Raw genomic sequence first — 56,521 nt, 5'->3', positions numbered from 1 at the left:
GCCGCCGAGTCCTTCCGGAACGGCCTGCTCGTGGAGACCTCCGGTCCCGACGACGAGGTCCTGAAGCTCATGCCGGCCCTGACCGCCCCGAAGGACCAGCTGGAGCGTGGCATGGGCATCATCGCCGCCGCCGTGGCCAAGGTGACCGGCACCGACGTCGCCTATCAGCCGGAAACCGGCGCTCTCGCCGCCGCCTGAGTCCCTCAGCGCCCCGGCGCTTTCCTCCACGGCACCGACGGCTGTACGTTGTGCGGCACACGCCGCGCCGGCCGCCGTCGTGCCCCCTGCAGATGTACCAACCGTCCTGACCGAAAGGAATCCACATGCTGGTGACCAACCTGAATGACCTGAACGACACCGAGCGCGACATCAAGTCGGAGACCTGGCGCTCACGCCGTATGGTGCTGGCGCGCGAGGGCGTCGGCTTCTCCTTCCACGACACCGTGATCTACGCCGGCACCACCTCGACGTTCCACTACGCGAACCACATCGAGGCCGTGTACTGCGTGCAGGGTGAGGGCACGCTGACCAACGAGGTGACCGGTGAGGTGCACGACCTCAAGGACGGCACCATGTACCTGCTGGACGGCAACGAGAAGCACACGGTGCGTGCCACCACCGAGCTGCGCATGGCCTGCGTCTTCAACCCGCCGGTGACCGGCCGCGAGACCCACGACGCCAATGGCGTCTACCAGTTGGTCTTCGAAGAGGGCTCGGACCGCAAGGTGCCGAAGAAGGCCAACGTCGAAACCGAAGCGATGGCCTGATGGCTTGAGAGCCTGACTGGCATGGACCGGTACTGATCGGTACCTGTCAACGCAGCTCCACTGTGGCCCGGTGCCCCGAACTCCCCTTGCGGGGATCGGGGCACCGGGCCACAGTGGTATGTGGGGTGACGGGGCATAGTAGGGCCCGCACCCGTGTGGTGAGAACCACCGAAACCGCGCAGAACACCGAAGGATAGGAGAAGACCGATGACTGCAACGGCAACGCAGCACAGAATCGACACCTACCCCACCCGGAACAATGGTGAGGTCAAGGTCATGCCCCGCGAGGATGCGGTGGTGTGGGGGTCCGCGTCAGACGGCCCGCTGGACCAGGCGACCCTGGACGGGTTCGACGCCCGAGGGTACCTGTCGATCGACCGGCTGGTCAGCGACGACGAGGTGGCGGAGTTCCACCGAGAACTCGAACGCCTCTCGCAAGACCCGCAGGTCCGGGCGGGCGAGCGCTGCGTGATCGAGGCCAGCAGCCAGGAGGTCCGCTCCGTCTTCGACGTGCACCGCATCAGCCCGGTCTTCAAGAGGATCGCCAACGACCCGCGGGTGGTGGACCGTGCGCGCCAGCTGCTGGGCTCGGACGTCTACATCCATCAGTCCCGCGTGAACTTCAAGCCCGGCTTCGAGGGCAAGGAGTTCATGTGGCATTCCGACTTCGAGACGTGGCACGCGGAGGACGGCATGCCCGCCCCCCGAGCCGTCAGCATCTCGATCTCGATGACGGACAACCATTCCTACAACGGGCCCCTGATGATCATGCCCGGCTCACACCGCGAATACGTCTCCTGCGACGGGGCGACCCCGGAGGACAACTACCTCAAGTCTCTGGTCATGCAGGGCGCCGGGACCCCGAGCAAGCAGATCCTGACCGACTTCTACAATCGCTACGGGATCGACGTGCTGGAGGGCCAGGCCGGCGGCGCCGTCATGTTCGACAGCAACTGCATGCACGCGTCCAACGGCAACGTCACCCCGTTCCCGCGCTCCAACGTGTTCATCGTGTTCAACTCGGTGGAGAACGCCATCGAGGAGCCGTACGCGGCGGCCAGGCCACGACCCGAGTTCGCCGGCTCGACCGACTTCACTCCGGCCGGCCTGCGGTAGGGACCCGGCTCGCGGCCCGGAGGCCCGGAATCCCCGACGGCGGCGCACCGCGGCCTGGGTGCCCATCGAGAGTTCGGTGGGTGCCCAGGCCGGGTTGCTTCGCTGCCGTCCCGCGTCGTTGCGGCGGTGGGGTGTTCCTAGCGGGATCCGTCGGGGCGGACCGACTTCTCGACCAGGGGCGCATCCTCCGGGTGCGCGGCCAGGTGTTCCCGGTGGGCCTCGTCCACGTGCAGGTCGGATCCCTCCACGGACTTCGGAACCAGGGACACGGCCACGAAGGAGACGATGGCCAGCGCGGCGATGTAGACACCGATGGTCCAGCTGGCACCGGTGCGGTTCAGCAGCAGCTGGGCGATCATCGGGGCGAAGGCGCCGCCGATGATCGAGCCGAAGGCATAGCCGATGGACACGCCGGAATAGCGGACGTTGGCCGGGAACATCTCGGCATAGAGCGCGGACTGCGGGCCGTACGAGGGGCCGAGGCCGATGGTGAGGATGACGATGGCCAGGGTGAACAGCGGCAGTGAGGCCGTGTCCAGCAGGAACCACATGGGGATCGCCCACAGGATGATGATGCCGTAGCCGATCTGGAAGGTGCGGATCTTGCCGATCCGGTCACCGAGCCTGCCGCCCAGCATGGTGAACGCCAGCCAGCCGAGGCCTCCGATGAAGGAGGCCACTAGCGTGGACTCCCGGCTCATGCCCAGCACATTGGCACCGTAGGAGGCGAAGAACGCGATGACCAGGTAGCCGGCCGCGTTGTTGGCGGCGAAGATCAGGGCGGCCAGGATGACGTTCTTCTTGTGGCTCTTCAGGAGCACGCCCAGGGGAGCGGCGGACTCCTTCTTGCGCAGCTGCATCTCCTTGAACACCGGGGACTCGTCCACGGCGCGTCGGATGAGGTAGCCCACGAGGATCAGCACCACGGAGGACAGGAAGGGGATGCGCCAGCCCCAGGCCATGAAGGCCTCCTCAGACATGGAGCTGGTCAGCAGCGTCATGAAGGCGGTGGCCAGCAGCATGCCGATCGGGACACCGATCTGCGGGTAGGAGCCGAAGGTGCTGCGCAGGTTGCGCGGAGCGTGCTCGACCGACATCAGGGCGGCTCCGCCCCATTCGCCACCGGCGGAGAAACCCTGGACGATGCGCAGGAAGATCAGGAGGATCGGAGCCCAGACGCCGATCACGGCGTGGGTGGGCAGCATGCCGATCAGGGCCGTGGCCCCGCCCATGCCGACCAGGGTGAGCACCAGGATCATCTTGCGTCCGTACTTGTCCCCCAGGTGGCCGGCGACGATGGCGCCGAGGGGGCGGAACAGGAAGCTGATGCCCAGGGAGGCCCAAGAGACCACCTGGGCCAGGGGTGCGTTCTCCTCGGCCAGCGGCGCGAAGAATAATGGCGCCAGCACGAACGCCGCGGCCTGGGCATAGATGAAGAAGTCATACCACTCGATGGTGGTGCCGACGAGGGTGCCGGCGAGGACCTTGCGCTCCTCGGCGCTGCGCCGCGGGCGGGCTGCCGCTGCGGTCTGTGAATCTGCCATGGTGAGCTCCAGACGACGGATGGGATGCTGAGGACGGTGCGGATTAGTGACTGACCGTTCGGTCACCGCACGATGATAATCCACTCTTGTGAGTCACGCCACATTCATCTCGGGGTGACTCGACTGGTTGACCGCGCCCGAAGAGGGTGCGAATCTCATAGTGAACGATTGGTCGGTAATTGTCTGCCGTCCAGTGAGTGAACCCCACCCTCCCCGTCGAACGGAGCCGAAGTGAGCGAAGCATTCCTGATCGGAGGTGCTCGCACGCCGGTCGGCCGGTATGGGGGTGCCCTCTCGTCCGTCCGGCCAGACGATCTGGCGGCGGTGGCCATCCGTGCCGCGGTCGAGCGTTCGGGGCTGGACCCGGCCTCGGTCGATGAGGTCATCTATGCCAATGCCAATGCCAATGCCAATGCCAATGCCAATGCCAATGCCAATGCCAATGGTGCGGGCGAGGTCGTGGACACCTCCATCGGCTGGCGCTTCACCAACCCGGCATTCCTGTCCGGGGAGTACTCCCGCGGCGGCAGGGCCACCTACTCGATGCCGGAGACGGCAGAGGAGGTGGCCCGGGTCTACAACACCTCGCGCGAGGACTGCGACGCCTTCGTCGGCGTCGGTCAGGGCGCGGCGCTGCTGGTGGAGGCGGTCTGATGGCCCCGCTGGCAGATCTGGACCCGGACAGCTTCATGACGCTGGTGGTCCAGGAGCGCGAGGATCGGCTCGTGGTGCGGTTGCACCGGCCCGAGGTGCGCAACGCGATCGACCAGGCGATGGTCGATGAGCTGCACGCGGTCTGTGCCCACCTGGAGCGGGTGCCGAAGGTGCTGATCCTGACCGGGTCGCCCTCGGACGCCGAGGCCGGCACCAAGGGGGTCTTCGCCTCGGGGGCGGACATCGCCCAGCTGCGCCAGCGCCGCCGGGAGGACGCGCTGGCCGGGATCAACTCCACGATCTTCGATCGGCTCTCTCGGTTGCCGATGCCGGTGATCGCCGCCCTGGACGGATATGCCCTGGGCGGCGGCGCGGAGCTGGCGTATGCCGCGGACTTCCGGATCGGCACGGCGGCGCTGCGGATGGGCAACCCGGAGACGAACCTGGGCATCATGGCCGCCGCGGGGGCGACCTGGCGGCTGAAGGAACTCGTCGGTGAGCCGCTGGCCAAGCAGATCCTGCTGGCCGGCCGGGTCCTGACCGGCGCCGAGTGCCTGGCAGCCGGTCTGATCAGCGAACTGGTCGAGCCGGAACAACTCCACGACGCCGCGCACTCGTTGGCGGATCGGATCGGTGCGCAGGACCCGCTGGCGGTGCGGATCACCAAGTCGGTGTTCCATGCCCCGCGCGAGGCCCACCCGGTGATCGACACCCTGGCCCAGGGCATGCTCTTCGAGTCCGAGGCGAAGTTCGACCGCATGCAGGCCTTCCTCGACCGCAAAGCCAGCACGACCAGCGAAACCAGCACGACCACCAAAACCAGCAAGGACAACACCAGCCGGGAGCAGTCATGAGTAGTGCAGAGTCCGCAATGGTTCCGGCCCGGGTCGGCGTGCTCGGTGGCGGGCGGATGGGCGCCGGGATCGCGCATGCGTTCCTGATCAAGGGCGCCGAGGTCGTCGTGGTGGAGCGTGACGAGGCGGCGGCGGCTGCGGCCCGGGAACGGGTGAGCGCGTCGGCGGCGGCCTCGATCGAGCGCGGCGTGCTGGAGGGCCCGCTGGAGCAGGTCCTGGACCGACTGGCCGTGACTCTGGACCGGGGCGCTTTCGCGGACCGGGGGCTGGTGATCGAGGCGGTACCGGAGGACTGGGAGCTGAAGGTCGCCTCCCTCAAGGACGTCGAACAGCACCTGGGGGACGGGGCGGTCCTGGCCTCGAACACCTCGAGCCTGTCCGTCACCGGCCTCTCGGCCGAACTGGCGCACCCGGAGAACTTCCTGGGGCTCCACTTCTTCAACCCGGTCCCGGCTTCGACTCTGATCGAGGTCGTGGTCGGGGCCCAGACCGCCCCCGAATGGGTGGCAGCGGCCCGGGCGTGGACCGCGGGACTGGGCAAGACCGCCGTCGTGGTCAATGACGCCCCGGGCTTCGCCTCCTCCCGGCTCGGGGTCGCGATCGCGCTGGAGGCCATGCGGATGGTCGAGGAGGGCGTGGCCACCGCCGAGGACATCGACAACGCCATGGTCCTGGGCTACAAACACCCCACCGGGCCCCTCAAGACCACGGACATCGTCGGGCTGGACGTGCGCCTGGGCATCGCCGAGTACCTGGCCTCCACCCTCGGTGAGCGCTTCGAGCCGCCCCAGATCCTGCGGGACAAGGTCGCCGCCGGCGAGCTCGGCCGCAAGACCGGTCAGGGCTTCTTCACCTGGACCTGACCCTCCACCCCCCTCCGCTCACACTCCGCGGCCGGCTAGGGGATTGTCGAGGTCCCCGGCGTAGGCCAGGGATCCGGCGGGGTCCGTCAGGTCGACCATCTGCCGGTTGTTCCGCAGTTGCAGGCGGTTCAGGCAGGACAACCTGAAGGTCGGCTCCAGGAGACGCAGCGCATCGAAGCGTTCGGCCGTCTCCGGGTGCCGGGACCGGTAGTCCGTCAGGCGTCCGGCCACCACGGCCCAGAACTGCTCCTCGGTGACCAGGCCCTCGCGGTCGAGCAGCGGGGCAAGGAAGCGCAGGAAACAATCCACGATGTCCGTCAGGATGGAGAGTCCGTGGTCCTCCGGAGCCACGTCGGCCCGGAGGCGTTCGACGCCCGCGGGCAGGTCCGTCCGGTCCCCGAGCACCGCGACCTCCTCCGCCAGATCCTTGAGCAGTACCCGCTCGGGGGCGCCGTCCCTCAGCACCATGATCACGTTCTCCCCGTGTGGCATGAAGACCAGGTCATGGCGGACCAGGCAGTGCACGATCGGCACCAGGTACGCGTCCAGGTACCGTTCCAGCCACGCGGTGGTCCCCAGCCCGGAGCGCCGGATGTAGGCAGCGGCCAGGGACCCGCCGTCGGCATCCGTGTGCAGCAGCGAGGCCATGGTGGCCAGCTGCTCGCCCGGGCCGATCCGCGTGGCCGGTGATTCCCGCCAGAGGGCCGCGAGCATCTTCCGGTAGGCCGAATCCCGCTCGGTCGCCGCATGGAAGAGCGGATTGGCATACCCGACGGCCGCGACCTCGCGCAGCAGTTGCACGCGTCCCGGGTCCAGCTCGGGGTCCGCGGCGAACAGCCCCTGCAGCCAGTCGTTGATCGCCGGCGTCGTGTCCATATACTCCGCGGACAGCCCTCGCAGGAATCCCATGTTGAGGACGGACAGGGCCGTCTTGACATAGTGACGCGCCGGAACCGAGCGGTTGAAGAACGTCCGGATGGACTGCTGCGGCTGGTAGAGGTCCTCCGTGGCCCCCAGGTGCACCAGGTGCCCCGTGGCCACGTCTGCGGCAAAGGTCACCGACAGGCGGTGGCGCCACTGCCAGGGGTGCACCGGTAGCGGCAGGAAGTCCGCGGCGTCCAACCCGGTCTCCCGGCAGGCCTGCTCCAACCGGGTACGGAATGCAGAGCGCAATTCGGGGCCGAGCTCGGCCTTGAGCAGTCCGTCCAGGTCCAGCCCGTCCACGGCCGTGAACCGGGTCCGGGACACGTGGGCGGCCACCCACTCCAGGGGCAGGGCCGAGCCGGTCTCCGGGGCCAGATCCAGATAGTCGTCCGAGCCCAGACCGAGCCGGCCGTTGTTGGCCACGAAACAGGGGTGGCCCTCGGTCATGGCGGCCTCGATCCTCTGGAAGTCGGCCACGGCGTCACCTGTTCCGGCGGCGAGCTCCGCCGCGGTGGCCACCGAGTGCAGCTGCTTGTAGCAGTGGGAGGCCAGCGTGCTGCCGATCTCCTCCAAGTACACCGGCAGTTGCCCGGCGGACAGGCCGAGTACGTCGCGGAAGGCCGTGACGAACCGCTGGACGTCGGGCACCGCCGGTGCCCAGCCGGCGTCGGGAATGGACTCTGGATCACCCGGCGTCCCGACGCCGGCCCCCTCACCGCCCTCACGAGCCTCGCCCGGGCGCCCGGTCTGCTCCTCACAGCGCAGGGAACCGGCATCGATGTCCCAGTGGTCCAGCGCGTAGCGCCGGGCCTGGAACCGGTAGCGCACACCGGGCCCTTCCACGTGCCACGTGTCTGCCTGGAGCACGGGCTCGAGGAGCCGCTCATGGGTGAATTCGGCGAGGGCCTTGGCCAGCAGGTGGCGGTTGGCGGTGGCCCAGCGTGCCGGAGACAGGTGGGCGACGGTCCCCGAAGGGCGGCCGGTGGCGGTGGCGAAGTCCGACCGGGTACAGAAGGACAGCTGGGCCGTCTTGGCGGGGGCACCGTCCGCAGCAGGCAGGTCCAGCCGCTCGACGGGCCGGAAACCGCACCGTGCATTGAGCGCCTGGATCGCGGAGTTCCGCGCATCCGGTTCCACCACGACGCGCAGCACCGCCGGATCCGCGAACAGATGCGCCAGCGACGCCTCCATCGCGGCAGCGCTGTAGCCGGACTTGGGACCGCCGGTGGTGGCCGGGCTGCCGAGAACCGCGGTGGCTGGGCCCGGCAGCAGCAGGTGCAGTCCGGCGTCGCCGTGCCGCCAGACGTAGCGGCCGGCAAGCACAGAATGGGCCGGATCATAGGTCTCGAGCAGGAAGGCCGGCGCCCCGCCGATGTGCTCGTCCAGGGCGAGGAGCGCGTGGTGGTGCGGGTCGTCGGCGATCTGCTCGTGCTCGGCGCGGACATGCTCAACCTCCGCTCCGGTCAGGCCCCAGAAGTGGGCCCGTTCCGTGCTGACCCAGGAGTGGAGCAGCTCGGCATCGGCCGCCGGATCGACGGGGCGGAAGGAGAACCGGGGTGTGGCCGGGGCGGTGCCAGCGGTGGGGTCCGCGGGCGCCGGGGTGGGGATGGTGGTCTGGTCGATCATCGAAGGGCCTCCTGGAGGTCTGCGGTCGGGGTGGTCTGTGCGGGGGTGCCGGCGGCGGCATCGGCTGCGGGGTCGAAGGTCGTGTGCCTGCCGGGCGTCCCGAATTCCTGGAAGGCGATCCGACGCTCCGCCACGTAGTGCTCGCGACCGCACAGGCGGTTGACGAGCACGGAATTGCGGTAGGCGCCCATGCCCAGGTCCGGAGCCGTGAACCCGTGGGTGTGCAGTTCGGCGTTCTGGACGAACACGTCGCCGTGCCGGCCGATCCCGTAGCCACGGTCCACGTCCCAGCGCCCGTCCGGGAGGCGGGACAGCCGGTCCTCGACGCCGGCCAGGAAGTCCGGCTGACGGTAGCCATAACCGGTGGCCAGGACGACGGCGTCGACCTCGGTCTCCTGGAGCCCGCCGTCCTCGCCGTGGTGCAGGGACAACACCAACCGGCCGGTGCTCTCGCGGATGCCCTCGAGCGCGGTGGCCGTCCGCAGGGTGGCCGGGGCGGGACCGTCCACGCTGGCGGCGTAGAGGCGGTCGTAAATGCTGTTCAGCAGGTCCGCGTTGACACCCTTGTACAGGCCCTGATGCTCCGCTCCGAGGCGGTCCCGGGCGGATTGCGGCAGAGCGGTGAAATGGTCGATGTAGTCCGGGGACGTCATCTCCAGCGTCGGCTTGGTGTACTCGAGCGGGAAGAACCGGGGAGACCGGGTCAGCCACTCCACGTGCCGGTGTTCTCCGGCACCGGCCAGCAGGTCGTCGAAGACCTCGGCGGCGCTCTGGCCGCTGCCCACGACCGCGATGCGCGCGGCCGCCAGCAGTCGCTCCCGGGCGGGCAGATAGCCGGACGAATGGACAACGCGCGGGTCGGAGCGCAAGGCGCCGGGGACGGCGTCGGGCATCCGGGGTTCGGTGCCGGTGCCCAGGACGAGGTTCCGTGCGGTCAGGGTACGCGGGCCGTCCGGGGTGTGGGCGGTGACGCGGTAGGCCGTTCCGTCATGCCGGAGGTCCGTCACCCGGTGCCCGTACCGGACCGGCAGCTGCTCGGCGGCCCAGGCGAGGTACTTCGCGTACTCGGACCGCAGGGCGTAGAAGTCCTCACGGATGTAGAAGGGGTAGATCCGACCGGCGTCCTTGAGGAAGGCCAGGAAGGAGAGGGGGTGGGTGGGATCGGCCAGGGTGACCAGGTCGGCGAGGAACGGCACCTGCAGGTGTGTACCCGCCAGCATCATTCCCGGATGCCATTGGGGTGCCTCCCGCCCCTCGAGGACCACGACGTCCAGACCGGCGGGGCCGGCCAGGGCGGCGAACCCCAGGTTGAACGGTCCGGCGCCGATCGCGATGGCGTCGTGGACCTTGGGCGCGCTCATGCGGCCACCTCCGATTCGGCCACGGCACGCCCATGCCGGACCACGGCCTCCAGGATGGCCTCCACATCGGCCACGGTGGTGCGCGGGTTGAGCAGGGTCAGCTTCAGGTGACGCCGGCCGGCGACGGTGGTGGCGGCGACCATGGCCTCGCCGGAGCGGTACAGCGAGCGCCGGAGGGCATCCTGCAGCCGGTCCACGGCCACGCCGTCCGCCCCAGGTCCCCCTCCCGGTTCGAACCGGAACACCACGGTTCCGAGCTGGACCGGGGCGGCGAGCGCGAGATGCTCGGTGTCTTCCACCAGCCGGCCCGCCTCGGCGGCCAGGTCCAGGGTGGCGTCGAAGAGCCCGCCGAGGACGTCGGAGCCCAGGGACCGCAGCGTCACCCACAGCTTCAGGGCGTCGAAGCGCCGGGTGGTCTGCAGCGACTTGTCCACCTGGTTGGGGCTGTCCGGATCCTGGTCCGGGTTGAGGTAGTCGGCATGGTGCGTGATGTGGGCGAACCGGCTGCCCTCTGCCACCAGCAGTGCACTCGAGCCGATGGGCTGGAAGAACGACTTGTGGAAGTCCACGGTCACGGAGTCGGCCCGTTCGATCCCCGCGAGCCAGTGCCGGCGGGTGGGGGAGGCGAGCAGTCCGCAGCCGTAGGCGGCGTCCACGTGGAACCAGGCACCGTTCCTCCGGGCCGCCGAGGCGAGATCGTCCAGGGGGTCGATGGACCCGAAGTCCGTGGTGCCAGCGGTGGCGACGACGGCCAGGGCGCGCAGTCCCCGCGCCGCGTCCTCGCCCATGGCCCGTTCCAGGGCCACCTGGTCCATGCGGTGGTTCCGGTCCACGGGGATCGGTACGACCGCATCCTCACCCAGGCCGAGGTGGACGGCGGAGCGCACGATGCTGAAGTGGCTGTCCTGGGAGGCGTAGATCCGCCAGCCGGCCAGCCGCCCCGGGAGGGGGCCGGTCCCGGGGGAGACGGCACGGTTGCGGGCCATCAGCAGCGCCTGCAGGTTCGACTGGGTGCCGCCGCTGGTGAAGATCCCGTCCGCTGCCGCACCCAATCCGGCCAGGTCGGCGGCCCACCGCACCAGCCGCCGCTCGATCAGAGTGGCCCCGGCCGACTGGTCCCAGGTGTCCATGGAGGTGTTGATGCTCGTGACCAGTGCCTCCGCTGCCACAGCCGGCAGCGCAACCGGATAGTTCAGGTGGGCGGCGTACCGGGGGTGGTGGAAGTACACCGCGTCGTCCAGATAGAGCGAGGAGGCCTCGGCCAGCGCGGCCTCCGTCGAGCCGAGCGGCGCCGCGAGGTCGATGGCCGAGACGGACTCCTGCAGGTCCGCTGGGTCCGGGCCGGTGGTCGGTGACTGCGCCCGGACGATCGCCGCGGCGGCCAGCAGGGCGGCGGTCCCGGTGTCCTGCACGAACCGGTGCGCGTTGTCGGCGGAGAGGAGGGCGGAGTCCGCCGCCGGGTGCCGTAGGGCGAGGCTGTCCGGAGCCTGAATCGGGCTGGTGCGGCTATCTTGGTGGGTCGGACCGGTCGGATCGGCCGGGACCATCTGCTCGGTGGAGCTGGGGGCTGTCATACTGTCCCTTCGTCGATGAGGTTAGCCTTACCTAACCAGCGTCCATTAAACGCACAGGGGTGGGCGGTAATTCAACTGGACCTTTGGCCAGGGAGGTCGAGTGGCCCCATGGCGAGTCCAACAGCCCCGCAGTGGAGGGTGTGTGCTGGGCCACCCTCCTGTTAGGGTGGTGGTCATTACTGACCGATCGTTCAGAAAGGCATCTGCCGGATGAGCACACACACCACCAGCGCCACCGTCCCCAGCTACGTCCTCGACCAGTGGTGGACCCCCGCGGAGGGCTCCCGCACCGCGGAGGTCCGCGACGCCAACACCGGCGAGGCCATGCTGCGTTTCGGGGCCGAGGGCCTGGACCTCGGTGAGGTGCTGGCGCATGCCCGCACCATCGGCCAGCGCGAGCTCGGGGCACTGTCCCTGCACGAGCGGGCGCTGAAGCTCAAGGAACTCGCTATGTTCCTCAACAGCCGGCGTGACGAGCTGTATGCCCTGTCCCACCGCACGGGGGCCACCCAGGTGGACAACATGGTGGACATCGACGGCGGTATCGGCGTGCTGTTCACCTACTCGTCCAAGGGGCGGCGCGAACTGCCCAACGCCAACGTCATCCAGGACGGGGGAGTGGAGCCGCTGTCCAAGGACGGCTCCTTCATCGGCACCCACATCTACACCCGGATCCCCGGCGCCGCCGTGCAGGTCAACGCCTTCAACTTCCCGGTCTGGGGCATGCTCGAGAAGTTCGCGCCGGCCTTCATCGCCGGTGTGCCGACCATCGTCAAGCCGGCCACCCCCACCGGCTATGTCACCGAGGCCGCCGTGCGGATCATGATCGAATCCGGGATCCTGCCGCCCGGCTCGCTGCAGCTGATCTCCGGATCGGCCCGAGGGCTGCTGGACGTCATGGACTACCGGGACCTGCTGGCCTTCACCGGCTCGGCTTCCACAGCGCAGTCGCTCAAGGCCCATCCGAACGTGGTGACCGGCGGCGTCCGCTTCACCGCCGAAACCGACTCGCTCAACGCAGCCATCCTCGGCCCGGATGCCGTGGAGGGCACCCCGGAGTTCGACGCCTTCGTCAAGGCCGTCGTCACCGAGATGACCGTCAAGGCCGGGCAGAAGTGCACCGCCATCCGGCGCACCATCGTCCCTGAGGGCCAGCGGGAAGCCGTGGCCAAGGCCGTCTCCGAGCGGCTGGACTCACGCGTGGTCCTCGGCGATCCGCGCGCCGAGGGCGTCACCATGGGCGCCCTGGCCTCCTTGGACCAGTTGCGGGACGTGCGCGGCGCCGTCGAGGAGTTGCTCGCCGCCGGGGGTGAACTCGCCTATGGCACCTTGGATGCCCCCTCGGTGCGCACCGCCTCAGGCGAGGAGGCCGTCGTCGAGCAGGGTGCCTTCATGTCCCCGGTGCTGCTGACCTGGGCGGACGGGGACGCCGAGGCCCTGCACTCCCGTGAGGCCTTCGGACCCGTGACCTCCCTGCTGGGTTACACCGACGTGGCCGACGCCGTCCGCCTGGCCGCCCGCGGCTCCGGCTCCCTCGTGGCCACGGTGTGCACGAACGATCCGGAGGTCGCCCGCGAACTGACCACCGGGATCGCCGGCCACCACGGCCGCGTTCACCTGCTCAACCGGGAGACCTCACGGTCCAGCACCGGCCACGGCTCGCCGATGCCGCAACTGGTCCACGGCGGACCGGGCCGGGCCGGGGGCGGCGAGGAGCTCGGCGGCATCCGCGCCGTCCTGCACCATATGCAGCGCACCGCCCTGCAGGGCTCGCCGAACCTGGTCACGGCCGTCACCGGTGTGTGGCAGACCGGGGCGGACCGCCGCATCGCGGGCTCGCCGGCGTACGGGGCCGAGGCCGGGCAGGAGCACCCGTTCCGCAAGTCGCTCACCGACCTGCGGATCGGCGACGCGCTGGCCTCAGACCTGCGCCAGGTCACCCAGGAGGACATCACGGCGTTCGCCCACACCACCGGGGACACCTTCTACGCCCACACGGACCCGGAGGCGGCAGCCGCCAACCCCTTCTTCCCGGGCACCGTGGCGCACGGCTACCTGCTGGTGGCCTGGGCCGCCGGACTCTTCGTGGAGCCGGCTCCCGGCCCGGTGCTGGCCAACTACGGCCTGGAGAACCTGCGGTTCGTCACCCCGGTGGCCGCCGGTGACTCCATCCGCATCACCCTGACCGCCAAGAGGATCACCCCGCGGGTGACGGACGAGTACGGCGAGGTCGCCTGGGACGCCCTGATCCACAACCAGGACGACGAGATCGTGGCGACCTACGATGTCCTGACCCTGGTGGAGAAGGAGGACACCCTCTACCGGGATTGGACCGACTGAGGCCGGCCCTGCGCCGGGTCAGGCGCGGGCGCGCAGCCCGTCCACGATCATGGCGATCGCGTTCTCCTCGACCTGCGCGGGGGAGACGGGCCCGTCCGGGCGGTACCACTCCACCAGGGAGTTGATCATGCCGAACATCAGTCGGGTGGTGGTGCGCGGCTCCACATCGCTGCGCACCCTGCCCTCGGCCTGGGCCGCGACCACGAGGTCCACGATCTTGTGGTCCACCGTGCGGCGGCGCTGCAGGGCGTCACGCTCGATCTCGGTGTTGCCGCGCAGGCGCAGCAGCAGGGTCACGTAGGGCTGACGGTCGATGAGGACGCGGATGGTCGAGCGCAGGATGAACTCGAGGCGTTCGATGGTGCCGCCCTTCTGGGCGCGCACGTCCTCACCGATGGCCTCCAGGGGGACCAGGGCCTCGTCCAGGGCCAGGCGCAGCAAGTCACCCTTCGAGGGCACGTGGTGGTAGATCGCCGACTTGCTGACCCCGAGCTCCACGGCGAGCATCCCCATGGAGGTGGCGTCATAGCCATGGCGGTTGAACACTTGGACGGCGATCTCCAGCACCGAGTCCTGGTCATAGCCGGGCCGGCCCCGCCGGGGGGACTTCGGCACGGCAGAAGCGGTCGTCATGTCAGGTCTCCTGATCAGCGCGGGCGAGTGGTCCTGCGGTCCTGCGAGCCTGCGGACTCAGGGCGTGCGCAGGTCGTGGATCCGCTTCAGCTTACCCACGGACCGGGGCAGGGCCTCCGGGTCCATCACGTCGATGCGGCAGCTCGAGCCCACATGGATCTTGATGAGCTTCTGCAGCTCCCCGGCGGCGGCCAGCGCCCGATCCGTGGTGCAGTCATCCCGGCGCTCGATCTTCACCGCCAGTTCGTCCATCCGGCCCGGTCGGGTGATCTCCAGCTGGAAGTGCGGGGACAGGCCGGCGACCGTGAGGGCGAGTTCCTCGATCTGGCTGGGGAACAGGTTCACCCCGCGCAGGATGATCATGTCATCCGAGCGCCCGGTGATCCGGCCCATCCGCCGGTGGCCCGGGCGGGCCGTGCCGGGCAACAGCCGGGTCAGGTCGTGGGTGCGATAGCGGATGATGGGCAGGGCCTGCTTGGTCAGTGCCGTGAACACGATCTCCCCGTGCTCGCCGTCCCCCAGGACCTTGGTGTCGTCGAAGGCGTCCACGATCTCCGGGCGGAAATGGTCCTCCCAGATGTGGCAGCCGTCCTTCGTCTGCCCGGACTCCCCGGCCACTCCGGGGCCCATGACCTCGGAGAGGCCGTAGATGTCGCAGGCGTCGATGGCGAACATCTCCTCCAGCTCGTGGCGCATCTCCTCGGTCCACGGTTCGGCGCCGAGCACGCCGACCTTCAGCGAGGTCTTGCGCGGGTCGAGCCCGGCGCGCTGCATGGCATCGCCGATCGTCAGCAGATAGGTGGGGGTGCACAGGATGGCATCCGGCTGGAAGTCCTGGATCAGCGTGATCTGCTTCTCGGTCTGCCCGCCGGACATCGGGATGACCGTGGTGCCGAGGCGCTCCGCGGCCCCGTGGGCCCCCAGGCCGCCGGTGAAGAGGCCGTAACCGTAGGCGTTATGGACCTTCATGCCCGGGGTGACGCCGGCGATCCGGAGGCAGCGGGCCCCCAGTTTGGCCCAGTCGTCCAGGTCCTGCTGCGTGTAGCCGACCACGGTGGCGCGGCCGGTGGTGCCGGAGGAGGCGTGGATGCGGGCGACCTGCTCCTGCGGAACAGCGAACATGCCGAAGGGGTAAGACCGGCGCAGGTCCTCCTTGTCCGTGTAGGGGAATTTCGCCAGGTCGGAGAGGTCCTTCAGGTCGCTGGGGCGGACCCCGGCCGCGTCATACTTCTCCCGGTAGAGGGGGACGCGATCGTAGGCGTAGGCGACCGTGTCCTGGAGGCGCTTCAGCTGCAGGGCCTCGATCTGGTCGCGGCTCATCGTCTCTTCAGGGTCCAGGCCGAGGGTCGCGTCGGTCGTGGAGAGGGTCTCGGTCATCGTCGGAAGCCTTAATGTGTGCGGTGGTGCTGGGGGCGTGCTGAGGAGCGTTGAGGACGGAGGGGTGTCGGCGCGCTCCGGGTCAGCGTTTGGGGATGGTGCGGGACCGCCCGCGGAACTCCGCGATGACCTCGGTGCCACCCTCCGGCAGGGACTGGCAGACCTGGATGTCGTAGAGGCCGCTGCGGCCGTTCTGCTGGCGCCGGTCGGCCACCGCGGTCAGCAGCCGCCCCGGGATGCCGGGCTTCAGGAAGTTCATGTCCACGCCCGAGGCCACGGTGACCGTCTCGTCCGAGCCCTCGGCCGGATTGCAGGCCAGTGCGAAGGCCGAGTCGGCGAGGGCAAACACCATGCCCCCGTGGGCGATGCCGAAGCCGTTCAGCATCTCCTGGCGCAACGTCATGGTGATGACGGCGTGCCCATCGGCGATCGCCTCCACCTCGATGCCCATCCACTCGCTGGCCGGGTCGTTCTGGAGGATGGCGTGCCAGTCGCCCAGCCGTGACGGTGCTTGCGGGGCCTTCTCCGTGGTGGTCATGGCGCTCCAATCATTATCTACTGAACGATCATTAGGTAATCTCAAACTGTGACCTGGGTCAAGTTCCGGGTCGCGGTCAGCGTGGGCCGCGTGTTGACGAACGGCGAGTCGATGCCTATATACTGAACGAACGGTCGGTAAAAAAACGGCTCCGACCGGGCCCCTGCGGCGCTGATGAGACGACATCCGCCGAACCGCACACGGCGAATCCGAGAATGAGGTGGTCACCATGGCCGAACAGACGAGCTCCGGCGGGCACCTGGCTGCCGTCCGGACACCGGAGGACATCGAGGGCGAGCGCCGGTTCGACGCGATCATCGCCGATGACTCCCGGATCGAGCCCCGAGACTGGATGCCCGAGGCCTACCGCAAGTCATTGACCCGGCAGATGTCCCAGCACGCCCACTCCGAGATCATCGGGATGCAGCCGGAGGCCAACTGGATCACCCGAGCCCCCAGCCTCAAGCGCAAGGCCATTCTCATGGCCAAGGTGCAGGATGAGGCCGGCCATGGGCTCTACCTGTACTCGGCCACCGAGACCCTCGGAACCGACCGGGACACCCTGAACGATCAGCTGCTGACCGGACGCGCCAAATACTCCTCGATCTTCAACTACCCCGCTCGCACGTGGGCGGACATGGGTGCCATCGGCTGGCTCGTCGACGGCGCGGCCATCGCCAACCAGGTGCCGCTGTGCCGTGCCTCCTACGGCCCCTACGGCCGGGCCATGGTGCGCATCTGCAAAGAGGAGTCGTTCCACCAGCGCCAGGGATTCGAGATCCTGCTGGAACTGTCCCGCGGCACCGAGGCCCAGCGGAAGATGGCCCAGGACGCCATCAACCGTTTCTACGCCCCGGCGCTGATGATGTTCGGGCCCTCGGACCAGGACTCGCCGAACTCGCAGCAGTCCATGGCGTGGAACATCAAGCGCTTCTCCAACGACGACCTGCGTCAGCGGTTCGTCGGCATGATCGTGGAACAGGTCAAGGTCCTCGGCCTGAGTCTGCCGGATCCGGACCTGCGCTATGACGAGGAATCCGGTCAATGGCTGCACATGGAGCTGGACTGGGACGAGTTCAAGCGGGTGGTCTCCGGGGGCGGCCCCTGCAACTCCCAGCGGCTGGCCCGCCGCCGGGAGGCCCATGAGGACGGGGCCTGGGTCCGGGAGGCCGCAGCAGCCTTCGCCCGGAAGCAACGGGATGGGCAGAACCTGCAGGACCAGACGGCAGAGGTGGCCTGACGATGAGCAGCACCGTGATCGGCCAGGACGGCCAGGACGGCCAGAACAACCAGCCCAGTCAGGGTGCTCCGAAGCCCCCGACGTCGGCCGGCTGGGCCCTCTGGGAGGTCTTCGTGCGCTCCTCGCGGGGCCTGTCCCATGTGCATGCCGGTTCTCTCCACGCGCCGGACGCGGAGATGGCCGTCCGTAACGCGCGGGATCTCTACACCCGGCGCAACGAGGGCGTCTCCCTCTGGGTGGTCCGCTCCACAGACATCACCACCTCGGACCCGGATGCCAAGGACATGATGTTCGAATCGCCCCAGGGCAAGGACTACCGCCACGCCACCTACTACAGGGAAAGCGAAGGGGTGAAGCACCTGTGAGCGGCACCTCCACCGGCCAGCTGCCGGACCATAGCCTCGACAGCTTCGGCGACGCCGCGGCGTCGGCCACGCGGGTCACCCCCGGCAACGCACTGCGTCCCGAGGACATCGCCCTGCAGCAGACAGCACCCGCGGGCGACGCCGTCGCGCGGTATGCCCTGCATCTGGGCGACGACGCCCTGATCCTCGCCCAACGGCTCTCGCACTGGATCTCGCGCGGACCTGAGCTGGAGGAGGACGTCGCCCTGGGCAACATCGCCCTCGACCAGCTTGGCCACGCCCGCTCCTTCCTCAGCTACGCCGGCAAGGCCTGGGGCCAGTCGGAGGACGACCTGGCCTACTTCCGTGAGGAGGAGGAGTTCACCTCCCTGCACCTGGTGGAGCAGCCCAACGGTGATTTCGCCGAGACGATGGTGCGCGGCCTGTTCATGGCCCTCTACCAGCACCAGCTCTACGCCCGGCTGGTGCACTCGGCTGACGAGACCATCGCCGCCATCTCCGCCAAGGCGCTCAAGGAGGTCGACTACCACCTGGAGCACGCCGAGCTGTGGACCCTGCGCCTCGGCCGGGGCACCGAGGAGTCGGCCCACCGGATGCGCGCGGCCCTGGGCAAGCTCTGGCCCTACACCGCAGAGCTGTTCCAGGACGAACCGCTGCACGATGAACTCGCGGGAATCGCCGTGCGCCCCTCCACGTTGCGTGCGGAGTGGGACGACCGGCTGCGGGACATCCTCGACCGGTCCGAACTGGCCGTCCCGGAGATTCCCGCGGCCTTGTGCCTCGGCCGCCGCGGTGAACACTCCGAACACCTGGGATACATCCTCGCCGAGATGCAGGTGCTCGCCCGCAGGCACCCCGGCGCCACCTGGTAGACGTCAGGAGGACCACCATGGCACCCGCCACCACCATCGAATCCCTGCACGAGATCGCCGCCCGGGTCACCGACCCGGAGATCCCGGTGCTGACCATCGCCGACCTGGGCATCCTGCGGGACGTCGAGCAGGACGGTGACGGCGCCGTCGTCGTGACCATCACCCCGACCTATTCGGGGTGCCCGGCCATGGATGCCATCCGGCAGGACCTTGAGCACGAGTTCGCTGCGGCCGGCTACGAGAAGGTCTGCGTGGACCTGGTGCTGTCCCCGGCCTGGTCCACCGACTGGATGACGGATGAGGGCAAGGCCAAGCTCGAGGAGTACGGCATCGCGCCGCCCACCGGGACCGGCCACCGGGGCACCGTGACCCTCGGCCTGGCCGTGAAGTGCCCGCACTGCCATTCGCTGAACACCCGCGAACTCGCCCGCTTCGGTTCCACCTCCTGCAAGGCCCTGTACTCCTGCCGGGACTGCCTGGAACCCTTCGACTACTTCAAGGTGCTCTCATGACCGCTATCGCCACCGAAACCGCCCCCGCACGCCGCCGCGCCACCTTCCACCCCCTCGAGGTGGCCGGCGTCCGCCGCCTGACCGCCGACGCCGTCGAGGTCACCTTCGCGGTGCCCGAGCGGTTGGTGGACGACTACGACTACGCGCCAGGCCAGTACGTGGCCCTGCGCAAGGAGTTGCCGGACGCGGACGGCACGCTGCACGAGGTGCGCCGCAGCTACTCGATCTGCGCCGAGCCGCGGCCCGGAGAGGTCCGGGTGGCCATCAAGCGGGACCTCGGGGGGCTCTTCTCCAGCTGGGCCAACGAGCACCTGGTGGCGGGGGACACCATCGACGTGATGAGTCCCGCCGGGGCGTTCATCTCCCAGCACCGGATGACCGAGCTGAACGACCCGGAGTCGATCGACACGGACACCGAGCACTCTTTCGTGGCGGTGGCCGCCGGGTCCGGCATCACCCCGGTCATCGCGATCGCCCGCACGGTGCTGGCGTCCAATGACCAGGTCCGCTTCGACCTGGTGTACTCCAACCGGGCCGCCATGGACGTGATGTTCCTGGAGGAGCTGGCCGACCTCAAGGACCGCTATCCCTCCCGATTCGCCCTGCACCACGTGCTGACCCGGGAGCAGCGCATCTCACCGCTGCTGTCCGGCCGGATCGACCACGAGAAGCTCTCCACCCTGTTGTCCACCGTGATGCGTCCGGAGACCGTGGACGAGTGGTTCCTCTGCGGCCCGTTCGAACTGGTCCAGCTGGTCCGGGACGAGCTGACCGCCCTGGACGTGGACGCGGGCAAGGTCCGCTACGAGCTGTTCACCACGGGTGACCCGAAGCAGGGCCGCCCGGAGGGCAACATCGGCCGTCCCGTGGAGGTGGACGAGGCGGGGGAGAATTTCCAGATCTCCTTCACCTTGGACGGACTGCAGGGCGAGGTGAAGTCTCCCAAGGGTCAGCGGGAATCGGTGCTCAACGCCGCTCTGCGGGTGCGCCAGGACGTACCCTTCGCCTGCGCCGGCGGCGTGTGCGGCACGTGCCGGGCCAAGGTGGTCGAGGGCACCGTGGAGATGGATGAGAACTACGCGCTTGAGCCGGACGAGGTCGAGAAGGGCTACGTGCTGACCTGCCAATCCCACCCGACCTCGGACACCCTCGTCCTCAACTACGACGCCTAGGAGAAAACGCATGATCGAACTGAACCTGGCCGACGGGATCGCCGAGGTCGTCCTCAACGCCCCGGAGAAGATGAACGCCCTCCATGCCGGGGCGCTCGCCGAACTCGAGAAGGCCTACGACGACGCCGCTGCCGCCGCCGCGCGCGGTGAGGTGCGCGCCTTGCTGCTGCGCGGAGAGGGCCGCGGGTTCTGCGCCGGACGCGACATCTCCGGGGTCACCCCGGCGGACGATGATGTCCTGGGCTACCTCGGCGGGAAGGTCACCCCGCTGTTGCAGAAGATGAGCGCCTTCCCGGCGCCGACGTTCGCAGCGGTGCAGGGCGCCTGCCTTGGCGTCGGCCTGGGGCTGGCGATCGCCACGGACGTGGTCTACGTGGCCGAGAACGCCAAGATCGGCTCGCCCTTCGCGAACCTGGGGGCCACGCTGGACTCCGGCGGGCACTGGCTGTTCACCGAGCGGCTGGGCGCCCACCGCACCCTGGACCTGATCTACACCGCGGAGCTGATCAGCGGCGCCGAGGCGGTGGCCTCCGGCTTGTTCTCCCGGGCACTGCCCGCCGAGAGCCTGCTGGAGGACACCCGCGGCATCGTGGCGAAGGTCGCCACCGGTGCCACCGGGGCCTTCTTGGCCTCCAAGGAGCTCGTCGCCCAGGTGCGGGACCAGCGACTGGGTCTGTGGGAATCCGTGGCCCGCGAGAACCAGGCCCAGGCCGACCTGTGCGGCACGGCCGACTACGCCGAGGGGTTCGCCGCCTTCCAGGAGAAGCGCAAGCCCGTGTTCCAGGGAGTCGCCGGCACACCCGCGCCCCGCTGACCTCCGCTCATCGCCACACCATCGCGCCCAGGGTCACCGCCGAGATGCCGCCGGCCCCGGAGTGGGGTGCCGCGGCGGAGTCCTACCGGGTGTCCGCGTCCTCGAAGATCACGAAGGTCTGGGTGTCCAGCACCGCGGGCAGCGGCTGGATGTGATCGAAGACCACCCGGCGCAGGTCCAGGTTGTCCCGCGCCCGGACCAGCAGCAGCACATCGAAGTTCCCGCCCACGAGGCTGACGTGGTAGACCTCCGGGATCTTCGCGAGGGCCTCCCTGACCTCCCGCCAGCCGTGCTGGCGCAGCTTCAGCGTGACGTAGGCCGAGGAGCGCAGGCCCGCACGGACCGGATCCACCACCGCGCTGTAGCGGGTGATGACACCGTCCTGCTGCAGTCGGTTGATCCTGGCGTAGGCGTGAGCTCGGGAGATGTGCACCCTCTGGGCCAGGGCGGTCACCGACTGCCGGCCGTCCCTCGTGAGCTCAGCCAGGATCTGCTCATCCACGGAGTCGATCGGTGCGGGTACGGGGCCCATGGAATCCCTCACTCACAGAGTCGGTGCGCTGTTGCAGAACATCCACCAGAATAGGCAATTCTCTCCATTCGTCCACAGTCTCGCCCTGCAGCGGCGACGACCCCTCGGCTCGATCCACACTGGTGGGTACAAAGTGACTACCGCAGTGACGTGGACCACGGTCGGCACTCGACGACCCAGGAGGAACGATGAGCGAGGACCCCCGCACCGGCATCACCGATGCCGCCCGCAGCTTCGGCATCACGCCGGAGGACTACATGCTGCCGGCCCGCGACCTGATCCAGATGGTGGACCCGGAGGGCCGGCTCCAGGGCGCCGGCCCGGACCCGGAACCGGGACACGACTACCCCGTCCCGGCCGACGAGGACCTGCTGGAGGCGTACCGCCGCCTCGTGGTGGGCCGGCGCATCAACGACCAGAACTCCGCGCTGGTGCGTCAGGGGCGGATGGCGGTCTACCCCTCCAGCCACGGGCAGGAGGCCTGCCAGGTCGCCGTCGCGGCCTGCCTGGAGGAGGGCGACTGGCTGTTCCCCACCTACCGGGACACCGTGGCCGTGATCTCCCGTGGGGTTCCGCCCGTGGAGGCCATGACGGTCTTCCGCGGCGACTGGCACGGCGGCTACCATCCGGGAAAGCACAAGGTCGGCATCCAGTCCACCCCGTTGACCACCCAGTTGCTGCACGCGGTCGGGGCCGCGCATGCCGCGAGACTGCGCGGCGAGGACACCGTGGTGGTGGCCCTGTGCGGGGACGGTGCCACGAGCGAGGGCGACTTCCATGAGGCACTGAACTTCGCGGCCGTCTTCCACCTGCCGGTGATCTTCTTCGTCCAGAACAACCAGTACGCCATCTCCGTGCCACTGGCCCGCCAGACGGTGGCGCCGTCGCTGGCGCACAAAGCCGTCGGTTATGGCATGGCCGGGGAGCGCGTGGACGGCAATGACCTCGTGGCGCTGCTCGCCGTCCTCGAGCGGGGTGTGCGACTCGTGCGCGGCGGTGCGGGCCCCCTGCTGGTCGAGGCACAGACCTACCGGATCCAGGCCCACACCAACGCCGACGACGCCACGCGGTACCGCGAGGACGCGGAGGTGCAGGAATGGCTGGCCAAGGACCCGGTGAAGCGGATGCGTGCCTACCTGACCGGCCGCGGCCTGCTGGCCGACGAGCTGCAGGCCCGCTTCGAGCAGGAGGCCGAGCAGGTCGCCGCCGAGCTGCGGGACGGCCTCAACCAGGAGGTCACCCCGGACCCCCAGGATCTCTTCGCCCACGTCTTCACCGTCCCCACCCCGCAGCTGGCCGAACAGTCCGCCCAGCTGTCCGAGGAACTCGCCCGTGAGGAGGCATCATGAGCACCCGCCAGACCACCGGCCCTGACGCCGGTTCAGTCGACGCCGTGGAAACCGCGGTGGACGCGGCCCGTGAGTCCGCCACCCGGGCCGGCGGGGCGGGCGTCCCCGGGCCGCGCCCCGAGTCCCCGGTGGCTCCGGTCCATACGGGTCCGGTGACGATGGCCAAAGCCCTCAATGCGGCCCTGGCCGATGCGCTGGCCGCCGATGCCGGCGTCGTGGTGTTCGGCGAGGACGTGGGCACCCTCGGCGGGGTCTTCCGCATCACGGACGGCCTGGCCGCCCGCTTCGGGAAGGAGCGGTGCTTCGACACCCCGCTGGCCGAGTCCGGGATCGCGGGCATGTCCGTGGGCATGGCGATCAACGGGATGCGGCCGGTGATCGAGATGCAGTTCGACGCCTTCGCCTATCCGGCCTTCGAGCAGATCGCCTCGCACGTGGCGAAGATGCGCAACCGCACCCGGGGAGCCGTGGCGATGCCCATCGTCATCCGCATCCCGTACGCGGGGGGCATCGGCGGCGTGGAGCACCACTGCGATTCCTCGGAGGCCTACTACGCGCACACCCCGGGCCTCAAGGTCGTCACCCCGGCCACCGTGACGGACGCCTACCTGCTGCTGCGGGCGGCCATCGACTCGGACGACCCGGTGGTCTTCATGGAGCCGAAGAAGCTGTACTTCGCCAAGGACCGGGTCGACCTGGACGCTCTGCGCGAGCAGTACGACGCCGGCCGGTCCGGTCCCGGGGCCGGTGCGGATCCGCGCGCCGCGCTGGAATCCGGCGGGGCCGCCGTCGCGCGGACCGGGACCGACGCGACGCTGATCGCGTACGGCCCGTCCCTGCCGACGGCGATGGCCGCGGCGGCCGCCGCCCAGGAGGAGGGGCGCTCACTGGAGGTGGTGGACGTGCGCACGATCGTCCCCTTCGACGACGTCACCGTGGTCGCGTCCGTGGTCAAGACCGGCCGGGCCGTGGTCATCACCGAGGAGACCGGATTCGCCTCCGTGGCCGCGGAGATCACCGCCCGCGTGCAGCAGCGCTGCTTCCACTCCCTGGCCGCACCTGTATTGCGGGTCACCGGCTTCGACATCCCCTATCCGGCGCCGAAGCTGGAGCACCATTTCCTGCCCTCGGTGGACCGCATCCTGGACGCCGTGGACGACCTGCAGTGGGAGGACTGACATGACCATCCGCACCTTCCTGCTCCCGGACCTGGGAGAGGGCCTGACCGAGGCCGACATCATCCGGTGGCTGGTGGCCGCTGGCGACGCCGTGGCCGTGGACCAGCCGATCGTCGAGGTCGAGACCGCCAAGTCGCTCGTCGAGGTGCCCAGCCCCTTCGGCGGCACCGTGGCAACCCTGCACGCCGAGGCCGGCACCACCCTGGACGTGGGCAGGCCTTTGGTCTCCGTCGAGGACGGCGTGGCGTCTGGTGACACCGGATCCAACGACGACGGCTCCGATGGTTCCGCCGGATCCGCTGGTGCCCCGGCTCTGGCAGAGGGCGCCCAGTCCTACCGTGAGGAGGAGCGTGCCGGGGTGCGGCCGGAGGCTGCGGCTGCCTCGGGGCAGGTGCCCGGTGCGGATGACACGGTTCGGCCTACGACGAATGCGGCGAATGCGGTGGAGGGGGAGGTGGACGACGCCGGCTCCGGCAACGTCCTGATCGGCTACGGCACCCCCGGTGGCGCCGCAAGCGGCCGTACCCGGCGGCGCAAAGCTGCCGCGGCTTCTCCGGTCGTCGCGTCGTCGACCATCGAGTCCTCGGCCGCAGGCCCGTCGACGGAGGCGCCCGAGCCGTCTCGCCCGGCCCCGCGGGTGGTCAACCCCCTCGTGCGCCGGCTGGCCCGCGAGTACGGGGTGGACCTCACCGCCGTGCAGGGGACCGGGCCCGGTGGTCTGATCCTGCGCGCCGATGTGCTGGCTGGCGCCGGCGCGGAGACGGCCGCCTCTGCCTTGTCGACGTCCACGGAGACGAAGGGTGCCGAGCCGGCTGGGGCCGGGGAGGGATCGTGGGCTCCGGAGCCCACGGATGCACTGGACCCGCGCACGGGACTGGGGGTGGCCGGCGTCGAGCAGGTCTCCGGGGTGCGCAAGGTGACCGCCGTGGCCATGACCCGATCGCGCCGCGAGATCCCCGAGGCCACGATATGGGTGGACGTGGACGTCACCCCGCTGCTGGAGCTGCGGGCGTCACTGAAGGCACGCGGGGACCAGGAGGTGCCGGGGCTGCTGGCCTTCGCCTCCCGGTTCGCGCTCGCGGGCCTGGCCCGGTACCCCGAGCTGGCGCAGCGCTTCGAGGAGGACGGCGCGGGCGGGCACCGGATCGTGTCCTTCGACGGCATCAACCTCGGGTTCGCGGTGCAGACCGAGCGTGGTCTGGTGGTGCCGGCCATCCGGGGCGCCCACGCGATGACCGCCCGGCAGCTGCATGCCGAGCTGCGCCGGATGACCGAGCTGGCCCGCTCCGGCAGGGGGACCCCGCAGGACCTGTCCGGCGGGACGTTCACCATCAACAACTACGGGGTGTTCGGCACCGACGGTTCCGCGGCGATCATCAACCACCCGGAGGTCGCGATCCTCGGGATGGGACGGATCATCGACCGGGCGTGGGTGGTGGACGGCGAGCTGGCCGTGCGCAAGGTCATGCAGCTCTCCCTGGTCTTCGACCACCGGATCTGCGACGGCGGGACGGCCGGCGGATTCCTGCGGTTCGTCGCGGACTGCTTCGAGAACCCGGTGGGGGTGCTGGCGGACCTCTGAACGGGCCCGCGCCGACGTCATTGACCGTGCGGGGCGGGCGTGGCCTGCTGGCTCGATAATCGTCAAGATGTCTCGCTTGATTGCGAGTCTTGGCGCGAGTTGCTCGATTGCGAGTCAAAAAGCAGGCTGAATTGACTATCATGGCGTGATGGCGCTCACCTCTTCCGTTACCTCAGCTACCTCTGTTGTCTCCGCGGCCACTGCCGCCGGTGCCCATACCGTCACCCCCGACCTCGACCCCGTGGTCCTCGGCCGCCGCCTGCGCCACCTGCGCAAGGAGGCCGGACTGACCCTGGATCAGGCCGCCGAGGCCGTGGGGGCCACCGGATCCCACCTGTCCCTCGTGGAGAACGGAAAGCGGGAGCCCCGGCTGTCCCTGCTCTCCCGGCTGGCTGGTCTGCACGGCGCCACGGTGGAGGAACTGCTGGCATCCGAGGCCCCGAGCCGGCGGGCCGCCCTGGAGATCGTGGTGGAGAAGGCCCAGCGCACCGACCACTATGCGAGTCTGGGGCTCCCGCAGATCAAGATCTCCCCGCGCACCCCCACCGAGGTGCTCGAGGTCATCGCCGGGCTGGAGGCGGAGCTGAACCGGCGCATGGAGGAGCAGGCCGCCACCCCGGAGGAGGCCCGGCGGGCGAACTCCGAGCTGCGGCAGGAGATGAAGGAGCGCAACAACCACTACCCGGAACTGGAGCGGAAGGCGCAGGACCTGCTGGACGCCGTCGGGCATTCCGGTGGACCGCTCAGCCACCATGCGGCCGCTGACCTGGCCGACCATCTGGGGTTCTCGGTGCGCTCCGTCTCGAACCTGCCGCACTCCACTCGTTCGGTGACAGACCTGAAGAACCGGCGGTTCTACCTCTCCCGGGCCCGCAACCCGGACCATGACCCCCGGTCGGTGCTGCTGCAGGCCATCGCCGCCTATGTGCTCGGGCACGGGGAGCCCGCCGACTACTCGGACTTCCTGCGCCAGCGCGTCTACACCAACTACTTCGCGGCCGCCCTGATGATGCCGCAGAAGGAGACGGTGAAGTTCCTGAAGAACGCCAAGGCCCAACGGGACCTGGCCATCGAGGACGTGCGGGACGCCTTCGGGGTGTCCTACGAGTCGGCAGCGCACCGGTTCACCAATCTGGCGACAGAGCACCTCGGCATCACGTGCCACTTCCAGAAGGTCCACGAGTCCGGCATCATCCACAAGGCCTACGAGAACGACGGCGTGTCCTTCCCCGCGGACCACACCGGTGCCATCGAGGGGCAGCAGGTGTGCCGGAACTGGACCTCACGCGAGGTGTTCGGCGTGGCCGACCGGTTCCGGGCCTTCAACCAGTACACGGACACCCCGGCCGGAACGTACTGGTGCACCGCCGTGGTGGAGGCGCACTCCTCCGGGTTCTACTCCCTGTCCATCGGCGTGCCCTTCGACCATGCCCGCTGGTTCCGCGGCGCGGACACCACCTCGCGCTCCGTGTCGCGATGCCCGGATCCGAGCTGTTGCCGGCTGCCGTCCCCGGACCTGGAGGCCGACTGGGGAGGCCATGCCTGGCCGGCGGCCCGTGCCAACGCCCACCTGTTGGCCGCCATGCCGTCCGGGGCCTTTCCCGGAGTGGACGAGGTGGAGGTCTTCGAATTCCTGCGCTCGCAGGAGCATTAGGCGAGGCGGTGCTGTCAAGGGGGAGAAGCCTAGGGCATAGGGCGGCAGCTGTCCCGTATTTGTGAGAAAATGGAATCCAGCCAAACTCACGGAAAGCACCCGGCCCGTGGACGGGCCAGGTGCTGGGGGAGGCCTTCGCACCGAAGGAAAGTGACGTATACATGCAGTTGAGCCCCGGCAAGCTTGTTGTTCACCCCCACCACGGTCCCGCGGCGGTCACGAACCGTACGCAGCGCACCGTCAAGGGGACGGAGGTGACCTACATTGAGCTCACCATCCGGAGCAACAACCTGGTGGTGTCCATCCCGGAGTCCAAGGTGGAGGAGATCGGCGTCCGCGAGGTCTACGGACGGGCCCACCTGCGCACGCTCCTCGAGGTCGTGCAGGAGCCGTCCGGTGTGGAGGAGAAGCAGTGGTCCCGCCGGATGAAGGCCAACCAGGAGCGGGTGGCCTCCGGCCTGCTCGAGCAGATCGCCGAGGTGGTCCGGGACCTGGGCCGCCGCCGCGACACCAAGGGTCTGTCCATGGCTGAGAAGGACCTCTTCCGTGCCGCCCAGGCACCGCTGGCCGCCGAGGTCGCCCTGGCCCTGGAGATCTCGGAGGACGAGGCAGTGGAGGTCATCGACGCCGTGGCCAACGGCGCCTCCCTGGACGAGCTGGGCTTCGCCGCTGACGCCTCGGGTGCCGAACCGGCCATGGCCTGAGGGTTAGCCGCCGAGCCCGCCCAGGTCGAACACCCGGAAGGTCACGGCGTGGTCCGAGCCCGCCTGCGCGCCCCCGGCCCGGAGGATCTCCGGGATGAATTCCTCCGGCTTCGGGTGGCCGGTGACGTGCTTCAGGTAGGCCTCGTGGCGATTCAGGGAGGCGACGGCGGCCGTCACCGCCGCGCCATCCACCGGCGCCGCGTGGGTGGGGCGTTCGTGGCCGGCCACCAACAGGGCGGAGACGTGCCACGGCTCCAAACCTTCGGCCTCGGCCAGGTCGCGGAAGACCCAGGGGTTGTCCGCATCCCGCACACCGTCCACCACGGCCAGCCCGGCAGCGCGGTGATCGGCCTGGTTCAGCCCGCCGTAGGCCTCGAAGTCGAAATTGGCGGTGACCACGGCATCCGGGCGCACCGTCCGCACTGCGCGGGCGACGTCCCGGCGCAGTGCCAGCCCGTACTCGAGCATCCCGTCCGGGTGGTTGAGGATCAGTAGGTTCTCCACGCCCACCTCCGAACAGGCGCGCCGCTGTTCCGCAGCTCGCAGGGGCCCGACGACGTCCGGGGGTTCGGCCATACCGGCCTCGCCCGCCGTGAGCAGCAGGTAGGTGACCTCGATGCCCCGTGCGGTCCACGCGGCCACGGCCGCCGAGGTGCCGTACTCCATGTCGTCCGGATGGGCGACGATGCACAGCACCCGGGACCAGCCGTCGTCGGGAACGGGGAGCAGGGAGGGGATGGTGTCAGTCATGGGCTCAGACCTTCCGGCCGTGTCAGTGGTGCTCCTAGGGTGGCATAGCGAAGACCCGGCCAACAGATGAGGGGACACCATGAAGGACGATGACCTGACGGAGGCCGGGCGCCATGCACGGTCCATGGCGGGATCCGACGGCACCATGCCGGCCCAGCAGCAGGAGCCACCCGGACTCACCGCGCCCATGGATCCGGTGCCGGACCACGGCGAGTCCAGCTGGGTCGGCCGCGGGCGGCTGGAGGGCCTCAAGGCGCTCATCACCGGGGGCGATTCGGGCATCGGCCGTGCCGTGGCCATCGCCTTCGCCCGGGAGGGTGCGGACGTGGCCATCAACTACCTCCCGGACGAGGCCGAGGACGCGCAGGACACCATCGGATGGATCGACAAGGCCGGCCGGAACGCCGTCGCGGTCCCCGGTGACCTGCGTGACGAGGCGGAGTGCCAGCGGATCGCCGAGGAGGCCGTGGCCGGACTGGGCGGGCTGAACATCCTGGTCAACAACGCCGGGTACCACTGGGCGCGCGGAGAGCCGGGACTCGGCGGACTGCGCACCCAGGACCTGGACCGCGCGGTGAAGACCAACCTCTACGGCACACTCTGGCTGAGCCAGGCCTGCCTGCCCCATCTCGGTGCGGGGGACAGCATCATCATCACGACGTCGGTGCAGGCCTACCAGCCCTCCGAGACGATGATCGACTACGCCGCCACCAAGGCGGCCCTGAACAACGTCACGGTGAACCTGGCCGGTGAGTTGGGTGCTCAGGGCATCCGCGTGAATGCCGTGGCTCCGGGGCCGGTGTGGACGCCGCTCCAGCCGGCCACCAAGGAGCCGGAGGCCGTCTCCCACATGGGTGCCGACACCCCGCTGGGGCGGATCGGCCAGCCGGCTGAACTGGCCGGGGCCTACGTGTTCCTGGCCAGTCCCGCGGAGGCCAGCTTCGTCTCGGGCTCCGTGGTGGGCGTGACCGGTGGGCTCCCGGTGTTCTGAGCCGGCGGTCAGCGTCCCAGCACGTGCCGCAGAGCCGATTCCAGGTCCGGGTGGCGGTAGGCGTATCCGGACTCGTGCGCCCGGTCCGCCCGGGCCTGCTGGTCCGCCTCGACCAGCAGCCGGTTGCCCTCAGAGCCCAGCAAGGCCGTGGGGGCGGCTGCCGGCAGGGGGACGGCCGAAGGGCGGCGGAGCACCCGTCCGAGGGTGGCGGCGAAGTCCCGGGCCTGGACGGGCCTCGGCGCGGTGCCGTTGACCGGGCCCTCCACGGTGTCCGTGAGGGCGGCGTGGGCGAAGAGCCCCACGATGTCGTCGATCGAGATCCAGCTCTGCCACGGGTTCCGGTCCTTGCTGGTGCCCAGGGGACCGCCCGCGCCGAGGAGGAACAGCGGCAGCAGCTGCTGCAGGACGCCCCCGGCCGGTGTCAGCACCAGGCCGGTACGGATCATCGCCGTCCGGACCCCCGCCCGGGCGGCGGGCGCGGTGGCGCGCTCCCACTGCTGGCAGACCTCGGCCAGGAAGTCGTCTCCGGGCGGATCGGTCTCCCGCAGGCCCTCGCCGCGGGGGCCGGTGCCGGCTTCAGCTCCGTAGAAGCCGACCGCGGAAGCGTTCACGAGGGCCCGGGGACGGCCGTCGTCGGCCAGCTCCGCGAGCGTCCGGGCGAGCAGGCCGGTGGCCGCCAGCCGAGACTGCAGCACCTCGGAGCGGTGGGCCTCGGAGAGCCGCCCGCCGATGGTCTCACCGGACAGGTTCACCACGACGTCGGCGCTCCGGAGCGCCTCGGCGTCCAGTGTCCCGGAGGCCGGGTCCCACACGAGGGTATCGTCCGCACGGGTGTGGTGGCCGCCGCGGACCAGACGCAGTACCCGGTGTCCACCGCCGGTCAGGAGGGCACACAGTTGGGTGCCGATCAGGCCGCTGGCTCCGGACACGGCGATGGTCAGCGGGCGTGCGTTGCCGGATTCGTCGGACACGGCGGATGGCACGGGGTGGGCGGCGTGGAAGGCCAGGTCCTCGCGGAGCTGGGCGCTCCGGTAGGCGAACTGCCGGTCCAGCTCTGACTCGAGGCGCTCCTCCGTCCACCGCCCGGCCCGGGACCACACCGAGCCCTTGCGGCGCCGGACGGCCCCCGCCGGGAGCTCGTACTCGATGTGGTCGAGGACCACGCAACCGGGACGGCCGTCCGCGGTGTCCGCCTCCCCGGGGGCCGCGTCCTCGAAGCTGTGTGTGTGAACCCAGGACGTCAGCGGGCCGGAGGCCATCTCGTCCCGGAACATGCGGTCCGGCTCCAGGGCGGTGTGCCGAGCCGTCCAGGGGGCCTCGGGGGCGAACCACTGCGGCAGCCGGAAGGGCAGGACGGTCCTGGCCAGGCCGGTGGCCGACTCCAGGCCCAACCCCAGCGACCCCGGGGCGCCGATGCCCAACCGGGCGACCGAGCCGACGTCGAGCCCCTCCGGTTCACGCCGCACGGAACCGGCGAACGGCGGCGTGAGGCGGACGAGCGCACCACGCCGGGAGAACCAGGCGAACACGGTGGACCGATCATGGGGGACCAGGGAGCGACGTTCAAAGACGGGCATGGGCCAACTCTTCCACACGTTCCGGACGGCCCGCTGTGCTGTGCGACCCCGGGAGTTGTCCTTCTTCGTACCGGGGGATGCCTAGGGTGTGGGGGTGAGCACTCCGCACCCCGCAGTCCGGGGTCAGCCAGCCCTGTGGGGCCTGATGTGGATCGCCGTGTGGGGCTTCTCCGGCTTCTTCCTCAGCTACTCCACCCTGGTGCCGATCAGCCTCGACCGGGGGCTGACCGCAGTCACCGGCGGCACCCTGCTGACCATCATGATGCTCAGTGTGATCGCCGTGCAGCCGGCGGCCCCCGCCCTGCGCCAGAGGTGGGGCCCACGCCGGACCATCGGGTCATCCCTGCTGCTGATGGCCGTCGGCCACGGCGCGAGCCTCGTCATCCCCCACCCTGTGGCGGCACTGCTGGTGACCGGCGTGGCCGTCGGATGTGGCTTCGGTGTTCTGGTGGTGGTGGCGACGGCGGCCGTCCCGGCGGTCTCCCGGCCGGACCGGGCGGGGCATGCGCTGGGGCAGTTCGGGGCGGCGACCTCGGCCGCCGCCGCCGTGGGCGCCCCGCTGGGGCTGTGGTTCAGCGGGGTGGTGCCACTGGAGGTCTTCCGGCTCATGGCCGCCACGTGCGTGCTGCTCGCCTTCGCGGCTCTGCGGGGCGTCCCGGACCGCGTCGCTGAGGTCTCCGGCGCGGGCGCCGTCGAGCCGCTGGAGCCGCTCGAGCCGCTGGAGACCACAGTGGAGGGCGAGGCCCGCCGGGACGGCGCGGCCCGCTCGTCGGTCACGGTTTCCGGGCGGGTGTCCGCGCGGTGGTGGGCCGCGCTGGGGCCGGTGCTGCTGCCGTTCCTGGTCAGCATGGCCGCCTACGGGCTGGTGATCGCGTTCGGGCCGGGCGGGGGCACCGCGCATCCGGCGGTGTTCATCGCGACGATGCAGGCGGCCTCCGTGGCCGGACGCTGGGTCTCGGGATCGTTGACGGACCGGCTCGATCCCACGGCGGTCTATACGGCCGGGATCGCGATGACGGCGGCCGGGCTGGTGGCCGTGGCCCTGGTGGGTTCACCCTGTCTCCTGGCCGCCTGCCTGGTGCTGATGGGCCTGGGGATCGGGACCGTGCAATCAGCCAGCCTCGTCATGGCCTTCGCCCGGGCTACCAGCCATGGTGCCGCCAGCGTCGGGTGGAACATGAGCTTCGATACCGGGCTGGGACTGGCCGGGGTGTTCGGTGGGCTCGGGTTCACCTACCTCGGGCCTGGTGCCACCTTCGCCGGGGTGGCGGGGCTGCTGCTGCTCGCCTCGATTCCGCTCTGGCTGCGCCGCAACCGCAACCTCAGTCGCCACCGCAATCGCCGCCAGAACGGCTAGCCGGAGACTCCGAGCGAGACGCCCAGGACCACGGCGAGGACGGTGAACCCGGCGCCCATCCAGATCAGGAGGGGAGCGGCGAAGGAACCGTGGTCCCGGACGGCGAAGTTCTCGCGTGGATCGGCGGGGTTGTAGTGGACCTCGAGGGCCGAGCCCATCGGGAAGATCTCGGGGATCCGGGTCCGGGAGCCGCGGCTGTTCTCCCGGATCTTCAAGGTCTTGGCGAGCGGATCGCTGGTGACCTCGGACCCCCTGATGAAGCTGCCGCTGATGCGGACCACAGCCCGGTACTTCAGCTTGGCCTGGAAGACCTCGCTGCCGAGCACGAAGTCCACCACCGGGTGGACACGTCCCTCGCCCAGGAAGTCGTACCCGCTGACGGTGCCGGTGGTGCGGGCGGTGATCCGCCGGAGCCGGGCCGTGCGCCTCCGCCGTAGGACGAGACCGATCACCAGCAGGGTCACTCCCATAGCTGCCAAGGGTGCTGCCACCACAAGACCTATCCCCACGTCACGCGCCTCTTCTCTGTTCCAGTGCCGGCGTCGGCCGCCGGCCACAGACACCCTAGCCGTCACCGGGAACCTCGAACGGCGCCAGGGGCGGGCCGTCTGTGGAAGACTGGTCGGCACGTCAAGCACCCAGCGCGGGAGAGTGCCGCAACCCCACCGCCGGAGGTCCCTGGACCGAACGGACGACGGGGGAGTGGCCGCCGAAGGAGCAATTTCTCCCCGAGAATCTCTCAGGCACCGGTACCGCGCAGGGCATGGCGACTCTGGAAAGCTCCGGGGCCCAGCGCCCTCGGACACCGACGGTGCAAGGACGTATCCTCCAGATACGGGCGGAATCTCTCAGGTTGATGACAGAGCGGGGAGGTACCGTTCCGTGCCCAAAGCGCCCTGGAGGACCACCATGCAGACCACCACCGCAACCGCCGCCGAGACCCCGACGCCACGCCACGAACCGCGGGATACCGCCTCCGCGCCCTTCACCAGCCGCCACATCGGCCCGCGGCCCTCAGATGCCGAGCAGATGCTGGCCGAGCTGGGATTCGACTCCCTGTCCGACCTGGTGGACGCGGCCGTCCCCGCTGACATCCGCCAGCAGACCCCGCTGAACCTGCCGCCGGCCCTCACCGAGGCAGCAGTGCTGGAGGACCTGCGCGCCATCGCGAACCGCAACATCGTCAAGACCCAGATGATCGGCCGCGGCTTCTTCGACACCGTCACCCCGCCCGTGGTGCTGCGCAAGGTGCTCGAGAACCCGGCCTGGTACACCGCGTACACGCCGTATCAGCCGGAGATCTCCCAGGGCCGCCTCGAGGCCCTGCTGAACTTCCAGACCATGGTCTCCGATCTCACCGGCCTCGAGATCGCCAACGCCTCGATGCTGGACGAGTCCTCCGCCGCCGCCGAGGCCGTCCTGCTGATGCACCGTGCCAACAAGAAGGCCAAGGACGGCATCACCCTGCTGGACGCGGACCTCTACCCGCAGACCCGGGCCGTGATCGAGGGCCGTGCCCTGGCGCTCGGCCTGGACGTCCGCACCGCCGACCTCGCCGCTGGCCTGCCCGCCGAACTCGGTGCTGACCTGGACGAGAAGGGCCTGTGCGGCATCGTCCTCCAGCAGCCCGGCGACTCCGGCCGGGTCCATGACCACTCCGCCGTGATCTCCCAGGCCAAGGAGCGGGGCGCCATGGTCGCGATCGCCGCCGACCTGCTGTCCCTGGCCCTGATCACGCCTCCGGGAGAGCAGGGCGCGGACATCGCCGTCGGCAACACCCAGCGCTTCGGTGTCCCGCTGTTCTTCGGAGGCCCCCACGCCGCCTTCATGGCCGTTCCCAAGGGTCTCGAGCGCCAGCTGCCCGGCCGTCTCGTCGGCGTCTCCCAGGATGCCGCGGGCCGGCCCGCGTACCGCCTGGCCCTGCAGACCCGTGAGCAGCACATCCGCCGCGAGAAGGCCACCTCCAACATCTGCACCGCGCAGGCCCTGCTGGCCATCGTGGCCTCCATGTTCGCGGTCTACCACGGCCCGGAGGGCGTCACCGCGATCGCCCAGCACGCCCACCGCCAGGCCACCCGCCTGGCCGCCGCCCTGGAGACCGAGGGCTTCCACCTCACCCAGGACGCCTTCTTCGATACCATCCAGGTCTCGGTGCCCGGCCTGGCCCGCACCGTGGTCACCGCCGCCGAGGCAGCCGGGGTCAACCTGCGCCTCGTGGACGCCGGCACGGTCGGTATCTCCTGCGACGAGACCACCACGGACGAGGACCTCATTGCGGTGCTCTCCGCCTTCGGCGCCCCGCACGAGTCACTCCCGGCCCGCCAGGACAGCAGTGCCGCCAGCACCAACGCCAGCAGCACCAGCACCAACGCCGGCGCCCCGGGTTCCGCGCGTATCCCCGCCGCCCAGCGGCGCACCAGCCAGTTCATGACCCACCCGGTGTTCAACACCTACAAGTCCGAGACCCAGATGCTGCGTTACCTCAAGCGCCTCTCGGGCTATGACCTGGCCCTGGACCGGACCATGATCCCGCTGGGCTCGTGCACCATGAAGCTCAATGCCACCGCCGAGATGGAGTCCATCTCCTGGCCGGAGTTCTGCTCCATCCACCCCTTCGCCCCGGACCACCAGACCGAGGGCTGGCGCTTCCTGCTGGGAGACCTGGAGGAGAAGCTGGCGGAGATCACCGGCTACGCGGCGGTGTCCATCCAGCCCAACGCCGGTTCCCAGGGCGAGTACGCGGGCCTGCTGGCCATCCGCCGCTACCACCTGGACAACGGTGAGGGCGAGCGGGACATCTGCCTCATCCCGGCCTCCGCCCATGGCACCAATGCGGCCTCGGCGGTCCTCGCCGGGCTCAAGGTGGTGGTGGTCGCCACGGCCCCGGACGGCACCATCGACTCGGCCGATCTGGAGGCCAAGATCAAGGCCAACGCCGGCAGGATCGCGGCCATCATGATCACCTACCCCTCCACGCACGGCGTCTACGACGCCGATGTCCGCGAGGTCTGCCGCAAGGTCCACGAGGCCGGTGGACAGGTCTACATCGACGGCGCGAACCTCAACGCGCTCGTCGGTCTCGCCCAGCCGGGGCAGTTCGGCGGGGACGTCTCCCACCTGAACCTGCACAAGACCTTCTGCATCCCGCATGGCGGTGGCGGTCCCGGGGTGGGCCCGGTGGCCGTGGCTGAGCACCTCAAGCCGTACCTGCCCAGCGCTGAGCACCCGATCACGGCCGCACCGTACGGTTCGGCCGGCGTCATGCCGATCTCCTGGGCCTACCTATACCTGATGGGCGGCGAGGGGCTCACCGAGGCCACCCGGTACGCCCTGCTCAACGCCAACTACGTCGCGAAGAAGCTCGGGGACGCCTTCCCGATCCTCTACACCGGCGAGACCGGGCTGGTGGCGCACGAGTGCATCCTGGACCTGCGGGAACTCACGGCGAAGTCCGGGGTCACGGCCGAGGACGTCTGCAAGCGCCTGATCGACTACGGCTTCCACGCCCCCACGCTGGCGTTCCCGGTGACCGGGACCCTCATGGTGGAGCCGACCGAGTCCGAGGACCTGGCCGAGATCGACCGGTTCATCGACGCCATGCTGGCCATCCACACCGAGATGGAGGCCACCACCCCTCAGACGCTGGCCGACTCCGTGCTGCGCAACGCCCCGCACCCGGCCGAGGTGCTCACCGCGGACGAATGGGACCGTAGCTACCCGCGCTCGCAGGCCGCCTACCCGGTGGACTCGCTGCGCCGGGACAAGTACTTCCCGCCGGTGGGCCGCATCGACGGCGCCTGGGGGGACCGCAACCTGTTCTGCTCCTGCCCGCCGATCGAGTCCTTCGAGGCGTCCGATCCCGCCGATGCCGCGGCGTCGGCCACCGCCGTCGCGGACAACATCGAGTCCTCCTCCTCCGTCTCCCACTGACAGGACCCACCATGAGCGAGAGCACGAGCAACAGCACCACGCCGCTGCACGGCGTCCACGTGGAGGCCGGCGCCTCCTTCACCGACTTCGGCGGCTGGCAGATGCCCCTGAAGTACGGCTCAGAGCTGGCCGAGCACCAGGCCGTCCGCACCTCCGCAGGACTGTTCGACCTGTCCCACATGGGTGAGGTGCGGGTCACCGGCCCGCAGTCGGCCGAGGCGCTGGACTACGCCCTGACGGCCCGGGTGTCCGCCGTCGCCCCGGGGCGCGCCAAGTACTCGCTGATCTGCACCGATTCCGGAACCGTTCTGGATGACCTGATCGTCTACCGGCTGGACGGCGGCGGTGACGACGCGACCGGGCAGGAGGCGCGGGAGTTCCTCGTGGTCCCGAACGCCGGCAACGCCGCGGCCGTGGCGGCTGCGCTGACGGAACGCTCCGCCGGCTTCGATGCCACGGTCCGCAACGAGTCCTCGCAGACGGCCCTGATCGCAGTGCAGGGCCCGGAGGCCGCCCGGATCCTCGCCGCCGTCCTGCCGGAGGCAGAAGCCGCCGAGCTGGACGGGATGAGGTATTACTCCGCCCGGCCGGCCACGGTCCGGACCGGCGGGGAAGCTGGCGAGATCGCTGTCCTGGCCGCCCGCACCGGGTATACCGGCGAGGACGGCTTCGAGCTGATCATCGGCCCCGTGGCGGACCGTGGGGTGCTGTCCACCACGGCTACCGCGGTCTGGAACACGCTCCTTGAGGCGGCGGAGGGCCTCGGCGTCGGCCTGCTCCCGTGCGGGTTGGCCAGCCGGGATTCCCTGCGCCTGGAGGCCGGCATGCCGCTCTACGGCAACGAGCTCGACCTCGGCCACCTGCCGAGTGAGTCGGGGGCCGGCAATGCGGTGCCGCTCAAGACCAAGGAGGGCGACTTCGTCGGCCGAGACGCCCTGCTGGCCGCCCGCGAGGCCGGCACCGGCATCACCACCGGCCAGACGATCGTCGCGTTGAAGGGCACCGGCCGCCGGTCGGCGCGGGCCGGGTATCCCGTGCTCGACGGCGGCGGCCACCGGATCGGTGAGGTCACCTCCGGCGTCCCCAGCCCCACGCTGGGTCACCCGATCGCCCTGGCCCGCATCGATGTCGCGTTCAAGGACGCCGGCACGGAGCTCTCCGTGGACCTGCGCGGCAAGGCCGAGCCGTTCACCGTGGTGGAACCGCCGTTCTACCGCCGCGCCGAGTAGTGCCGCCGCGCCAGCCGACGGGCCGGCGTCGTCCAGCCTCGGGGTTCCGGGAGAGGAGGGCCCGCTTGCTAGACTTCCCTGAGCTTGCGGGCCCTCCGCGCCACGGTGGTTCTTCTCTTGTGCCCGAGCTTCAGTGCCACCGCGATCACCCCACTGCAGGAAGAACATGACAGAACAGCGAACAGCCCGACGGGTCCCCGTACTGGGCATCATCGCGTTCGTCCTGCTGGCGGCACTCCTGCTGACCCTGGCCGTGTTGAGCGCCATCAAGGGCGTGCGCACCGCCGAGTCCAACGGACATGTGGTGCGCGTGGAGGATGGACAGACCTTCGTGGTGAACATGGACGGGACCGAGGAGACCGTGACGCTGGCCGGTGTGGTGGTTCCCCGGCCGGCGGCCGAGGGGGAGGAACCCACGGTGGAGAACTGCCTCGCGGACGAGGCCATGACCAACCTGGCGACCCTCCTCGAGCCGGGGGACTCGGTCCAGCTGGAGTATCCGGAGGAGTCGGACGGCCCCGAGGGAACCCGGCTGGCCCTGGTCCACCACGGGGGCGAGGTCGTCAACCTCCAGCAGGCCGAGGCAGGGTTCGCCGTACCGCTGCCCGAGCAGCCGAGGGAAGGGTTCGGCAGCGAATTGCGCGAGGCCCAGGAGACTGCACGCAGCGAGGAGTCCGGACTGTACTCCTCCGCCGCCCCGTGCACCCTGGCCGGCCGGATCGGTCCCGCGCTGACCGCCTTGGAGGACCTGCCGGAGGACCGCCCCACCACCTCCGCCGAGGCCGAGACCCAGATCGAGACGATCTCGGCCGCCGTCGAGCAGGGCGTGGCCGCGGAGAAGGCCTTCGCCACCATCGATCCCGAGGAGACCTCCCTGGCCTCGCTCGCCTGGGCCGCGGACGTGCCCCGGCTGCAGGAGGAGCTGACGGGCGCCCTGTCCGCCGCGCAGGCCGAACTGAAGGCACTGGACGGCACGCGCAACGTGCTGGAGACCCGTGAGCGGGAGGAACTCGAGCGCCAGGCCGAGGAGAAGCGGCAGGCTGAGGCGAAGCGCCAGCGCGAGGCGGCCGAACGTCAGGCGGAGGCGCAGCGCGAGAAGGCCCAGCGTGAGGAGGCCGAACGCCAGGCCGAGGAAGAACAGCGCGAGGCCGAGGGGTCAGCATCCGCCTCTGCCTCTGACTCGGCCTCTGCTTCCCCGTCGTCGTCACCGTCGCCGACGCCGTCTTCCAGTTCGGCCTCTCCGTCCTCCGCGGATGCCGAGGCCGGCGGAGACGACTAGGGTCTGCGGCGACCGCATGACCATCACGCCGCCGCCCGGGGACGGGCCGGAGCCGACGTCGGCCGCTGGGCAGGCGCCCCGCGCCCACGGTTTCCCCTCTCCTGCCCGGGACTACCTGGACGGCGGGATCGACCTGAACCGCGAGCTCGTCCGGGACCGTACCTCGACGTTCCTGATGCGGGTGTCCGGGCAGGCCATGGTGGGTTCCGGCATCGGCGACGGGGACGAGCTGGTCGTGGACCGGGCGGCCACGCCGCAGGACGGCTCGGTGGTGGTGGCCGTGGTCAACGGAGAACTCCTGGTGCGGCGGCTGGTCCTCGGGACCGCACGGGGCCGGCGTACCGTGACCCTGCAGACCGACGACGGGGCGGCGCCCCTCACTGTGGAGGATGTGGATGCCCTGGAGATCTGGGGCGTGGCCACCTACTGACTGCACCGCCTGTGAGCGTACGGTGAAGCCCCCGGTTGAAACAGGAAGGGCGAAGTGGTGACTGATCACCTGGCTTTGGTGGACGTCAACAACTTCTACGTCTCCTGCGAACGGGCCTTCGATCCCGGGTTGGAGAACCGGCCGGTGGTGGTGCTGTCCAACAACGACGGCTGCGTGGTGGCGCGGTCTCCGGAGGCGAAGGCCCTGGGGCTCAAGACCGGGATGCCGTGGTTCCAGCTCGCCCCGCAGGCCGCCTCCTGGGGACTCGTGGCGCGTTCCTCCAACTACGAGCTCTACGGGGACATGTCCGCCCGTGTGATGGAGCTGCTGGGCCGTTGGGGCACCTGGCAGCAGGTGTACTCGATCGACGAGTGCTTCATCGGGTTGACCGGCACCCCGCAGCAGGCTTTGCAGGCCGGGCGAGAGGCCCGGGCGGCGGTGGCCCGGCACCTCGGGCTCCCGGTGTGCGTGGGGATCGCCTCGACCAAGACGTTGGCGAAGTTCGCCAACCACGTGGCCAAGAACAACCCGGACGACGACCGGATCGGAGGCGTCTTCTCCATGGACGCGGCCCGGCCCGCCTTCGTGGACCGGTTGATGGAGCGGCTCCCGGCCACCGAGGTCTGGGGTGTGGGCCTCAAATCAGGGGAGAAGCTGGAACGGCTGGGGATCCGGAGCATCGCCGACCTGCGTTCCGCGGACCCGGCGTGGATCCGCTCCCGGTTCTCCGTGGTGCTGGAACGGACTGTCCTGGAATTGAGCGGGGTGCCGTGCGTTCCGGACGTGGACGAGAAGGCGGGCCCGGGCCAGGTCATCTTCTCGCGCTCCTTCTCCAGGACGGTGACGACCGGTGCGGACATGGACGACGTCATGAACCTCTACGCGCAGCGCGCCGCAGCACGTTTGGCAGTGCAGGGTCAGCAGGCGAGGACCGTACTGGTCACGGACGGGACCTCCCGATTCTCCGGGCCCGATGGATCGGTCTCCAGGTCGGTGGCCCTTCCGCGTGCCACTGCCGACCCGATTGCCATCACCCGGGCGGCCGTGGGAGCGATGCGGTCCGTGCTGCGGGAGGGAGTGCCCTACACCCGTGCCGGCGTCATGCTGTCCGGGTTGGGACCGGCGGGAACGGGGCAGGAGGTGCTGACCGGATTCGAGGACATCGAGGGGCCGGACGGATCCGACGGCGGCCCCGACCGGCATCTGGAGGATGTCCTGGAGCGTGTCCGCGGGCGGTTCGGTGGAACCTCGATCGGCCTCGGGCCTGGAGGTCTGGCCGAGCAGGGGACGTGGACCATGCGCCGTGAGTTCGCCTCGCCGCAGTACACCACGAGGTTCTCGGAGCTGCCCGTCGTCCGGGCCTGAGGCGGAGTCAGCCCAGGGAGAGGGTGACCAACCCCAGCTGCGCGGCGCGGATGATCACCTGGACGCGGTCCCGGACCTCGAGCTTGTCCATGATCTTGGACAGGTTGGCCTTCACCGTGGATTCGGAGATATGCAACTCCTCGGCAATCTCCGGGTTGGACCGGCCCCGGGCCAGTAACCTCAGCACATCGAGTTCGCGAGGTGTCAGGTCCGAGCCATCCGGGTCTCCCGGAGCCACCGTGGCCGTCCCGACGCCGGGGCGGTCATCCTCGATGGAGGAGAGCAGCTTGCGGGTGACGGCGGGGGAGAGGACGGACTCCCCGCGGTGCACGCTCCAGATGGCGCCGATGATCGTCTCCGGGTCGGCGTCCTTCAGCAGGTAACCGGCCGCGCCCGCCTTCAACGCCGGCACGAGATAGGGCTCCGAGGTGAACGTGGTGATGGCCAGGACGCTGGTATCCGGAAACTCCGCGGTGATGCGCTCCGTGGCCTCGACGCCGCCCATGACGGGCATCTGCATGTCCATGAGGACAACGTCCGGGTGGACGGCCCTGCACGCTTCCAACGCTTCGGCGCCATTGGCGGCGATGCCCACGCAGTTCATGTCGGCAGAATTCTCGACCAGCATCTTGAGGGCTCCGCTCATCAACGGCTGGTCGTCGACGATCAGCACAGACAAGGGCGATGGGCTGGTATCTGGCATGGCTTCAGCCTAGCCGTTGGCAGAGGTCAGTGCGGCTTGACATGCAGGAATCGGAGGTATCGGATGCTATGGAGCCACGCCGTTTCCAAACCTAGGAAAACCCTGTCAAAATCCTCTGAATGTGGAGAACGTCTCCTCAGCAGGTGATAATAACGGTATGAAACGCACCCTCATGGCCTCAGCTGCGGCTGTCCTTGTCTCATCTGCCCTCCTCGTTTCCCCGGCTGCGGCCGCGGAAGCCCCTACCTCCGGTTCAGTGCTTCCCTCTACGTTCCAGACCCAGCCCAGCTCCAAGGACTCATCCGGTGGCATGTCCACCATGGGCTTCGGCAACGGAGCCAATATCTTTTGGTGCTGGTTTGGTGCCTGCTAGGTCTTGATGAGTAATGCCATGCCGGCCAGCTCCGTTAGGGGGCTGGCCGGCTTCTGGTCTGCCCGACCATTGAGTTGGGTCCTGCTTGTCCTGACATCACTGTTCGCCACATTATCGATCGTCTCGGATATCGCCATTGCCGTGACGAACTCGGGCGCTCTGGATGCCGAGCAAACACCTGTCGTTTTGTTGACATCCATATCAGTCTATTTGCTGTGGTTGCGAACGACTGTCGCGTTTGCCTCGCTAATTCCGGCACTTGTGGCAAGCCATCTGCTGGACTACTTCGCGACGACGTCCTTGGCCCTGCCACTGTTGCTGGGTGCTGTCGCGGCAACTGGTCAGCGGCTCTTTAGCTACCTCGCACTGGCCGTCGCGGTTGTCTGGGTGTTACTCATCCCCTTTACGTCAACGTACTTCGGCGGCGTCATGTGGCTGGCTTTGGTCTTCATCGGCTTGGCATGGGGTGTGGGGAACTCCATCCGTCTCATGCTGGACCGCAGAGAACAAGACCGGATGAGGGTGGCTGAGGCGACAAGACGTGCAGCGATGGCCGCGCAGGAGGAGCGCCGATCCCTTGCGCGGGACCTGCACGACATCGTCGCGCACAACCTGACCATCATCTCGATGCAAGCACGCGCTGCGAAGTATGCCGGTACGGACGTCGCCGCTCGGGAGGCGGTGGATGTCGTTGGCGACTCCGCCGGGGAAGCCCTGGCCGACCTGCGCCGGATGCTGTCGCTACTTCAGGCCGAGGGGCTGGTCGCAGGGGACCAGGAGGCCGCCCAGCGGGAGCTCGGGGAAGGCGCCTCGGCGTTGGACCTCGAGTACGGGGCTGTGAAGTTCGGGCGCATGCTGGATGGCCTCGGCATCGAGACGACCGTGGAGACCTCCGGCCTGGAGCGGGATATCCCGCAGAGCGTGGAGGCTGCCCTCTACCGCGTCCTGCAAGAGGCTGTTACCAACGTGGCCAAGCACTCCGCGGAGGGTGGCGAATGCCACATCGAGGTCCATACCCGGGAAGGGCAACTGGAGCTTGCCGTGGACAACACCTTGCCCTCGAACGGATCGGCCGCGCGTGCCGGCTGGAACTCATCCCGCAGCGGCCTGATCGGCATGCGTGACCGCGTGGACGCCTTCGGCGGGACCATGTCGTCTGCGCGGGATGGCCAGTGGTGGCGGGTCCGCGCTGAGGTTCCGCTTCATGGAGTCAGCGCGTGAGAAGTTCTTTCGGTGTGACTTGCGTCACATATATGGTCACAAGACTAGCCAAAGGTCCAATGGCGGTCCGGTTGCCACGCGGGTTAACCTGAAAGGGCCCCATGAGACGGTGCACACGGATCGGACGGTGGAATAAGCCCGGGGGGATACGGGCCCACCAATCCAATATCCGCTGAGAGGCGGTGGCCTAGCCACCGCCTCTCAGGTGTTTAAGGGACACGTTGTCGGTGAGGCAGGTCTCACAGGCAGTGCCGTCTGGACCTCACATTAGGGTGTCAAGAATGAACGCCCCGTCTGGCGTGGACGCTGCACAGCCAGCACGCACGCGCTTCACCTGGATCCCCATCGTCATCGCCGGTGTGGCTGCCGCCATGCATATCTGGAAACTTCCTGAAGCCTTGTCGTTCGTCCAGGATGACCTGGGGATGACCCTCATCGAATCCGGAGTGCTGCTGGGCATCGTCCAGGTCGGTTCGATGGCCCTGGGCCTCGCGGTCTCCCTCTTCTCGGAAGTCCTCGGGCTGCGGCGCACGCTGCTCATCGGGCTGACCCTGCTGACCATGGGCTCGCTGGCTGGAGCCTTCGCGGAGACCACCGGATTCCTGATGGCCACCCGCGCCTTGGAGGGCGTCGGCTTCTTGATGGCCACCGTGGTGGCGCCGCCCCTGATCCGCCTGATCACGCCGCCCGCCAGCACGAACATCGCCATGGGATGGTGGGGCTCCTTTCAAGGGCTGGCCACCTTCGTGGCGGTCCTGGCCTCCACGCTGCTGCTCACGAGTGTCAGCTGGCAGGTGTGGTGGGTCGTGATGGCAGTGGTCACCGCAGCAACCATCCCCCTGATCGTGGTGTTCGTGCCCCCACCGCCGTCGGACCGTGACTCCAATGTGAGGCTGGCGGCACGGCGCGTGGGCGCCACCGTGAAGACTCTGACCCCGTGGATGGCCGGCATCGTCTTCGCCTGTTACACCCTGCAATGGGGTTCGGTCATCGGCTTCCTGCCGACGATCTTCGACGAGGCCGGAGTCGGCGGGCTCTGGCCGGGCATCTTCACCGCGATCGTCGGCGGGGTGAACGGGGCCGGGAACATCATCACGGGCCGGCTGCACCAACGGGGCATCCCCATGCGGCGGCTGGTGCTGATCGGCTTGGGCACCATGGGTGCTGCCTCGATCATCACCTTCGCGCCGGACTGGTCGGGTGTGCCGGGTGGGCTGGTGGTGCAGATCCTCGCCGTCGCGCTGTTCTCCGGAGTCGGCGCCCTGGTTCCCGCCAGCCTGAACCGGATCGCTGTGGACATCGCCCCGCCCCACGGCTCCGGCGCAGCGGCGATGGGGCTGATGGTCCAGATCTACAACGGGGCCAACTTCGTCGGACCCATCATCCTGGCCACCATCGCCACCGCTGCCGGCAGCTGGCACTTCTCCTGGGTCATGACCGTCTCGGCGACGCTGTTGGGCGTCCTGCTGGCCTGGCGGTTCCTCTCCGCACGCCGACTGGGCATCGACTTCCAGCATCGCGTCTGACGCGGCACCAGAGAGACCGGGGTGGTGGAGGTGTCAGTCGCAGCCCTGGGGACCGCAGGCCTGTCCGTTGAGACCATCCGGCCCACCGGCACCCGCCGGGTTGCCGGCCGCCGGCTGTACCATCTGCAGCGGCTGGAACTCCGCCCAGGACTGTTCGAGGGCCTGGGTGAAGACCTCGGTGGGCTGGGCGCCGGAGATGCCGTATTTGCGTCCGAGGACGAAGAACGGGACCCCGGTGACACCCAGGGCTTGCGCGGTGGCCAGGTCCTGCTTGACGGCCGTCTCCCAACGGTCCTCGGACAAGGCCTCGTGGACCTGCTCGGCGGTGAGTCCGGCGGCGGTGCCGAGCTCCACCAGGACCTCCTCGTCACCGATGTTCCTGCCGCCCTCGAAGTGGGCGCGGAACAGCTGTTCCTCAAGGTGCTCGGCCGTCTGCAGTGAGACCGCCTTGGCGCGTTGGATCACCCGGTGGGCCTTCCAGGAGTTCGCCACCACGAGACGGTCGAAGTCATAGTCCAAGCCCTCGGCGGCGGCCTGCTCGGTCACGTGCGTCAGCATCGCGGTCACCTGCTCGCGGGGCATGCCCTTGGCCTCGGAGAGGTAGTCGATCTCCTGGCGGTGATCGTGCTCAGGCAGCGTGGGATCGAGCTGGAAGCTCTTCCACTCCACCTCGACGCGATCACGGTGCTCGAACGATTCCAGGGCCCTCTCGAACCGGCGCTTGCCGATGAAGCACCATGGACAGCCGACGTCGGAAAAAATTTCGATCTTCACAAAGGCCACAACAGGGCCTTCCGCCAAGGTATTCCGCAAGCGTCTGGCCTTCCAGTCGAGTTGGTGGGTGTGTTTGGTGGGAAACACCCACTCAAAGTCGACTGAAAACGCGAGGGGGCGGGCCGGCGTCGGGATCTGGGGAGCGACGCCGGCCGCGCGCCTCAGGCGCGGCGCAGGCCGCCCTGCCACAGGGCGTCGAACGGGGTGTTGCCGGTGACGCGCTGGCGGATGCCCTCGGTGACGAACTCCTTGGCGCGGCGGGCCGCCTCCAGCGGCGTGGCACCCTTGGCGAGTTCCGCGGTGACGGCGGCGGCCAGGGAGCAGCCGGCGCCGGAGACCCCATGGTCGCCGATCTTGGGCGCGGAGAGGACCTCGAGGGTCTCGCCGTCGTAGAACACGTCCAGGGCGTCCGGACCGTCGAGCTTCATGCCACCCTTGGCGAGGACGGCCGCACCGGAGACCTCGTGGATGCGCTTAGCCGCTTCCTTCAGGTCCTCCAGGGTGCGGACGGTGATCCCGGACAGCTGCTCGGACTCGAAATGGTTCGGGGTGGTGAAGGTGGCGAGGGGCAACAGCTCGGCCTTGAGGGCGCGGTCCGTGTCCAGGGCGTGGCCGGGCTCCTGGCCCTTGCAGATCAGCACGGGATCGAGGACCACGTGCTCCCACTCCTGATTCCTCAGGGCGGTGGCCACCGTGGAGATGGTCTCCGGGGAGCCCATCATGCCGAGCTTGGTGGTCTTCAGGGACCCGGCATAGTCGGCCTGGATGGCCTCCAGCTGATTGGCGATCACGTCTGCCTGGACCGGGACGAACCGGTGGTTCCAATCGTCCGTCGGGTCGAAGGCGACGATGCAGGTCAACGCCACGATCCCGAAGGTGCCCAGTTCCTGGAAGGTCTTCAGGTCGGCCTGGGCGCCGGCGCCGCCGGTTGCTTCGGAACCGGCGATGGTCAAGGAGAGGGCGGGGGTGTGCACGTCGTACTGATCAGTGGAAGGCATGCGCACCATGTTATTCCCCTTCGCCCGGCGGCGGGTCAGACGGCGGCAGAGGTTGCTTCGGGGCGGACGACCTTCACCAGCGGCTGGGCCACGGCGCGGCCCAGGGCCATCAGGATGGCGGCCGGGAAGCCGATGATGGGAATGAGCATGGGCACCAGGCCACCGACCCCGGAGAACAGCACCGCCAGGCCGTAGAGCATGCCGACCAGTGCGTAGCCGATCACATGGATCCACTGGTTGGTCTTGTGGCGGAAGAGCCAGTTCACCAGCAGGCACAGGGGCAGGCCGATGACCAGGCCGGCCAGACCGACGGTGGTCAGCAGCGGAGTCAGGGAGCCATAGGCCTGCAGCGCCGGGATGAAGTTCAGCACCAGCACGATGGCGGCCATGAGCAGGTTCGGCGCCAGCCAGGCCACGAGGAAGCCGTAGAGCGACATCTTCAGGCGTGGGCGGGGTCCGGCGGCGGGCCGCTTGCGGCGGCTCGGCTTGACCGGAATGGGGGTGGTCATGGGCGTGCTCCAGTAGTGGCGGTGGCGGAGGGGCCGTGCCAGTCTACCGGCGGGGGCGTCCGCCCGCTCAGGCGAAGGCGATGCCGTCCATCAGCTTGCGGGCCGTGCGCACGCTGCCCGTGACCAGGACGGTGGGTTCGCCGGATGCCGAGGACCGGCCCGCCTCCGAGGCGTCCCCGGAGTCGACCTCCACCACCAGGTCCGTGTGGCCCGTGGGATGCTCCACTCGCGTCTCGGCCGCGTCATGGTCACCGCTCAGACCCGCCACCACCGTGCCGGGCACCTGCCAGACCACCGCCACCGAGGCGCCGGCGAACACTCCGATGGCCTCATGGACGCGCTTCGGGATGAAACACCGCGTGTTGAACGTCCCCCCGCTCCGGGCGGGGGCCACCAGGCAGACCTTCGGCACCGTGGTCTCGCTGACGTCTCCCAGCCCCATGGCGACGCCGGCCTCGAGCCGCACGGCCTCGACCGCGGCGCACAGCTCGGCATCGGCCTCCAGCGCGGCGGGCTCCTCGGTCCCCTCCACTCCCAGTGCCGCGGCATCGATCACGACGACGGGCATCCCGTTGTCCACGCACGTCACCTCGACCCCGGCGAAGGTATCGATGCGGTTCCCCGTGGGGAACAGGGCTCCGCAACTGGACCCGGCAGTGCCCTGGTAGTCCAGGACCACCGGGGCCGCGGTCCCCGGCACCCCCGCGATCTCCGCATCGCCCTCGTACGCGACGCGACCGGCCGGCGTCGTGACCCGGGCGCGGGCCACGGAACCGGTGTTGACCATGTGGATGACCACCTCGGTGGTGCCTTCCTGGGCGGGGACGAGGCCGCGTTCGACCGCGAAGGGGCCGATGCCGGCGAGGATGTTGCCGCAGTTCTGCCGGTCTGAGACGGTCGCCTCGTCGACGGAGACCTGGAGGAACAGGTAGTCGACTCCGCCGTCTGAGCGTGGAGAGACCACCGCGACCTTGCTGGTCAGGGGGTGTGCTCCGCCCAGCCCATCGATCTGCCGTGCGTCCGGGGACCCCATCAGCCGGAGCAGCAGGGAGTCCCTGACAGCCGGATCGGCGGGCAGATCCTCGGCCAGGAAGTACAGTCCCTTGGAGGTTCCTCCGCGCATGATCATGCACCGGACCTCGGTGGCGGTGCCGCCCTGGACGGCGTCACGGCCGTGGTGAGCGGGTGTGGTGGGCGAAGCGGGGTCTGGGCTCACGGTGTATTCCTTCACCAAATCTGCTGTGGCCTGCATTATCTGTGACAAAATTGTTTACAATCAGTTCCATCATGGCTGACGAGCGGGGGAGATTCCAGTGGCAACAGCAACACGGGCCAGTGCTGCGGTGAACGCGACCGACGTGGCGGACCAGATTCGAGCTGCCATCTTCGCCGGCGAGCTCGTGCCGAACCAGCGGCTCGTGGAGGCTGACCTGGCCGAGATGTACGGGGCCAGCCGCGGCCACGTGCGCACCGCCCTGTCCGAGCTGACGGTCGAGGGCCTCGTCGAGCGGATCCAGAACCGCGGTGCCCGCGTCCGGACCGTCCCCGTGGAGGAGGCGATCGAGATCGTGGAGGTCCGCTCTGCCCTTGAGGCGCTGTGTGCCGCACGGGCGGCCACGCGCATCACCGAGGCCGAGGCCGAGGAGCTGCGGCAGATCGGCCGGCGTATGGAAACCGCCGTCGAGACCGGGGACCAGGCCGCCTACGCCCAGGGCAACACGGACCTGCACTCCACCCTGATCCGCCTGTCCGGACAGAAGACGGCCGCCGCGACCATCGACCGGCTCCGCGCCCAGGCCGTGCGCTTCCAGTACCGCCTGTTCGCCAAGCCGGGGCGCTCGCAGCAGTCCCTGCCCGAGCATCTGGCCATCATCGACGCCGTCTGCGCGCGCGAGCCGGAGGAGGCGGCCCGGGCCATGCGCGAGCACCTGATGTCCGTGGGTGCGGCCATCGAGGAATCGGTGCGGTCCGGCTCCTGAGGGACTGGAGCATCCGATGACTGACCTTCCGGTGGTCAGCCGAGCGAGAAGGTCAGCATGAGGCCCGTGGCCGGGTCCGGGGTGCGGGAGCTCTAGGCAGGGGTCCATCCCAAGCGCAGGGAGATGCGCTGCGCGGCCTCCCGGCAGGCGGTGGCGAGGCGGGTGATCTCGTCCTGGGGAACGCGGTAGAAGGGGGCGGCGACCAGAACGGCTGCCACCACCTCGCCGCGGTGGTCCCTGACGGGGGCAGCGATGCCCACTTCGTCCGGGGAGGTCTCGCAGTGGTTGACCGCGTGGCCATCCTGCCGCACGGTAGCGAGCCGTTCGAGGTACTCGTCCACGTCTACCGGGGAGTCGAAGGCCACGCGACCGGAGGACACCAGCTCACGCACCCGGTCTGGGGCGGCGTGGGCCAGGAAGGTCTGGACGCTGGCGCTGAGACCGGTGGCGTAGCGGCTGCCCAGGACGGAGGTGTGCTTGACCTGGCGGCGGCTCGGGATCTGCTCCACGGTGACGGCGGCCGAGCCGTCCCAGATGTTCAGGGCGGTCGTCTCCCCGGTGGTCTCGGAGAGGTCGCGAAGGTCTTCCATGGCGACGCGCCGGACATCGAGGTTGGCCAGGAGGGGGCCGGCCACGGCGATCAGCCCCAGGCCAAGCCGGTACTTTCGGGACGCCTCGTCCCGTTCAACCACCCGTTCCTGTTCGAGGGTGGCGAGGATCCGGGACACGCTGGACTTGTGCAGCCCCACCTGCGCAGCGATCTCGGTGACCCCTTGGAGCGGCTCATCCACCGTGAAGCACCGGATGACCTGCAGGACATTGACGATGACGGACGCGCCACGGGCGCTGTCGCCCGCTTCGGTCCCGGCGGTGGTGGCCATGGAGCTTCTCCCGATGGTCGTTCTCACGATGGGGCCCCCGACGTGGGGGTGGGCAACGGTGCTGCCCACCCCCACGATGTCACGGCCGGCGTCCCCGCGGGTTGAACTCCACCGGCTGAGGGCCAGGTCAGGCGTCGATGATGTTGTTCTCGGGACCGAAGCCGAACTTCGTGATGTTCTCCACGCCGCCGTCCTCGCCGATGACCAGGATGTCGTGCTCGCGGTAACCGCCGGCACCCGGCTCGCCGTCCATGACGGTGATCATCGGCTCCATGGAGACCACCATGCCCGGTTCCAGGACGGTGTCGATGTCCTCGCGCAGCTCCAGGCCGGCCTCGCGGCCGTAGTAGTGGGACAGGACCCCGAAGGAGTGGCCATAACCGAAGGTGCGGTTGGGCAGCAGGCCGTGGCCGATGTAGATCTCGTTCAGCGCGTGGGCGATGTCCTTGCAGACCGCGCCGGGCTTGATCAGTTCGAGACCCGCTCGGTGCACCTCCACGTTGACGTTCCACAGCTCCAGGCTGCGCTCATCCGGCTGGCCGAGGAAGAGGGTGCGCTCCAGGGCGGTGTAATAACCGGAGGTCATGGGGAAGCAGTTCAGGGACAGGATGTCACCGCGCTGCAGCTGGCGGGTCGTGGCCCAGTTGTGGGCGCCGTCCGTGTTGATGCCGGACTGGAACCAGACCCAGGTGTCCCGGACCTCGCGGTGCGGGAAGGTCCTGGCGATCTCGTGGACCATGGCCTCAGTGCCGATCAGGGCGACCTCGTATTCGGTGATGCCCTCTCGGATGGCCGCCTTGATGGCCTCGCCGCCGAGGTCGCCGATGCGGGCGCCGTGCTTGATGACCTCGATCTCCTCGGCGGACTTGATCATGCGCTGGCGCATGGCGTCCTGGGAGACGTCCAGCAGCTCGGCGCCGTCGAAGGCGTCCTGGATGCGCTGGCGGGTCAGGCCCGGCAGGGCGTCGTCCTCCACGCCGATCCGGGAGGCCTTCACGCCGTCCCGCTTCAGAGCCTCCTGCAGGCCGTAGAAGAAGTTGTCCCGCTTCCAGTCCGTGTACACGATGTTCTCGCCGTAGCTGGTGCGCCAGGGCATGCCGGCATCGATGTTGGCCGTCACCGTGGTCGAGTTGGTGGCGGTGACCACCAGCGCGTAGTTGCGCCCGAAGGTGGTGTACAGGAAGTCCGAGTAGTACTTGATGCCGTGGTAGCTGGTGAGGATGACGGCGTCCAGGGACTTCGCGGCCATGATCTGGCGCAGGCCGGTCAGGCGGCGCTCGAACTCGGCGTCGGAGAAGGTCAACTGCTGCTTGGAGCCGTTGTGCAGGGTCTTCAGGCGCTCCAGCTCGGAGACGGACTGGGCGGTGCCGGGGGTGGTGGTCATGGTGTTCTCCTCGGGGAGTGGGTTGCGTTGGATGCAACTGGGTTGCATTCATTGTGTGATGTGCACTGGGTCACGTCAAGGGCACGACGGCGGCCCGCGGCGGTCAGCGGGGCAGGTGCAGTTCCGCGGCGAGATCGGCCCCGAGGTCCGCGGCGACCTGCTCGTAGAGCAACCGGCCCTTCTCGGCCGAGGAGCCGTCCGGTGCCGAGAGGCAGCCCGTGTCCGGGGTGCGCGAGGACACCACGGGAAGGCGGTCGAACCGCGGCAGGTCAGCCGGGGGATGGCTCACGGCGCGGTCCATGGCCACGAGCTCGGGGCGCAGGTGCAGCATGAGCGAGGTCTCCAGGACCCCTCCGTGCTCGATGTCCCAGCCCGGGAAGCCCTCCGGGTAGACCGCCGCCAGGGTGTCCTCGGAGACGTAGTCCCAGTAGGAGAGCAGCAGCACGGTCGGCCCGGACCCGTCCGCGCGCCCGGCTCCGGCGCCGGTGTCGGCAAGCGCCAAGTCCGCGGCCTCGTAGAGGAACTGGTAGTTCTCGTAGTGCCCGTTGAGCACCACGAGGTTGCGGACACCCTGGCGCAGGAACCCGGCCAAGATGCAGCGCGCCTGGGCGATCAGGGCCGCGGCGTCCAGGCTGACGGTGCCGGCCAGGTGGTCGCCGCCGCCGGACTTCTGCTGCGACTTGTAGCCGTAGGACAGCGGCTCGGCCACCTTGGCGTCGATCCGGGACCCCACCGCCTCGGCGATGGTCGAGGACAGGATGGCATCCGTCCCCAGGGGCAGGTGGGGGCCGTGCTGTTCGAAGGCCCCGGCCGGCAGGATCACCGTGGAGTGCTCCCCGGCGGCCCAGTCGCGGTAGGTGTGGGCGTCCAGGTGGGCCAGACGCGTGGGCTGGGCTGGGGCTGCGGCCGGGGTTCCGGGCGTGCTGGTCACTTCTTCGGTGTCCTCTCGGTGGTTCCGTAGCCGTAGGGGTCCTGCGGCTCCGTCAGGGTCCCGGGGCCCACGCCGAGGCGCGGATCGGGGCGGGGGATGCCGTCTTCATCGCACAGCTCGTCCTCCGCGCGATGCCCCGGGTCGTTGATGTCCTTCTCCAGCTGCCGGGTCTCCCGGGTCCGGGACCGGAGCCGGCGGACGAGGTTGATGACCATCAGCACGATCACGAAGGAGAACGGGAAGCCGCCGATGATGGTGCCGGTCTGGACCGTGTCCACGGCGTCCACCCCGCCGATGGACAGCAGCACCAGGGCCACGGTGGCGATGGAGGCCACCAGGACCACCCGGAACCAGGGGCCGGACTTCTTGGGGGCCGAGACGAACTCCGCGAGGGCGTAGGTACCGGAGTCCAGGGACGTGACGTAGTAGGTGGCCACCAGGATGGTCGCCACGATGATCAGCGCCGTGCCGATCCACGGCACCATGTCCAGCATGGAGAACAGGGCGGAGGAGGTGTCCTCGGCCGCGTCGGCGGAGATCTGCCCGGACTCGTTGTCGTAGTGGATGCCGGCGGAGCCGATGACGCCCACCCAGACCATGACGATCAGGGACGGGATGATGGTCACGCCCAGGACGAACTGGCGGATGGTGCGGCCGCGGGAGATGCGGGCGATGAAGCCGGCCACGAAGGGCGAGAAGGCGATGACCCAGCACCAGATGAACACGGTCCACCAGCCGTTCCAGCTGTCCGACCAGTCCGCCAGCGGCGTTCCGGCGCCCTCGGCCCCGGCGAAGAAGCTCATGGGGATGAAGTGCTGGAAGAACGAGCCGAACGTCTGGGACATGTTGGAGAGCAGGTAGACCGTGGGGCCGAAGACGAAGACGGCGACGACCAGCACGATGGACAGGATCGAGTTCGTCTCGGATATGCGCTTCATCCCCTTGTTGACGCCCAGGAACGCTGAGACGGCGGTCAGGAGGCCGAAGGCGAGGATGACGATGACCCACACCAGGGTGCTGCTCTCGATCGGCAGCACCTGGGTGGCGCCGGAGGTGAACTGCATGGCCGCGAAGCCGAAGGACGTGGCCAGGCCGAGCACGGTGGCCAGGATGGCCAGCAGCTCGATCACGACGCCGGCCGGCCGCTGGACGCGTCTCGGCAGCAGGTCCACGGTCGCCTCGCGGAACGTGAGGGTCTTGCCGAGGTTGTGGTGGGAGTAGGCCAGGCAGATCGCTACGACGCAGTACATGGCCCAGGTGGTCAGGCCCCAGTGGAAGTAGGTCCACACGATCCCGCCCTCGCCCGGGTTCGCACCCGTCGGGATCACGGGGGTCTCCTCGCGCAGCATGACGGGCTCCGCCACGGACCAGAAGATCAGCCCGATGCCCTGCCCGCAGGCGAAGAGCATGGAGTACCAGGCGAAGTTGCTGTGCTCCGGCCGCGCCTTGGGCCCGCCGAGCCGGACCGTGCCGACCTTGCTGATGCACAGCCAGGCGCAGACGCCGACGGCGATGAGGGAATAGAGCACGAACCACCAGGTGAACCCGCCGGTGACGAAGGTCCTCAGGCGGCCGATCAGGGCCGCGGCCCCCTCGGGATTGACCGTCACGGCCACCACGGCCGCGATGATCAGCACCGGCGGCAGGATCATGATGATGGCCCGGTCCAGAGGCGGGATGATCCGTCCCCGGAATCGCGGCAGGGTGACGGTCCGTTCGCTCCCGGCGGCGGGGCTGTCCTCGGTGACGGTGGCGGATTTCTCAGGGGTGGACATGTCGACTTCCTCCAGGGGCACAGTCGCTGGCTGTTGCACTTAAGGCAACGCGGTTGCGCTACAGGATGACAGTGACTCAGGTCACCGTCAACCCCCTGGCCGGGATGACGTCAGATGACCTGGCGGATGGCGGCGTCGAAGTGCCGGATGTGGGCGGAGGTCAGCTCCTCGGCCCGGTCGGCGTCCCCCTCGAGGATTGCGTCCAGAAGGTCCAGATGCTCTCGGATGTGCTCGGCCACGTCCGGGAGCCGGTCCACCACCACGCACCAGATCCGGGTGGCCAGGTTGTCCAGCCGGATCAGGGATTCCTCCAGGTGGTGGTTGCCCGCGGCGCGGTAGACCAATCGGTGCACCGCGAGGTCCTGGGCCATGACCTCACGCCAGGGTGTGGTGCCGGAGAGTCGGTCGATGCCCTCGCGTGCCTCCGCGAGGGCGGCTCGAGCATCGGGGTCCGTGCTGGCGGCAGCTTTGCGGGCGGCCAGGGGCTCCAGCAGGCGCCGCACCTCGGAGACGGCGGCCAACTCGGTGATGTCCACCCGGGTGGCGAAGGTGCCCCGGCGTGGATAGGACACCACGAGGTGGTCGGTCTCGAGCCGCTTCAGGGCCTCACGCAGCGGCGTGCGCCCGAATCCAAGCTCACTGACGAGCTGGAGTTCCTGGAGTGGCTCGCCGGGTGCGATGTCCAGCATGATCAACCGGTCCCGGAGGGCGCGGTAAGCCTGCTCGGCGAGCGAGAGGCCGGTGGGGGCTAGGTCCGTTGCGGTGGTCATGAGGTCCTTCGGCTCGTCGGGTGGTCCGCATCTCTGCAGACCCTTGACGGGGTGTGATCGCCATCATACTCTAGACCGCAGCTTGATATATCAGTTGTCTTCAAGAGGCGTACCAGGAGATCATCGTGACCATGACCCGCGAGATGGCCGAGGCCATCCCCACCGAACTGACTGCTGACCTGGCCGAGCTCGATCCCGAGATCGCGGCGCACATCGACGCCGAGCTGGGGCGGCAGCGCGAGGGGCTGGAGATGATCGCCTCGGAGAACCACACCGCCGCGGCCGTCATGCAGGCCCAGGGCTCAGTGCTCACGAACAAGTACGCCGAGGGGTACCCCGGCAAGCGCTACTACGGCGGGTGTGAGCATGTGGACGCCGTGGAGAGCCTGGCCCTGGAGCGGGTCAAGGCGCTCTTCGGTGCCGGGTTCGCCAATGTTCAGCCCCACTCCGGTGCGCAGGCCAACGCCTCCGTGATGCACGCGCTGATCCGGCCGGGGGACACCGTGCTCGGGCTCAACCTCGCCCACGGCGGGCACCTGACGCACGGGATGAAGATCAACTTCTCCGGCCGCCTCTATGACATCGTCCCCTACGGCGTGGACGAGTCCACCCACCGCGTGGACATGGACGAGGTGGCCGCCCTGGCACGCGAACACCGGCCGAAGATGATCATCGCCGGGTGGTCCGCCTACCCGCGCCAGCTGGACTTCGCGCGCTTCCGCGAGGTCGCGGACGAGGTCGGAGCCTACCTGATGGTGGACATGGCCCACTTCGCCGGGCTCGTGGCCACGGGCCTGCACGCCTCGCCCGTTCCGCACGCCCATGTGGTCACCTCCACCACGCACAAGACCCTGGCCGGCCCCCGCGGTGGCATCATCCTGACCAATGACGCGGATATCGCCAAGAAGGTCAACTCCGCCGTGTTCCCCGGCCAGCAGGGCGGGCCGCTCGAACACGTGATCGCCGGCAAGGCCGTGGCGTTCAAGATCGCCGCATCCGAGGGCTTCCGGGACCGCCAGGAGCGGACCCTGGCCGGCGCGCGGATTCTCGCCGAGCGGCTCATCCGCCCGGACGTGACCGAGCACGGGATCACTGTCCTCACCGGCGGTACGGACGTGCACCTGGTCCTCGTGGACCTGCGGGACTCCCCGTTGGACGGCCAGCAGGGCGAGGACCTGCTGGCCGCTGTGGACATCACGATCAACCGCAATTCCGTGCCGTTCGACCCGCGCCCGCCGATGGTCACCTCCGGCCTGCGCATCGGCACCCCCGCCCTGGCCACCCGCGGATTCGGCGAAGAGGCCTTCCGCGAGGTCGCGGACGTGATCGCCGAGACGCTCAAGGTGGGTGCGGCCGGCGCCGCCGGCACCGACAACACCGACGGCACCCTGGACGGGGCTCTGACCGGCCTGCGCGAGCGCGTCCGCGGCCTTGCGGCCGCCCACCCCCTGTACCCGAACATGACCGAATTCCTCACCTCGAAGGGGGCCTGACATGGCCGAGAAGCTTCCCGAGCACCCGGACTTCCTGTGGCACAACCCTGATCCGAAGCCCAGCTATGACGCCGTGATCGTCGGCGGCGGCGGCCACGGCCTGGCGACCGCCTATTACCTGGCGTCCAGACACGGCATGACCAACATCGCC

The 56,521-nt window shown here is 69.3% G+C and carries 50 protein-coding genes, 1 pseudogene and 1 riboswitch (2 of these 52 running past the window's edge); of the genes and pseudogenes, 30 read left to right on the top strand and 21 right to left on the bottom strand.

Annotation, left to right across the window (positions count from 1 at the left end; genetic code table 11):
- The 3 genes from ectB to thpD form a co-directional block, all read left to right on the top strand.
- Positions 1–198 carry the end of a diaminobutyrate--2-oxoglutarate transaminase gene (gene ectB, locus ACFFIO_RS05035; RefSeq protein WP_378040489.1) on the top strand. It extends 1,101 nt beyond the left edge of the window, so only the last 198 of its 1,299 coding nucleotides appear in the window; its start codon lies off the left edge, out of view; its stop codon occupies positions 196–198.
- Positions 199–323: 125 nt separating this feature from the next.
- Positions 324–767, top strand: a complete 444-nt coding sequence (locus tag ACFFIO_RS05030) for an ectoine synthase (protein ID WP_378040488.1) — start codon at positions 324–326, stop codon at positions 765–767.
- A 207-nt stretch (positions 768–974) separates the two neighbouring features.
- Positions 975–1,883, top strand: a complete 909-nt coding sequence (gene thpD / locus ACFFIO_RS05025; protein ID WP_378040487.1) for an ectoine hydroxylase — start codon at positions 975–977, stop codon at positions 1,881–1,883.
- A 137-nt stretch (positions 1,884–2,020) separates the two neighbouring features.
- Here the strand turns inward: thpD and ACFFIO_RS05020 are convergent, their stop codons facing one another.
- Entirely contained in the window at positions 2,021–3,427 is a 1,407-nt protein-coding gene (locus tag ACFFIO_RS05020) for an MFS transporter (protein WP_378040486.1), read from the bottom strand.
- A 231-nt stretch (positions 3,428–3,658) separates the two neighbouring features.
- Here ACFFIO_RS05020 and ACFFIO_RS05015 point away from each other — a divergent pair.
- From ACFFIO_RS05015 to ACFFIO_RS05005, 3 genes and pseudogenes are all read left to right on the top strand, one after another.
- Positions 3,659–4,036, top strand: a pseudogene (locus tag ACFFIO_RS05015) (thiolase family protein); the annotation flags it as partial.
- 44 nt (positions 4,037–4,080) lie between these two features.
- Positions 4,081–4,935 carry an enoyl-CoA hydratase/isomerase family protein gene (locus tag ACFFIO_RS05010; protein WP_378040485.1) on the top strand — a complete coding sequence of 285 codons (855 nt, stop codon included), beginning with the start codon at positions 4,081–4,083 and terminating at the stop codon, positions 4,933–4,935.
- Positions 4,932–5,798: a 3-hydroxyacyl-CoA dehydrogenase family protein gene (locus ACFFIO_RS05005; protein WP_378040484.1), complete on the top strand. Its 867-nt coding sequence runs from the start codon at positions 4,932–4,934 to the stop codon at positions 5,796–5,798. The genes ACFFIO_RS05010 and ACFFIO_RS05005 overlap by 4 nt, the downstream gene beginning before the upstream one ends.
- Before the next feature lie 18 nt (positions 5,799–5,816).
- Here the strand turns inward: ACFFIO_RS05005 and ACFFIO_RS05000 are convergent, their stop codons facing one another.
- From ACFFIO_RS05000 to ACFFIO_RS04990, 3 genes are read right to left on the bottom strand one after another with little or no spacing between them, the layout of a single operon-like run.
- Positions 5,817–8,348: a GNAT family N-acetyltransferase gene (locus ACFFIO_RS05000; RefSeq protein ID WP_378040483.1), complete on the bottom strand. Its 2,532-nt coding sequence runs from the start codon at positions 8,346–8,348 to the stop codon at positions 5,817–5,819.
- Positions 8,345–9,709 (bottom strand): lysine N(6)-hydroxylase/L-ornithine N(5)-oxygenase family protein, encoded by a 1,365-nt coding sequence (locus tag ACFFIO_RS04995; protein WP_378040482.1) that lies wholly within the window; start codon positions 9,707–9,709, stop codon positions 8,345–8,347. The genes ACFFIO_RS05000 and ACFFIO_RS04995 overlap by 4 nt, the downstream gene beginning before the upstream one ends.
- Complete coding sequence (locus ACFFIO_RS04990) at positions 9,706–11,283, bottom strand: pyridoxal phosphate-dependent decarboxylase family protein (RefSeq protein ID WP_378040481.1); 1,578 nt, start codon at positions 11,281–11,283, stop codon at positions 9,706–9,708. The genes ACFFIO_RS04995 and ACFFIO_RS04990 overlap by 4 nt, the downstream gene beginning before the upstream one ends.
- 210 nt (positions 11,284–11,493) lie before the next feature.
- Between ACFFIO_RS04990 and paaZ the strand changes: the two genes are divergently transcribed.
- Complete coding sequence (gene paaZ / locus ACFFIO_RS04985) at positions 11,494–13,623, top strand: phenylacetic acid degradation bifunctional protein PaaZ (protein WP_378040480.1); 2,130 nt, start codon at positions 11,494–11,496, stop codon at positions 13,621–13,623.
- An 18-nt stretch (positions 13,624–13,641) separates the two neighbouring features.
- Here the strand turns inward: paaZ and ACFFIO_RS04980 are convergent, their stop codons facing one another.
- The 3 genes from ACFFIO_RS04980 to paaI all read right to left on the bottom strand — a co-directional run bounded on the left by ACFFIO_RS04980 (position 13,642) and on the right by paaI (position 16,171).
- Positions 13,642–14,256, bottom strand: coding sequence for a TetR/AcrR family transcriptional regulator (locus ACFFIO_RS04980; protein ID WP_378040479.1), 615 nt, complete (start codon positions 14,254–14,256; stop codon positions 13,642–13,644).
- Between the two features lie 57 nt (positions 14,257–14,313).
- Positions 14,314–15,633: an AMP-binding protein gene (locus tag ACFFIO_RS04975; protein WP_378040478.1), complete on the bottom strand. Its 1,320-nt coding sequence runs from the start codon at positions 15,631–15,633 to the stop codon at positions 14,314–14,316.
- An 82-nt stretch (positions 15,634–15,715) separates the two neighbouring features.
- A complete protein-coding gene (gene paaI / locus ACFFIO_RS04970; protein WP_378040477.1) occupies positions 15,716–16,171 on the bottom strand; it encodes a hydroxyphenylacetyl-CoA thioesterase PaaI in 456 nt (151 codons plus the stop codon).
- Positions 16,172–16,400: 229 nt separating this feature from the next.
- On the opposite strand from paaI, the gene paaA reads away from it, so the two are divergent.
- The 6 genes from paaA to ACFFIO_RS04940 are packed head-to-tail and all read left to right on the top strand — an operon-like array spanning position 16,401 to position 21,146.
- Entirely contained in the window at positions 16,401–17,411 is a 1,011-nt protein-coding gene (gene paaA / locus ACFFIO_RS04965) for a 1,2-phenylacetyl-CoA epoxidase subunit PaaA (RefSeq protein WP_378040475.1), read from the top strand.
- 2 nt (positions 17,412–17,413) lie between these two features.
- Positions 17,414–17,776 carry a 1,2-phenylacetyl-CoA epoxidase subunit PaaB gene (gene paaB, locus ACFFIO_RS04960; protein WP_378040474.1) on the top strand — a complete coding sequence of 121 codons (363 nt, stop codon included), beginning with the start codon at positions 17,414–17,416 and terminating at the stop codon, positions 17,774–17,776.
- Positions 17,773–18,648: a 1,2-phenylacetyl-CoA epoxidase subunit PaaC gene (paaC, locus tag ACFFIO_RS04955; protein WP_378040473.1), complete on the top strand. Its 876-nt coding sequence runs from the start codon at positions 17,773–17,775 to the stop codon at positions 18,646–18,648. Before paaB ends, paaC begins: the two co-directional genes overlap by 4 nt.
- Positions 18,649–18,665: 17 nt before the next feature.
- Entirely contained in the window at positions 18,666–19,160 is a 495-nt protein-coding gene (gene paaD / locus ACFFIO_RS04950) for a 1,2-phenylacetyl-CoA epoxidase subunit PaaD (protein WP_378040472.1), read from the top strand.
- The gene (gene paaE, locus ACFFIO_RS04945; RefSeq protein ID WP_378040471.1) at positions 19,157–20,332 is read left to right on the top strand and encodes a 1,2-phenylacetyl-CoA epoxidase subunit PaaE; all 1,176 of its coding nucleotides are present in this window, start codon (positions 19,157–19,159) and stop codon (positions 20,330–20,332) included. Before paaD ends, paaE begins: the two co-directional genes overlap by 4 nt.
- A 10-nt stretch (positions 20,333–20,342) precedes the next feature.
- On the top strand, positions 20,343–21,146 hold the full coding sequence (locus ACFFIO_RS04940) for an enoyl-CoA hydratase/isomerase family protein (protein ID WP_378040470.1): 804 nt from the start codon (positions 20,343–20,345) through the stop codon (positions 21,144–21,146).
- Between the two features lie 82 nt (positions 21,147–21,228).
- Here ACFFIO_RS04940 and ACFFIO_RS04935 read toward each other — a convergent pair whose 3' ends face one another.
- Positions 21,229–21,678: an Lrp/AsnC family transcriptional regulator gene (locus ACFFIO_RS04935; RefSeq protein WP_378040469.1), complete on the bottom strand. Its 450-nt coding sequence runs from the start codon at positions 21,676–21,678 to the stop codon at positions 21,229–21,231.
- Between the two features lie 188 nt (positions 21,679–21,866).
- Here ACFFIO_RS04935 and ACFFIO_RS04930 point away from each other — a divergent pair, with 188 nt between their 5' ends.
- From ACFFIO_RS04930 to ACFFIO_RS04910, 5 genes are all read left to right on the top strand, one after another.
- The gene (locus tag ACFFIO_RS04930) at positions 21,867–23,027 is read left to right on the top strand and encodes a thiamine pyrophosphate-dependent dehydrogenase E1 component subunit alpha (RefSeq protein WP_378040468.1); all 1,161 of its coding nucleotides are present in this window, start codon (positions 21,867–21,869) and stop codon (positions 23,025–23,027) included.
- Entirely contained in the window at positions 23,024–24,205 is a 1,182-nt protein-coding gene (locus tag ACFFIO_RS04925) for an alpha-ketoacid dehydrogenase subunit beta (RefSeq protein WP_378040467.1), read from the top strand. The genes ACFFIO_RS04930 and ACFFIO_RS04925 overlap by 4 nt, the downstream gene beginning before the upstream one ends.
- Position 24,206: 1 nt before the next feature.
- Positions 24,207–25,787, top strand: coding sequence for a dihydrolipoamide acetyltransferase family protein (locus tag ACFFIO_RS04920; protein ID WP_378040466.1), 1,581 nt, complete (start codon positions 24,207–24,209; stop codon positions 25,785–25,787).
- A gap of 148 nt (positions 25,788–25,935) precedes the next feature.
- Positions 25,936–27,441: a helix-turn-helix domain-containing protein gene (locus tag ACFFIO_RS04915; RefSeq protein ID WP_378040465.1), complete on the top strand. Its 1,506-nt coding sequence runs from the start codon at positions 25,936–25,938 to the stop codon at positions 27,439–27,441.
- Positions 27,442–27,602: 161 nt separating this feature from the next.
- On the top strand, positions 27,603–28,145 hold the full coding sequence (locus tag ACFFIO_RS04910) for a CarD family transcriptional regulator (protein ID WP_229672330.1): 543 nt from the start codon (positions 27,603–27,605) through the stop codon (positions 28,143–28,145).
- Between the two features lie 3 nt (positions 28,146–28,148).
- Here the strand turns inward: ACFFIO_RS04910 and ACFFIO_RS04905 are convergent, their stop codons facing one another.
- Positions 28,149–28,895, bottom strand: coding sequence for a PIG-L deacetylase family protein (locus ACFFIO_RS04905; protein ID WP_378040464.1), 747 nt, complete (start codon positions 28,893–28,895; stop codon positions 28,149–28,151).
- A gap of 79 nt (positions 28,896–28,974) precedes the next feature.
- On the opposite strand from ACFFIO_RS04905, the gene ACFFIO_RS04900 reads away from it, so the two are divergent.
- Positions 28,975–29,886 (top strand): SDR family oxidoreductase, encoded by a 912-nt coding sequence (locus ACFFIO_RS04900; RefSeq protein ID WP_378040463.1) that lies wholly within the window; start codon positions 28,975–28,977, stop codon positions 29,884–29,886.
- 8 nt (positions 29,887–29,894) lie between these two features.
- Here ACFFIO_RS04900 and ACFFIO_RS04895 read toward each other — a convergent pair whose 3' ends face one another.
- On the bottom strand, positions 29,895–31,463 hold the full coding sequence (locus tag ACFFIO_RS04895) for a TIGR01777 family oxidoreductase (RefSeq protein ID WP_378040462.1): 1,569 nt from the start codon (positions 31,461–31,463) through the stop codon (positions 29,895–29,897).
- A gap of 94 nt (positions 31,464–31,557) precedes the next feature.
- Between ACFFIO_RS04895 and ACFFIO_RS04890 the strand changes: the two genes are divergently transcribed.
- A complete protein-coding gene (locus tag ACFFIO_RS04890) occupies positions 31,558–32,820 on the top strand; it encodes an MFS transporter (protein ID WP_378040461.1) in 1,263 nt (420 codons plus the stop codon).
- On the opposite strand, the gene ACFFIO_RS04885 is transcribed toward ACFFIO_RS04890, so the two are convergent.
- Positions 32,817–33,290, bottom strand: coding sequence for a hypothetical protein (locus ACFFIO_RS04885; RefSeq protein WP_446681838.1), 474 nt, complete (start codon positions 33,288–33,290; stop codon positions 32,817–32,819). The two genes, ACFFIO_RS04890 and ACFFIO_RS04885, sit on opposite strands and share 4 nt — an antisense overlap.
- 164 nt (positions 33,291–33,454) lie before the next feature.
- A riboswitch (glycine riboswitch) is annotated at positions 33,455–33,585 on the top strand.
- Between the two features lie 144 nt (positions 33,586–33,729).
- Here ACFFIO_RS04885 and gcvP point away from each other — a divergent pair.
- The 5 genes from gcvP to ACFFIO_RS04860 all read left to right on the top strand — a co-directional run bounded on the left by gcvP (position 33,730) and on the right by ACFFIO_RS04860 (position 41,053).
- Positions 33,730–36,750: an aminomethyl-transferring glycine dehydrogenase gene (gcvP, locus tag ACFFIO_RS04880; protein WP_378040459.1), complete on the top strand. Its 3,021-nt coding sequence runs from the start codon at positions 33,730–33,732 to the stop codon at positions 36,748–36,750.
- 11 nt (positions 36,751–36,761) lie between these two features.
- Positions 36,762–37,979 carry a glycine cleavage system aminomethyltransferase GcvT gene (gene gcvT / locus ACFFIO_RS04875; protein WP_378040458.1) on the top strand — a complete coding sequence of 406 codons (1,218 nt, stop codon included), beginning with the start codon at positions 36,762–36,764 and terminating at the stop codon, positions 37,977–37,979.
- 166 nt (positions 37,980–38,145) lie between these two features.
- On the top strand, positions 38,146–39,258 hold the full coding sequence (locus ACFFIO_RS04870; protein WP_378040457.1) for a thermonuclease family protein: 1,113 nt from the start codon (positions 38,146–38,148) through the stop codon (positions 39,256–39,258).
- Positions 39,259–39,274: 16 nt separating this feature from the next.
- Positions 39,275–39,688 carry a LexA family protein gene (locus ACFFIO_RS04865; RefSeq protein WP_378040456.1) on the top strand — a complete coding sequence of 138 codons (414 nt, stop codon included), beginning with the start codon at positions 39,275–39,277 and terminating at the stop codon, positions 39,686–39,688.
- A 57-nt stretch (positions 39,689–39,745) separates the two neighbouring features.
- The gene (locus ACFFIO_RS04860; protein ID WP_378040454.1) at positions 39,746–41,053 is read left to right on the top strand and encodes a Y-family DNA polymerase; all 1,308 of its coding nucleotides are present in this window, start codon (positions 39,746–39,748) and stop codon (positions 41,051–41,053) included.
- A gap of 7 nt (positions 41,054–41,060) precedes the next feature.
- Here the strand turns inward: ACFFIO_RS04860 and ACFFIO_RS04855 are convergent, their stop codons facing one another.
- Positions 41,061–41,756 carry a response regulator gene (locus ACFFIO_RS04855; RefSeq protein WP_378040453.1) on the bottom strand — a complete coding sequence of 232 codons (696 nt, stop codon included), beginning with the start codon at positions 41,754–41,756 and terminating at the stop codon, positions 41,061–41,063.
- A gap of 391 nt (positions 41,757–42,147) precedes the next feature.
- On the opposite strand from ACFFIO_RS04855, the gene ACFFIO_RS04850 reads away from it, so the two are divergent.
- Entirely contained in the window at positions 42,148–43,350 is a 1,203-nt protein-coding gene (locus tag ACFFIO_RS04850; RefSeq protein WP_378040451.1) for a sensor histidine kinase, read from the top strand.
- Between the two features lie 281 nt (positions 43,351–43,631).
- Positions 43,632–44,876, top strand: coding sequence for an MFS transporter (locus ACFFIO_RS04845; protein WP_378040450.1), 1,245 nt, complete (start codon positions 43,632–43,634; stop codon positions 44,874–44,876).
- A gap of 33 nt (positions 44,877–44,909) precedes the next feature.
- On the opposite strand, the gene ACFFIO_RS04840 is transcribed toward ACFFIO_RS04845, so the two are convergent.
- From ACFFIO_RS04840 to ACFFIO_RS04825, 4 genes are all read right to left on the bottom strand, one after another.
- Positions 44,910–45,659: a DsbA family oxidoreductase gene (locus ACFFIO_RS04840; RefSeq protein WP_378040449.1), complete on the bottom strand. Its 750-nt coding sequence runs from the start codon at positions 45,657–45,659 to the stop codon at positions 44,910–44,912.
- Between the two features lie 152 nt (positions 45,660–45,811).
- Positions 45,812–46,657 (bottom strand): bifunctional hydroxymethylpyrimidine kinase/phosphomethylpyrimidine kinase, encoded by an 846-nt coding sequence (gene thiD / locus ACFFIO_RS04835; protein ID WP_378040448.1) that lies wholly within the window; start codon positions 46,655–46,657, stop codon positions 45,812–45,814.
- A 26-nt stretch (positions 46,658–46,683) separates the two neighbouring features.
- Positions 46,684–47,157 (bottom strand): hypothetical protein, encoded by a 474-nt coding sequence (locus ACFFIO_RS04830; RefSeq protein WP_378040447.1) that lies wholly within the window; start codon positions 47,155–47,157, stop codon positions 46,684–46,686.
- A gap of 67 nt (positions 47,158–47,224) precedes the next feature.
- Positions 47,225–48,373 (bottom strand): 4-oxalomesaconate tautomerase, encoded by a 1,149-nt coding sequence (locus tag ACFFIO_RS04825; protein ID WP_378040446.1) that lies wholly within the window; start codon positions 48,371–48,373, stop codon positions 47,225–47,227.
- Positions 48,374–48,470: 97 nt separating this feature from the next.
- Between ACFFIO_RS04825 and ACFFIO_RS04820 the strand changes: the two genes are divergently transcribed.
- Positions 48,471–49,136: a GntR family transcriptional regulator gene (locus tag ACFFIO_RS04820; RefSeq protein ID WP_378040445.1), complete on the top strand. Its 666-nt coding sequence runs from the start codon at positions 48,471–48,473 to the stop codon at positions 49,134–49,136.
- Positions 49,137–49,228: 92 nt separating this feature from the next.
- Here the strand turns inward: ACFFIO_RS04820 and ACFFIO_RS04815 are convergent, their stop codons facing one another.
- From ACFFIO_RS04815 to ACFFIO_RS04795, 5 genes are all read right to left on the bottom strand, one after another.
- Complete coding sequence (locus ACFFIO_RS04815) at positions 49,229–50,017, bottom strand: IclR family transcriptional regulator (RefSeq protein WP_378040444.1); 789 nt, start codon at positions 50,015–50,017, stop codon at positions 49,229–49,231.
- A 127-nt stretch (positions 50,018–50,144) separates the two neighbouring features.
- Entirely contained in the window at positions 50,145–51,401 is a 1,257-nt protein-coding gene (locus ACFFIO_RS04810) for an aminopeptidase P family protein (RefSeq protein ID WP_378040443.1), read from the bottom strand.
- A 103-nt stretch (positions 51,402–51,504) separates the two neighbouring features.
- Positions 51,505–52,332 (bottom strand): creatininase, encoded by an 828-nt coding sequence (locus tag ACFFIO_RS04805; RefSeq protein ID WP_378040442.1) that lies wholly within the window; start codon positions 52,330–52,332, stop codon positions 51,505–51,507.
- Positions 52,329–54,107, bottom strand: a complete 1,779-nt coding sequence (locus ACFFIO_RS04800) for a BCCT family transporter (RefSeq protein ID WP_378040441.1) — start codon at positions 54,105–54,107, stop codon at positions 52,329–52,331. The genes ACFFIO_RS04805 and ACFFIO_RS04800 overlap by 4 nt, the downstream gene beginning before the upstream one ends.
- Before the next feature lie 110 nt (positions 54,108–54,217).
- Positions 54,218–54,877, bottom strand: coding sequence for a GntR family transcriptional regulator (locus tag ACFFIO_RS04795; RefSeq protein WP_378040440.1), 660 nt, complete (start codon positions 54,875–54,877; stop codon positions 54,218–54,220).
- A gap of 131 nt (positions 54,878–55,008) precedes the next feature.
- On the opposite strand from ACFFIO_RS04795, the gene glyA reads away from it, so the two are divergent.
- Entirely contained in the window at positions 55,009–56,370 is a 1,362-nt protein-coding gene (gene glyA / locus ACFFIO_RS04790; protein ID WP_378040505.1) for a serine hydroxymethyltransferase, read from the top strand.
- Position 56,371: 1 nt separating this feature from the next.
- Positions 56,372–56,521: the 5' end (the start) of a sarcosine oxidase subunit beta family protein gene (locus ACFFIO_RS04785; RefSeq protein ID WP_378040439.1), read on the top strand. 1,068 nt of this gene lie beyond the right edge of the window; the window shows 150 of its 1,218 coding nt (coding positions 1–150); its start codon is at positions 56,372–56,374; the stop codon falls past the right edge of the window.

The sequence above is a fragment of the Citricoccus parietis genome, assembly GCF_042433045.1.
Lineage (GTDB): Bacteria > Actinomycetota > Actinomycetes > Actinomycetales > Micrococcaceae > Citricoccus > Citricoccus parietis.
The sequence above is the reverse complement of the archived record's forward strand: the minus strand, read 5'-3'. Positions and strand labels throughout refer to the sequence as shown.

Bases quoted from the DNA above. Each gene is read 5' to 3' on its own strand.
- ACFFIO_RS04930 (WP_378040468.1), top strand. From the start codon at position 21,867: ATGAGCGAGGACCCCCGCACCGGCATCACCGATGCCGCCCGCAGCTTC.
- ACFFIO_RS04900 (WP_378040463.1), top strand. From the start codon at position 28,975: ATGAAGGACGATGACCTGACGGAGGCCGGGCGCCATGCACGGTCCATG.
- ACFFIO_RS05030 (WP_378040488.1), top strand. From the start codon at position 324: ATGCTGGTGACCAACCTGAATGACCTGAACGACACCGAGCGCGACATC.
- paaZ (WP_378040480.1), top strand. From the start codon at position 11,494: ATGAGCACACACACCACCAGCGCCACCGTCCCCAGCTACGTCCTCGAC.
- ACFFIO_RS04830 (WP_378040447.1), bottom strand. From the start codon at position 47,157: ATGACCACCCCCATTCCGGTCAAGCCGAGCCGCCGCAAGCGGCCCGCC.
- ACFFIO_RS04975 (WP_378040478.1), bottom strand. From the start codon at position 15,633: ATGACCGAGACCCTCTCCACGACCGACGCGACCCTCGGCCTGGACCCT.
- ACFFIO_RS04935 (WP_378040469.1), bottom strand. From the start codon at position 21,678: ATGGGCCCCGTACCCGCACCGATCGACTCCGTGGATGAGCAGATCCTG.
- thpD (WP_378040487.1), top strand. From the start codon at position 975: ATGACTGCAACGGCAACGCAGCACAGAATCGACACCTACCCCACCCGG.
- ACFFIO_RS05010 (WP_378040485.1), top strand. From the start codon at position 4,081: ATGGCCCCGCTGGCAGATCTGGACCCGGACAGCTTCATGACGCTGGTG.
- ACFFIO_RS04995 (WP_378040482.1), bottom strand. From the start codon at position 9,709: ATGAGCGCGCCCAAGGTCCACGACGCCATCGCGATCGGCGCCGGACCG.
- ACFFIO_RS04980 (WP_378040479.1), bottom strand. From the start codon at position 14,256: ATGACGACCGCTTCTGCCGTGCCGAAGTCCCCCCGGCGGGGCCGGCCC.
- ACFFIO_RS04800 (WP_378040441.1), bottom strand. From the start codon at position 54,107: ATGTCCACCCCTGAGAAATCCGCCACCGTCACCGAGGACAGCCCCGCC.
- glyA (WP_378040505.1), top strand. From the start codon at position 55,009: ATGACCCGCGAGATGGCCGAGGCCATCCCCACCGAACTGACTGCTGAC.
- gcvT (WP_378040458.1), top strand. From the start codon at position 36,762: ATGAGCGAGAGCACGAGCAACAGCACCACGCCGCTGCACGGCGTCCAC.
- ACFFIO_RS05020 (WP_378040486.1), bottom strand. From the start codon at position 3,427: ATGGCAGATTCACAGACCGCAGCGGCAGCCCGCCCGCGGCGCAGCGCC.
- paaB (WP_378040474.1), top strand. From the start codon at position 17,414: ATGAGCAGCACCGTGATCGGCCAGGACGGCCAGGACGGCCAGAACAAC.
- ACFFIO_RS04920 (WP_378040466.1), top strand. From the start codon at position 24,207: ATGACCATCCGCACCTTCCTGCTCCCGGACCTGGGAGAGGGCCTGACC.
- ACFFIO_RS05000 (WP_378040483.1), bottom strand. From the start codon at position 8,348: ATGATCGACCAGACCACCATCCCCACCCCGGCGCCCGCGGACCCCACC.
- ACFFIO_RS04990 (WP_378040481.1), bottom strand. From the start codon at position 11,283: ATGACAGCCCCCAGCTCCACCGAGCAGATGGTCCCGGCCGATCCGACC.
- ACFFIO_RS05005 (WP_378040484.1), top strand. From the start codon at position 4,932: ATGAGTAGTGCAGAGTCCGCAATGGTTCCGGCCCGGGTCGGCGTGCTC.
- ACFFIO_RS04910 (WP_229672330.1), top strand. From the start codon at position 27,603: ATGCAGTTGAGCCCCGGCAAGCTTGTTGTTCACCCCCACCACGGTCCC.
- thiD (WP_378040448.1), bottom strand. From the start codon at position 46,657: ATGGTGCGCATGCCTTCCACTGATCAGTACGACGTGCACACCCCCGCC.
- ACFFIO_RS04865 (WP_378040456.1), top strand. From the start codon at position 39,275: ATGACCATCACGCCGCCGCCCGGGGACGGGCCGGAGCCGACGTCGGCC.
- ACFFIO_RS04905 (WP_378040464.1), bottom strand. From the start codon at position 28,895: ATGACTGACACCATCCCCTCCCTGCTCCCCGTTCCCGACGACGGCTGG.
- ACFFIO_RS04850 (WP_378040451.1), top strand. From the start codon at position 42,148: ATGCCGGCCAGCTCCGTTAGGGGGCTGGCCGGCTTCTGGTCTGCCCGA.
- ACFFIO_RS04810 (WP_378040443.1), bottom strand. From the start codon at position 51,401: ATGACCACCACCCCCGGCACCGCCCAGTCCGTCTCCGAGCTGGAGCGC.
- ACFFIO_RS04855 (WP_378040453.1), bottom strand. From the start codon at position 41,756: ATGCCAGATACCAGCCCATCGCCCTTGTCTGTGCTGATCGTCGACGAC.
- ACFFIO_RS04895 (WP_378040462.1), bottom strand. From the start codon at position 31,463: ATGCCCGTCTTTGAACGTCGCTCCCTGGTCCCCCATGATCGGTCCACC.
- ACFFIO_RS04845 (WP_378040450.1), top strand. From the start codon at position 43,632: ATGAACGCCCCGTCTGGCGTGGACGCTGCACAGCCAGCACGCACGCGC.
- ACFFIO_RS04870 (WP_378040457.1), top strand. From the start codon at position 38,146: ATGACAGAACAGCGAACAGCCCGACGGGTCCCCGTACTGGGCATCATC.
- ACFFIO_RS04940 (WP_378040470.1), top strand. From the start codon at position 20,343: ATGATCGAACTGAACCTGGCCGACGGGATCGCCGAGGTCGTCCTCAAC.
- paaE (WP_378040471.1), top strand. From the start codon at position 19,157: ATGACCGCTATCGCCACCGAAACCGCCCCCGCACGCCGCCGCGCCACC.
- ACFFIO_RS04915 (WP_378040465.1), top strand. From the start codon at position 25,936: ATGGCGCTCACCTCTTCCGTTACCTCAGCTACCTCTGTTGTCTCCGCG.
- paaD (WP_378040472.1), top strand. From the start codon at position 18,666: ATGGCACCCGCCACCACCATCGAATCCCTGCACGAGATCGCCGCCCGG.
- ACFFIO_RS04815 (WP_378040444.1), bottom strand. From the start codon at position 50,017: ATGGCCACCACCGCCGGGACCGAAGCGGGCGACAGCGCCCGTGGCGCG.
- ACFFIO_RS04885 (WP_446681838.1), bottom strand. From the start codon at position 33,290: ATGGGAGTGACCCTGCTGGTGATCGGTCTCGTCCTACGGCGGAGGCGC.
- ACFFIO_RS04925 (WP_378040467.1), top strand. From the start codon at position 23,024: ATGAGCACCCGCCAGACCACCGGCCCTGACGCCGGTTCAGTCGACGCC.
- ACFFIO_RS04795 (WP_378040440.1), bottom strand. From the start codon at position 54,877: ATGACCACCGCAACGGACCTAGCCCCCACCGGCCTCTCGCTCGCCGAG.
- paaA (WP_378040475.1), top strand. From the start codon at position 16,401: ATGGCCGAACAGACGAGCTCCGGCGGGCACCTGGCTGCCGTCCGGACA.
- gcvP (WP_378040459.1), top strand. From the start codon at position 33,730: ATGCAGACCACCACCGCAACCGCCGCCGAGACCCCGACGCCACGCCAC.
- paaI (WP_378040477.1), bottom strand. From the start codon at position 16,171: ATGACCACCACGGAGAAGGCCCCGCAAGCACCGTCACGGCTGGGCGAC.